We start from the raw sequence: 57,671 nt of genomic DNA on the forward strand, positions 1-57,671 counted from the left end.
AAAGTAATAGAACGCCAGTTCTAGTTCGCGTTTATGACACTGCAATGCCAGTAGGTAAAAACAGTCAGCAGTTTTGTATTGATGAAATTGCAACAATTGAAGATCTGAATATTTCTGGAACTGCACTTAAATGGTATGATGCACCAGCAAACGGAAACATTTTATCTGAAACCACTTTGTTAGAAAGCAAAATGTATTATGCTACTCAAACAATAAATAGCTGCGAAAGCCAAAGATTTACTGTGACAGTAAAAACACAAGATACCTCTATACCGAATGCTGATTCTCCGCAACAATTCTGTATTCAGAAAAATGCAAGAATTAGGGACATTAAAATAATAGGAGAAAACATTAAGTGGTATGAAACTGCCTCATCTACTATCGGGTTATCTGAAATAACTGAACTTGCAGACGGAATCATTTATTATGCATCACAAACTATTAGTAACTGCGAAGGCGACAAAATTCCTGTTGCAATAAAAATTCTTGGAGCTACGACGACAGAATGTATCCATTTTGTTGATGAACTTCCTTATCCTAAATTCTTTACGCCAAATAATGATGGATATAATGACACCTGGACAATTGACTTTGTCTATTTAGCGCCAAATACAGGGATTAAAATATTTGATCGTTACGGAAAGTTTATCAAAGAATTATTTAATAACGGAGCCTGGGACGGAAATTATCTTGATCGGGAACAACCAGCATCGGATTACTGGTTTATGGTAACAAGATTAAATGGGACTGAATATAGAGGGCATTTTAGCTTGAAACGATAAAACAATTTAATTCAAAAATTCTAATATAGCAGATTATGATTCTCTTAATAAAGATTCAAAATCTGCTTACTAGATCGGAGAGTTTTAAATTGTCTTTTGTAGATATTTAATTACATTTGCCGCAAGTCCAAATCAATCAAATGAAACATACATTACTTTTATTTTTTTTTATAATTACCATTCAATTGTTTTCTCAAAATAAAAACCAGTCTATTGGATTTAAAGAGAATAAAGGGCAAATAATCGACCAAAAAGGAAAACAGAATTCGGCTGTAAAATATCTATTAAATTCTAGTGGACTGAATGTGCAGCTTAGAAAAAATGGTTTTTCTTATGATGTTTATGAAGTGAAGAAAACTCCAATCGTTCGTTCAGAAACAACAAAAAAAGTTCCTATTCAGATTCCGGAGAAAGAGAAAGAAACCAAACCCGAATATAATTTAGAATATATTTTTCATCGAATAGACATTGACTTTGTAAATTCAAGTTCTAAAGTTGAATTAATTACGGATCAGAAATCAAAAGACTTTGATAACTACTACAATATTCCAAATAAACCAGAAGGAATCATTGGTGTTTATCAATACAAACAAATTACATACAAAAATATCTATCCTAATATTGATGTTGTTTTTTCTATTCCAAATGATCCTCAAAAAACTGTCGAATACAATTTTGTTATTCATCCAAAAGGAAAAATCTCAGACATTCAATTAAAATTTACTGGTGCAGAAACTGATTTAGTTGATAATAAAATCCAGATGAATGTTCGCTTTGGAAAAATGGAAGAAACACTTCCAGCGAGTTGGATTGAAGAAGGAAATAATAAAAAGGAAATTGCTATTGGATATACTAAGATTAAAAAGAATGTTTATGGGTTTAGTAGTTTAGAAACTGTTTCTGGAAAAACTGTAATTATTGACCCTGTACCAAATAGATTGTGGGGGACTTATTATGGAGGAGAAAAAGATGATATTGCAACTTCAATTTTTACAAAAGATGATTTTGTATATATGGCGGGAATAACTTATAGTATAAATAACATTGCTTCTTCTGGGTCTCATCAAACGAGCCATGCTTCAGTTGGTGGCAATAATTCTTTTTTTGCTAAACTCAATTCAGATGGCACAAGAGTTTGGGGAACTTATTACGGGGGTAGTACTGATGATGATATTACGCAAATTAAAGTTTCAAACAATGATAATGTATATATTGTAGGTAAAAGTATAAGTACAAACAATATATCCACATTAGGAACTCACCAACCTATTAAAAGTGATTATTATGATGGTTTTGTAGCTAAATTTGATACTAATGGTGTTCGACAATGGGGAACCTATTACGGTGGTTTAGATAATGATTATTTAAATAGTCTTTTAATTGATAACAATGAAAACATTTATATTTCTGGTGCAACCTTTAGTAATGAGAGTATTTCAACATTAGGTTCACATCAATCAAATTCAGGAAATTCACCTGATTCTTCTCAAGATGGATTCATTGCAAAATTAGATAAAAATGGTATCCGAGTTTGGGGAACATATTATGGTGGTAGTAAAGCGGATGCTATTTTTGACTCAAAATTTGATTCAACTGGGAATATTATTTTCTTAGGTATAGCAAGTAGTAGTGAAAACATTTCAACGGCGAATTCTTATCAAGAAACAAATACAAATGACGATAGTTTTTTGGTAAAATTCACACCTAATGGAAGTAGAATATGGGGAACTTATTTTGGAGGCAATAATAATGACTACTTTTTCAACATGGGTATAGACTCAAATGGCAGTATTTATTGTTTTGGGCAAACAAATAGTACCTCAAATATTAGTACCGCGGGTGTTTTTCAAGAAAACTACATTCAAAACAATATAACCTCTAATAGTGGTTGTATATTCAAATTTGATACAAATGGATTTAAAATTTGGGGAACTTATTTTTTCCCTGAAACATTAGGTGGATCCGTTTCCAAAGATGGTAATCTATACTTTACAGGACGAGCAGAAAATGGTTTTCTTCCTACACCAAATGCATATCTGGAAATTAGAAATACCGGAACAGATTCATATTTAGTTAAATTCAATAGTAATGGGCAAAGAGAATGGGCAACTTATTTTGGAGGAGAAGGTGCCGATAATGCTTTAATAACTGAAGTTGATGATAATTCTAATATTTATCTCGCAGGAACTACCAATAGCAAAACTGCTATTGCAACAACAGGAACATACCAACCAAATCTATACCCGGATATTAATAATACTGGAGATGCTTTCTTAGTCAAATTTAAAGATTGTAACTCAACAACAATTATAACGAGCAACTCCCCTGTTTGCATCGGCAAAACTCTAGAACTAAAAGCTTCAGGTGGAACCAATTATTCCTGGACTGGGCCAAACGGTTTTACATCGACAGATCAAAACCCAACAATTACAAATGCAACAGCTATTAACAGTGGTGAATATAGTTGCTCAATTACCGGAACTGGAGGTTGTGACGATACCAAAAAAATTACTGTTGTTATAGGTGATATAGAAAAACCAATTCCTGATTTGGCAACTCTTCCAACAATAAATGGAGATTGTCACACAATAATAAATACAACTCCAACAGCTACAGATGCTTGCGCTGGAGCGATTACAGGAACAACAACAAATCCATTATCATATAGTTTGCCTGGAACTTATACTATTGTGTGGAATTATAATGATGGAAACGGAAACATTTCGACTCAAAACCAAACTGTTACTATTACAAATCAACCGCTACCGACTGCTAATTCTCCACAAACTTTCTGTAGTATTCAAAATGCTACTTTAGATAATATTAGTATCACAGGGCAAAACATAAAATGGTATGATGCTGCAACTGCAGGAATACTTTTAGCAAACACAACTCTACTTCAAAATGATGTAACGTATTATGCCACACAAACAATTAATGGCTGTGAAAGCGAAAGATTTGCTGTAGTTTCAAAAATTCAAAATACTTTGCCTCCAACAGGAGATGCAAATCAACCTTTTTGTTCCGGACAAAATCCAACGATCGCTGATATTATGGTAACCGGAGATCTTATAAAATGGTATGATGCTGCTTCAAATGGTACACTTTTGTCAACTACAACAAATCTTCAAGACGGAAAAACATATTATGCTTCGCAAACCTTAAACAGTTGTGAAAGTCAAAGATTTGCGATCACTGTTTCCGTGAAAAATACTCCTCTTGCTCCGCTTGAACTTAATCATCGTGCATTTTGCAAAAATGAAAATGCTACTTTAAACGATATTCAAACTGACGGACAAAATTTGAAATGGTACAGTTCAAACATTGCAGCCAGTACTTTACCAAATACTACTTTGCTAGAAAACAATATCACTTATTATGTTTCGCAAACTACAGGATGCGAAAGTGACAGAACTCCTATTTTGGTAAAAGTCAATGATACTAATTTACCAAATGCAAAAGCAGAACAATCTTTCTGTATCGATCAAAATGCTACAATTGCTGATATTAATATTCAGGGAACAGCGATCATTTGGTATGATGCCGTAATAGCTGGAAATGTTTTAACAGAAACAACTCTGCTTCAAAATCAAATATATTATGCAACACAAACACTAAACGGCTGTGAAAGCAAACGAATTGCAATTACCATAAAAATCCAAGATACCCAAAATCCAATTGCGAATTCTCCCCAAACATTCTGCATTCAAAAAAATGCTAAAATAAGTGACATAGGGATTAAAGGAGAAAATATAAAATGGTTTGAAACTATCTCTTCCAATACAACTTTATCAGAATCAACTTTGCTTCAAAACGGGGTTACTTATTATGCGACGCAAACTCTTAATAATTGCGAAAGTGGCAGAATTGCGGTAACCATAAAAGTTCTTGAAGCTACCACTGTTGAGTGTATTAATTTTGTTGATGAGCTTCCATATCCAAAATTCTTTACTCCAAACAATGATACTTTTAATGATTACTGGACTATTGATTTCGCCTATTTAGCACCTAATACAGGAATCAAAATATTTGATCGTTACGGAAAATTCATCAAAGAATTATTTAATAACGGAACTTGGGACGGAAATTATCTTGGCCAGGAGCAACCAGCGTCGGATTATTGGTTTACAGTAACAAGATTAAATGGCACCGAATTTAGAGGACATTTTAGTTTAAAACGATAAAGATTAATTTTACCGCAAAGTTCGCAAAGTATTTTTATCTGCAAGCTCTTACAAAAACACAAAGTTCGCAAAGCGTTGTATTGAAACTGCTTTGCGAACTTTGTGTTTTCTAATGATAATATAAAATCATTGCGGACTTTCCAGTTAAAAAACTAAAACTGATGCACTTTCTTAGAAATTACTAAAAATGAAACTAAAGATACTAATGCCGCCGCAGTCAGGTAAAAACCTACATAATTTAAACCATAGGTACTTGCCAGCCAAATGGCAATCATTGGAGCAAATGCTGCACCAAGTATTCCTGCCAAATTAAAAGTCAAAGAGGCACCGGAATAACGAACGGTAGTAGGAAACAACTCCGATAAAAAAGTCCCTAAAGGTCCATAAGTAAACCCCATCAAAGACATTCCGATACAAACAAAAGCTGTTACTAATGTCGCATTTCCTGAATTTAGAAAGTAGGAAAAGAAAAATCCAAAAACAGCGATTGCAGCCGTTGTAATAATTAATATTTTGCGACGTCCAATTTTATCCGCGACCAAAGCCGAAACCGGAATAAAAAAAGCAAAAAACAATACCGAAAGCAATTGGATCAACAAAGCATCTCTTTTGGTAAATCCTAAATCAGATGTAGCCCAACTAAGTGTAAAAACGGTCATTAAATAAAAAACCAAAAAGGTTGTAACGGCAGATAAAGTTCCAAAAATCAATTGATTCTTATATGATTTTAGCAAGGTGAAAAATGGAATTTTAACTTCCTTTTGTTCTTTTTTAGAATTTTCGAATGCTGGAGTTTCACTAATTTTTAGACGAATATAAAATCCAACAATTACTAAAAGAGAACTTGCTATAAATGGAATTCTCCAACCATAATCCATAAAAGCTTCGCTGCTCATACTGTCAGTTAAAATCAAAAAAGTTCCACCAGAAAGCAATAACCCTATTGGCGCTCCCAATTGAGGAAACATTCCGTACCATGCGCGTTTATGTGGAGGCGCATTTTCAATTGCCAATAAAACAGCTCCGCCCCACTCTCCTCCTAAACCGACACCCTGACCAAATCTACAGAACATCAATAAAATGGGGGCAGCAATTCCGATACTTGCATAACCAGGTAAAAAACCAATTGCGATCGTTGATAATCCCATTGTTAATAACGCTACTACCAAAGTGACCTTACGTCCAATTTTATCTCCATAATGCCCAAAAACAGCAGATCCTAAAGGTCTGGCCAAAAAGGCTATCGAAAAAGTAGCCAACGATTCCAGAGTAGAAACAGTACTATTAGCACCCGGAAAAAATAGTTGTGGAAAAACCAATACGGCTGCATTGGCATAAATATAGAAATCAAAAAATTCAATTGTGGTACCAATTAAAGAGCCAAAAAGAACATGTCGCAAGGAGTTTTCCTTATTAGGATTATTTTTCATGTAAGATAGATATACTTTTTTTTCTTGCAAAAATATAATTTCATTGTTAATAATTCATATTTAGAAGAATAAGTTTCAGAACAAGCGCTCTTTTTTAACAAATTTACTGAACTATTAATTTCGAAGATTATCGTTGAACCCAAAATTTAAAAAGCTGATTACAAGATTTTTAATTAAAAAATCAAAAATCAAATCACAAGCAATCGTTAAAACCGTTTTTAAGTACATATTTTCATTAAATTTACAGCTATCAAAAATAAATTTAAAATTATGCCAACCGACTGTATCAGCTATCAAACTTCAGGATATTTCTCTAAGTTAATACAAGATTATTTAGATCAAAAACCAGAATTAAAGCCGCTGTACAATCATTTTCCAACTTCGGAAAATTTCGAAAAACAAATCACAGAAAAACAAGCCAACTTCGATAATGCAAACCGAATTCCGTTGGTTGAAACCCTAAAAAAGCAATATCAAAACATCGAGATTTCAGATTCGACAAAACAAAATATTGAGCTTTTAGCACTTTCAAATACATTTACAATTACAACCGGACATCAATTAAATTTATTTAGTGGTCCGCTGTATTTCCTATATAAAATCATTTCCACAATTAATCTTACAAAAGAATTAAAACTAAAATATCCTTCCAACAATTTTGTTCCCATTTATTGGATGGCTACAGAAGATCATGATTTTGAAGAGATTAATTATTTCAATTTTAAAGGAAAAAAATTCCGCTGGAACAAAGAAAGTACAGGCCCGGTCGGGAGACTTTCTACTGAAGGTCTGGACGAATTTCTTGAAATATATTCTTTGGAATTAGGATCAAGCACAAATGCCAATGTCCTTAAAAAACTGTTTGAAGAAGCTTATTTGAAACATGAAAATCTTGCCGATGCTACACGCTTTTTAGCCAATAGTTTATTTGCAAATTATGGTTTAGTTATTCTGGATGCCGATAATGCCAGTTTAAAACGTGCTTTTATTCCGTACATTAAAGAAGAATTGGAGCAACAAACATCATTTAAAGCAGTTCAGGAGACAATCTCAAATTTTAAAGATTATACTGTTCAGGTAAACCCTCGTGAAATCAATTTGTTTTATATCGAAGATGATTTAAGAGAAAGAATCATTTTTGAGAACGATAGATATTTTGTAAACAATACTAAGATTTCATTTTCGAAAGAAGAAATTCTAAAACTATTAGATAATAATCCAGAGAAATTTAGCCCAAATGTGATTATGCGTCCGTTATATCAGGAAATTATTCTACCAAACCTGTGCTACATTGGCGGAGGCGGAGAAATTGCCTATTGGTTAGAATTAAAATCTTTCTTTAATGCCGTAAATATTACATTTCCGATACTTTTGGTTCGTAATTCTGTACTTTTAAATACCGAAAAACAAGCCAAAAAAGCAGATAAATTGGGTTTAAGCTGGGCTGATTTATTCACAAAACCTGCCGACTTAATAAATGCGATTACACACAAATTATCCGCTTTTCCAATTGATTTAACACCTCAAAAAGAAACATTGGAAAAACAATTTGAATATCTTTACGAACTGGCGCAACAAACGGACAAGTCATTTACCGGAGCTGTAAAAGCACAAGAAGTTAAACAAAAAAAGGGTTTAGAAAACCTTGAAAAGCGTTTACTAAAAGCACAAAAACGAAAACTGGATAACGAATTACAACGTGTAGTAGATTTACAATTCGAATTATTTCCAAGTCATAGTTTACAGGAACGCCAAACTAATTTTTCTGAATTTTATTTAGAAAAAGGTGAACAATTAATTCCGCTTTTAATCCAAAAATTAAAACCATTAGAAATGAATTTTAATATCATAACAATATAAAAATGATTAAAATTTTGCCACGAATTACACGAATTTACACGAATTATTTTTGCTTTTGTGAATAGAAATTTGTGAAAATTCGTGTAATTCGTGGCAAAAAAAATAAGTAATAATTCTCAGAAACAAATAACCACCTCTTCTAAGATTATTGCCTCTCTAAACCAAATAGTAACTTTTAAAAACAAAAATTAACCTATTTACCAAAATTATGACCAGAGAGCGCTTGATATCCTTGGATGTCTTTAGAGGATTAACGATTTTATTAATGACTATTGTAAACAATCCCGGAGATTGGGGACATGTTTACGCACCTTTATTACATTCTGAATGGCATGGCTGTACGCCAACCGACTTAGTTTTTCCGTTTTTTATTTTTATTATGGGAGTTGCAGTCCCTCTGGCAATGCCAACAAAAACTTGGGATGACACAACTTTTAATAAAATTCTTGTTCGCTCATTACGAATGTTCTGTCTTGGAATTTTCTTTAACTATTTTGCCAAAATACAGCTTTTTGGACTTGATGGAATTCCACTTCTCATTGGCCGTTTAATCATTACAGTTGCCGTTGGTTATGCCTTAATGGGCAATTTTAGTTCGAAAGTCAAAAACATTCTGGCATTTTCAATTCTCTTTATTTACCTGTTTTTAGCTTATAGCGGTATTGAAGCGTATCAAAGTGTCCGCTTACCTGGCGTTTTACAACGAATTGGAATCGTTTATTTTGTAGTTTCTCTGTTGTATTTAAAAACAAGCAAAAAAACACAAATCATTACCGGAGTAATTCTTTTATTGGGGTATTGGGCAATAATGACTTTAATTCCTGTTCCGGGAATTGGCGAAGCAAATCTGGAAAAAGGAACAAATTTAGCCTCTTGGTTAGACAGCGTTTTACTAAAAGGACATATGTATCGCGAAACTATAACTTGGGATCCGGAAGGAATTTTAAGTACATTTCCTTCAATTGTAAACGGAATCATTGGTTTATTAATTGGTCAGATATTGCAACGCGAAATAACCAAAACTAAAAAAGCATCAAAAATTGCCATTGCCGGTGTTGCACTAATTATTGCCGGTTTAATATGGAATATCGTTTTCCCAATAAACAAATCGCTTTGGACAAGCAGCTATGTTTTATACACAACCGGATTGGCAGCTACAGTTTTATCAATATTATATTATGTAATTGATATTGCTGATTATAAAAAAGGATTCAAATTGTTTTTAATCTGGGGAGTAAATCCAATGATTGTATTTTTCTTTTCTCAGATTATCCCGCAAGCCCTAGTAATGGTTCAGCTAAAAAATCCTGAAAATCCTGAAACTCAAATCAATCTTTTAAATTATTTATATCATTTTGGAATTGCGCCATTTTTCAACGATCCAACGATGGCTTCATTAGCTGGAGCTTTGGTTTATGTTGGAATTTGGTCGTTCATTTTATGGACTTTCTATAAAAACAAACTCATTTTCAAAGTTTAGAATTTTTCATATAAGTGATATAAAACATTATAAGTAGAGACGCACAGCATATAGTAGAGACGCACAGCAGTGCGTCTTTTTTTATTTAGCCAATATTTATTAAATGAACTTATATTACTTATATGGTGGAAATATTTTAGATTATCCTTCACTAAAAGAGATTTTCTATCGTTTAAATTATGAATTTATTAAAATCAATTCATAAAAAAAGTATACTTTTGCACAAAATTAAAAATAAGCAATAAAATGGCAACAAATAGAACTTTTACAATGATTAAGCCAGATGCAGTTCAAAACGGACACATCGGTAATATCTTAGCAATGATTACTAATGGAGGTTTCAAAATCGTTTCATTAAAATTAACTCAATTAACTGTAGCTGATGCTCAGGCATTTTATGCTGTTCACGCTGCAAGACCTTTCTACGGAGAATTAGTTGAATTCATGTCTCGCGGACCAATTGTTGCTGCAATTTTAGAAAAAGACAACGCAGTAGAAGATTTCAGAACTTTAATTGGAGCTACAAATCCAGCTGAAGCTGCTGAAGGAACTATTCGTAAAGCATATGCAACTTCTATTGGAGAAAATGCAGTTCACGGTTCTGATAGCGACGAAAACGCAGCTATCGAAGGTGCATTTCATTTTGCTGGAAGAGAGCAATTCTAATATCAGTTTTCAGTCACAGTTATCAGTGACAGTTATCAGTGACAGTTTACAACATAAAAAAACCTGTTTCAAATTTGAAACAGGTTTTTTATACTTTATAACAGACTGAAAACTGAAACTGAAACTGAAAACTATCTCAAAACCACATCTGTCACGACTTCACGTCCTAATTCCTCATTAATCATTTTAATGATTTTAGATTTTCCGTGACTTAATTCTTCCCTTAAAACAGCTGATCCAAGTTCAACATACAAAGTACCGCCTTTCAAGACAACATTTTTAGTATACGTGTTCACACCATTCCCCATCAATTGTCTCCACGCCTCTTTTACATCAATCTGATCCATTCCGGGTCCTAATTTATTCACCTGGATAATCTGTTGCAAAACAGCCCCAATCGTACTTTGATTATTTAGTCTTTTTGCCATCGTTTAATAAATTTATTGGTCCCGCTTTTTTATAATGATATTCTTTTTTCTCCTGATTCTTAACAATCAATTCCTTATCCGAAATCGAAATCAACTCCTCACTCCATTTTGCATAATCCGTTTTATAATCCAGAAATACCTGACTATCTTTAAAACGAACCGAAACATTTTCAAAAGAATCACTTGTCAAAAAAGTTCCATCAAACTGAGGCATTACTTTCTTTCGAATTCCTTTATTATTTTTAATATCAAAATAATCAAAACTTTCATTGATTCCATAATCCTTTTGTTCACCCTTATCAAAAACCACTTTTTCGATTTCCCAATACCCATTAAGTTTTGCGATATCCGTTGGTTTAATTTCCTGTTTGCAGCCCACAAACAAGAGCGACAAAACCAAAATCATAAAAGTGTTTTTCATAGTTATTATATTAAAATTCAATTATTCAATCAGTGTTAAGTTAGAAATCAGGAGCTATTTCCTGCTGTCCGCTATATCTTTTACGACGAACCCCGCCATAAAAGGATACCGCTCCCATCAGGGCTAAGGCTCCAGTTTTCAAAAGAGATTTTTGCGAACTACAAAGTTAAACTTATAAAGATCAAAAGAAATAAAAATTTACAAAACCAATTAAACTATTTTATATATTTTTAGTCCAACCATCAACCAAAACCAAAAAACATGACTAAAGCCATTTGTATCATCCTGACAGTCTTTGCATTTGCAGGTTGCAGTTCAGATCCAACTGAATCAACACCCAATCCTACAGAAAGTATGTATTTCCCTCCATTAACAGGAAATACTTGGAAAACAAAATCTATCGCAGATCTAAAATGGAATCAAGCCGCAGTTCAACCACTTTTAGATTATTTAGAACTTAAACATTCCAAATCTTTTATCATTTTAGTTGATGGTAAAATTGTTATGGAGAATTATTTCAACAGCCATACAGCAACCACCAACTGGTATTGGGCAAGCGCAGGAAAAACCCTGACATCAACCGTGACCGGAATTGCACAACAAGAAAACTTGTTAAACATCAACAATAAAGTTTCAGAATATATAGGAACTGGCTGGACAAGTGAAACACCTGCACAAGAAAACCTAATTACGTGCAAAAACTTACTTACAATGACTTCAGGACTGGATGACAGCACAGACGATGTTGATCCTGCAAGCTTAATCTATAAAGCTGATGCAGGAAAACGCTGGGCATATCATAATGTATATGTAAAATTGCAAGATGTGGTCGCAAAAGCAAGCGGACAAACCTGGTCAAACTATTTCAACATTAAGTTAAGAGATAAAATTGGTATGGATGGAAACTGGGTTCAACTTGGCGTTAACAGCGTTTACACCAGCACATCCAGAAGTATAGCAAGATTTGGACTTTTAATGCTCAATAAAGGAAAATGGGAAAACAACCAAATTTTAAATGAAGCCTATTTTAACGAAGCAACAACTACTTCACAAAACATTAATTTAGGATATGGTTATTTATGGTGGCTAAACGGAAAAGCCTCTTATCATTTGCCACAATCACAACTTACTTTTTCAGGAAGCATAATTCCAACAGCCCCAAATGATATGTTTATGGCTCTGGGGAAAAATGATCAGAAAATCTATGTCGTTCCAAGTAAAAATATGGTCATCATCAGAATGGGTGATGCCGCGGATGATGTCAACTTAGCGCTATCTGATTTTGATGAAACTCTGTGGGGAAAAATTAGCGCTTTGTATCAATAGACCGAACTAGGAAATAGGCTTTTCTTTAATAAAAAAGATTTCTACAAGAATTACACGATAAAAATATAAGTAAAAAAAACATTAAAGCTATTCGATTTGAATGGTATTGTGAAAATGCTTTTGACAAACCCGCAAGTGGAAAAAACTTTTTTATAAAAGGAAAAAGTAACGGTTACACTAATACTTTATTAAGACCTAAAGAAAAAAGATCTCAAATATGGGAGGATTTTTCCACTGATGTAAACACAATAATTTCTGCACGAGCTTATCTCGTCGTTTTTTCAGATGCAACAAAATGGAACCTAAAAAAAATAACTCATATAATTAAAATTATATGAGTTATTTTTTTTTAAAAAACAGACTTCTATTTTGTTCGCAACCTCTTTAACATTCCCATAAAAAAGAGAACCAATCCTACAACCAATAAAATATAATAAAAAGAAATACTTTTGTCTTTTAGCACATTCGCTAAAACAAAACATATAACGCTTGCGAAATAAAAACTAACAGGAGTTATATTTTTTAAAGAAGAAAAACTCATTGAAATTATCTTAAAGGATTATTTAAAAAAACTATCTACAAATTCATATTTATTAAAGACCTGTAAATCTTCAATTCCTTCGCCAATTCCAATATACTTCACAGGAATTTGAAATTGATCTGAAATACCAATTACAACACCACCTTTTGCAGTTCCGTCTAATTTGGTTACCGCAAGAGAAGTCACTTCAGTAGCGGCAGTAAACTGTTTCGCTTGCTCAAAAGCATTTTGACCAGTAGAACCATCCAAAACTAAAAGCACATCATGTGGAGCGTCAGCAACGACTTTTTGCATCACACGTTTTACTTTAGTAAGTTCATTCATCAAATTGATTTTATTGTGCAAACGTCCTGCAGTATCTATAATAACAATGTCTGCATTTTGTGCAACCGCTGATTGTAAGGTATCAAACGCAACAGAAGCAGGATCACTACCCATATTTTGTCTTACAATTGGCACACCTACACGATCTGCCCAAACTTGCAATTGATCGATAGCAGCAGCACGAAAAGTATCGGCAGCACCTAAAACCACATTATAACCCGCTTTTTTAAACTGATAAGCCAATTTACCAATAGTAGTTGTTTTACCAACTCCATTGACACCAACTACCATTAAAACGTATGGTTTTTTATCTTTCGGAATGTCAAATTCAGTTGCTTCGCCTGTATTAGTTTCAGACAATAAAGCCCCTATTTCTTCCCGTAGAATTTGATTCAATTCTTCTGTTCCTAAATATTTATCTTCAGCAACGCGTTTTTCGATTCTTGAGATTATTTTCAAAGTTGTGTCAACACCAACATCTGAAGCAACCAGAATTTCTTCCAGGTCATCCAGAACATCGTCATCGACTTTAGATTTTCCGGCAACGGCTTTACTTAACTTTGAGAAAAAAGTAGTTTTTGATTTTTCAAGACCTTTATCTAAAGTCTCTTTTTTATCAGTAGAGAATAATTTTTTAAAAAAACTCATTTTTTATAGATTGTTAGTTTTTAGATTATTCGATTTTACAATCAAAATAATCCTTAATATTTAAAGAAACCTAAAATTACGTATGCTTCTTTAAAGTTTAGACAAATATAAAAAATAAAAAAGCTACTTCCGAATGAAAGTAGCTTTTCTATATAATGTGATTGTAATTATTTCTTTTTCAAGAATTCATCAACTTCTTCAGGAGACATAATAGATTCTACGAATGTATATGCGCCAGTTTTAGGAGATTTCACCATTTTGATGGCTTTTGATAATCTCTTAGAAGATGTTTGTAACGATGCTACGGTTTTCTTTGCCATGATTCAAATGTTATTTGAAAGTTTTTATAAAACTCAAATGGCAAAACCATTGAGACTTATAAAAATCTCTAATTATTACTTAATTTCTTTATGAACAGTTACACGTTTCAAGATTGGATTAAATTTCTTAATCTCTAATCTATCCGGAGTGTTTTTCTTGTTCTTAGTTGTTATATATCTAGAAGTACCTGGAACACCTGAAGTTTTGTGCTCAGTACATTCTAAAATTACCTGGATTCTATTACCTTTCTTTGCCATCTTGCTATATATTTATTTAGGAAAAGATTATTTGATAAATCCTTCTGACTGCGCTTTTTTCAAAACAGCAGAAATTCCATTTTTATTAATTGTTTTTATCGTAGATGCTGCTACTCTAAGAGTAATCCATCTATCTTCTTCTGGAAGATAAAAACGCTTTTTAACTAAGTTTACAGAAAATTTTCTCTTAGTTTTGTTCATAGCGTGAGAAACGTTATTTCCTACCATCGCTCTTTTACCTGTAAGGTCACAAACTCTTGACATTATACTTATCTTTTATCGTTATTCAAAATCAGGGTGCAAAGAAAAGAAAAATAAACGATTGAAACAAAAAATTAGTGCACATTTTTTAAAATTTCTTTCTGTAATATTTCTAAACTCTTAATACTCGCTCTATCTATCACTTTTTCACGTGGTTGGCCAAAGTTAAATTCTTCGACAATTACACCTGTTGGAGTAGCCAAAGCGATAAAAACAGCTCCAATTTCAGCATCTGAGTCCCCTTTTGTAGGTCCGGCGTTCCCAGTTGTCGCGATTGCATAGTCTGTTTTTAGCATCTCTTTCACATTCAAAGCCATAGCAGAGACAACGGCTGCACTAACTACCGAAAATTGGTCGACTAAATCCTGCGAAACACCGAGAACATTAACCTTCGCATCTGTTGCATAAGAAACAATACTGCCTTTAAAATAATTTGACGCTCCGGGAATAGCAGACAAAAGTGAAGCAATTTTTCCTCCTGTAAAACTTTCCGCAGTCGAAATTGTTTTATTTTGTTTGGTCAGTATTTTTCCAATTACTGATTCTATAGTTTCATTTTCTTCATAACCCACTATAATATCGTGAATAATAGCATCTAAAGTTTTTACATTCGATTCTATTGCAGCTTCTAATTCTTCTTTATTTGTTCCTCTGGCAGACAATCGCAAACGCACTCTTCCGGGATTTGGCAAATAAGCGAGCTTGATAAATTCAGGCAGATTATTTTCCCAATCTTCGATACGTTCTGCTACCAGACTCTCGCCCTGACCGTAAGTTAAAATGGTTTTATGAATGATATACGGTCGCTTGTATTCGCGAACTATCTTTGGAATTATTTCTTCTTCGACTAAATATTTCATTTCATACGGAACTCCCGGAAGCGAAATAAATACGGTGTTTTCTTTCTTCATCCACATTCCCGGTGCCGTTCCCATTTTGTTGTGCAAAACGGTACATTTTGAAGGGACTAAGGCCTGATCTTTATTTAATTGTGAAATTGGTCGTTTATAAAAACCTTCAATTAATTCGGTTACATGAGCTAAAACTTCGGGATTTACGACTAATTCGTCGTCAAAATAATCACAAAAGGTTTTCTTGGTAACATCGTCTTTTGTTGGCCCTAAACCACCTGTTATAACCACAACATCGACTTTGTTTTGTAACTGTGCAAAGGTATCCAGAATGTGTTTTTTATCGTCGCTTATCGAAATCATCTCATGAACTTCGACGCCGATTCGGTCCAATGATTTTGCGATAAAGCCCGAGTTTGTATCTACAATCTGACCTATTAAAATTTCGTCTCCAATAGTAATGATAGTTGCTTTCATAGCTGTGGAATATATTTACTTACGGTATTGTAAGTCATTATTATAAAGAAGGTTGTTGTCGCAACGATTTGCGTGAAGGGTAGAAACGGCATCCTTTTGTGACAAACGATAAGTACTCGTTTAACAAAAGTTTCCGGAACAAAAGATATAGTGAATAACCCGACTCTATTTTTGACCTAAATTAAAAAAGGACAAAAATAGAGTCACGCCCATATCTTACAAATCAAAATCTTTTTTTATTTCTTTTATCGCTTCTTTTACCTGCAATTTAATGCTCTTAAAAGTTTCGATAATTTCTTTTTTCTTGCCTTCTGCTTTTGTCCACGCTTCTACTTGAAGAATTTCTTCAAAAGCCACATTTAATCCCATTAAATCTAATGTAGGTTTTATTTTATGGGCATAAGAATAAGCATATTTATGATCCTTTTTCTTGATTCCTTCTTTGATTTGTTTTAAATCTTCTGGAACTTCGGTAACAAATAATTTTAGAATTTCGTTTACAAATTCAGGATCGTTGTCTGAAAGTGCATACACTTTCGAAAGGTTGTACTTTAAAGCCATTATTTTACTTGTATTCTGAATAATTTTTTATCTTCTAAAAAGCCTTCTAAAACGTCATTTGGTTTAACTGCGGCAACACCTGCTGGCGTTCCTGTAAAAATAATATCACCAATTTTTAAGGTGAAATATTGAGATACATAAGAAATCAGCTCATCAATTTTCCAAAGCATCAAGCTTGTATTACCTTTTTGAACTGTTTCAGAATTGTTTGTTAACTCAAATGTAAGATTTTCCATCGAAACAAAATCAGTTTTTGGCAAAAAGTCTCCAATGACCGCAGAGCCATCAAACGCTTTTGCTTTTTCCCAAGGCAAGCCTTTCGCTTTCAATTTATCTTGTAAATCTCTGGCTGTAAAGTCGATACCTACACTTATTTCATCGTAATACTTATGAGCAAATTTAGGTTCAATATACTTCCCTACCTTATTAATTTTAACAATTATCTCAATTTCGTGATGAATTTCTTCAGAAAATTCCGGAATTACAAACGGATGCTGCTTTAACAAAACTGCCGAATCAGGCTTCATAAAAACCACCGGTTCTGTTGGGCGTTCGTTTTTTAATTCTTCAATATGATTGGTATAATTTCTACCGATACAAATTATCTTCATTTCTTTTAAGTTTTCAATCGCAGTTTTCAGTCTCAGTTTTCAGTCTCAGTTTCAGTCGCAGTTTAAAAACTGAAAACTGACACTGAAAACTCATTACTGCGACTGAAAACTTATTTCGTATTTAACTTTCTTAATTTAATTGCTGTTAAGACTTTCTTGGTATATAAAGGAAAATCGGCATTTTGAATCCAGCTGAAATATCCCGGCTCTGTTTCCAGAATTTTATCAACTTTAGCTCCTTTATGTTTTCCGAAGGTAAATATCTCTTCGTTGTCTTTATCAAAAGCAATCATTCCGGCAAAATCCGCTATTTTTTTTCGGGTTGTAAATTCAGATAATGATTTCATGTCATTTTCTAAATCCGGATAACGATCTAATTGCGCTTTTAAAATCTCATAAGTCGCCATTGTATCTGCTTCTGCTGAATGCGCATTTTCAAGATTTTTTCCGCAATAAAATTTCAGTGCTGCACTTAAGGTGCGTTCTTCCATTTTATGAAAAATAGTCTGAACATCTACCGAAACTTTATTTTTCATATCAAAGTCGACTCCGGCACGAAGCAATTCTTCAGCCAGCAAAGGAATATCAAAACGATCTGAATTAAATCCTCCCAAATCACTATCCTTAATCATATTATGAACTTGCTGAGCCAGTTCTGCAAAAGTAGGTTCGTTTGCTACTTTTTCATCTGTGATGCCATGAACAGCTGTAGTTTGCGGCGGAATTGGAATCGTTGGGTTCACCAACCAGGTTTTACTTTCTTTATTTCCGTTTGGAAAAACTTTGAATATCGAAATTTCTACAATTCGATCTTTACCGATGTCAATTCCGGTTGTTTCAAGATCAAAAAAGCAAATTGGTTTGTTGAGTTTGAGTTCCATTTTTTAATTTTATAAGATTACAAATGTAATTTTTAAAGCCGAATTTCCTCTTTTAATTCTTGATTTTTTTTAAACAAAAATGGATTCAATTCCCATATTTTAACTTTTAAAATCGTTCTTAAAGTAGGCATTTGTTCATTTTTTTGGGGTCAACACAAAAATCTGAGAAGAAATACAAAACATTTTGATTGTAAATAATTCTACCACAGAGTACACAAAGTTCATATCTACAAGACTTTTAAAAAAAACAGAGAACACAAAGCTTTGTGAAACTTTGTAAAAAAAACTTTATGTTCTCCTATGTTTATCAAGTTAATTTTTTATTCACGGATTATATAGATTAAAAAGGTTTTTTTGCCACAAATTTCACAAATTTCCACAAATTAATTCGCGCTGATTCGTGAAATTCGTGGCTGATAAACTTTGCATTTTTGTGGTAAAATCTGCGTACTCTGCAGTACAAAATCCGTTACTATTTTATCGCAGAGAACATAAAACTTTTGCGAACCTTGCGCAAAACCTTTGCTAACTTTGCGGTGAAATTCATTCCCAAAGCAGGCAATTGTTCGTTTTTTGCTCTTTTGCCACAAAACAAAAAACCCGAGAAATTTCAATAATTTCTCGGGTTCTCTTCTATTTTTATATTATTTTAGAAATCTCTATCTACATCAAAAGCTTCTAAATATTCTGCTACTCGTTTCACAAAACTTCCACCTAAAGCGCCATCAACAACTCTGTGATCGTAAGAATGCGATAAGAACATTTTTTGACGAATTCCGATAAAATCACCTTCCGGAGTTTCGATAACTGCAGGCACTTTACGAATTGCACCCAAAGCCAGAATTCCAACTTGTGGCTGATTGATAATTGGAGTTCCAAAAACACTTCCAAAAGTCCCCACATTCGTCACCGTATAAGTTCCGCCTTGAGTATCGTCCGGTTTTAATTTTCCTGTTTTTGCACGGTTTCCTAAATCGTTAACCGCTTTTGCCATTCCAACCAAATTCAACTGATCAGCATTTTTAATTACGGGAACAATTAAATTTCCGTTTGGTAAAGCTGCAGCCATTCCTAAATTTATATTTTTCTTTTTGATGATATAATCTCCATCAACAGAAATGTTCATTCCAGGGAAATCTTTTAGCGCTTTTGCAACTGCTTCCATCATAATTGGCGTAAAAGTCAACTTCTCACCTTCTCTCTTTTCGAAAGCGGTTTTCACTTTTTCTCTCCATTTTACGATATTCGTTACATCAACTTCGATAAATGATTGTACGTGAGCCGAAGTTTGTACCGAAGCCACCATATAACCAGAAATTAGCTTACGCATTCTGTCCATTTCGATGATTTCATCACCTCCGTTTACAGAAACCGGAACTGCTTGTTGGCTTTTTTGAACCGGAGCGGCTACAGGCTGTGCTACTTTTGGAGCTTCAGCAACAGCTTTTGGAGCTTCAACGACACCATCTTTACGATCTTCAATATATTTTAAAATATCTTCTTTTGTTACGCGGCCATCTTTTCCTGAACCAGCAATATTTTCTAATTCAGTAACAGAAATCCCTTCTTCTTTTGCAATATTTTTTACTAGAGGAGAAAAGAACTTATCAGATCCTGAAAAATCTTGTGGAGCAGCAACAACATCTTTTGCTACTTCTATTGTTTTCTCGATTTCAGCAACTTCTGCAGGAGCAGCAACTTCTTCGGTTACTTTTGCCACTGGTGCGTCACCTTCTGTTTCAATAATCGCAATGGTTTGTCCTACCTGAACCAAATCGTCTTTACCAAACAATTGTTCAACTAAAATCCCTGAAACCTCGCTTGGTACTTCACTGTCAACCTTATCGGTTGCAATTTCCAGTACTGCTTCATCAGCCTCAATTCTGTCTCCTACTTCTTTCAACCAGTTGGTAATAGTTGCTTCAGCGACACTTTCTCCCATTTTAGGAAGCTTTAATTCAAATCTTGCCATATTGTTAATCTAAAGGATGATTTTGATTTTCTGATTGCGAAATTACTGAATATTTTAAATATAAATTACACTTAATATAATTTTTTACTCAATTTTTATAATTTGCCCTCTATCGTTCCGGGAATTGCTTCCAATTATAAAATTGGTGTTTTTGGGGAAAATCTTAAAAGTAATGTTCTTATCTTTAAGAGTTTCTATGATTTTGATACATTTTTTGAACGAAACATAGTGATTATCCAAAATAATCTCCCCTCTTTTACCCTTAAAAACCAGCCACGAATTTACCATTTTTTCTTTTTTTAAATCCAAAAACAGTACTTTATTTTTTAAAATAGAAGGTAATTTTTCAGACAAAATTTTATTTTCGGAGTAAAAAATGAAACTTTCAGCTAAAGGTTTTGCCTTAATTTTTCCCTGAAACATTTTTGCAAAAGAGAAAAACCAAATTCCAATTTGAATAAAAAAAGTAAAAAACCACGATTTCCTGAAATGCTTTTGATAAAAGAAATTCATAGCTTCCTGAAAACGTTTCATGTATTTTTCGTCTTTAATCGTACTTTCTCCTTTATAGTGCAAAACGGTTGTTTCGTGAAAATAATAATTCACCTTTTGTTTCTGCAAAACACGATACGACAAATCAATATCATCAGCATACATGAAACAATCTTCATCAAAACCTTCAAGTTCCAGATATAAATCGCGTTTTAGAAACATAAAAGCTCCAACTAAAATAGCAACTTTTCCGGTTTCATTTTCGTTTAAATGCTGCGCATAATATTGGTTGAAAAGATTCGTTTTTGGAAAAATTTTATACCAACCAAAAATCTTTGTAAACGCAATCCAGGGCGTTGGAACTCCGCGTTTGCTTTCCGGCAGAAATTTTCCTGTTCCGTCAATTAGTTTACAGCCTACAATTCCTAAATTTATTTGCCTTTCGGCGAAAGCCAAAATCTTAATAAACGTATCTTCTGCAACAACGGTATCAGGGTTTAATATGCATATGTATTTTCCGCGAGCTTGAGAAACTCCAATATTATTACCTTTTGGAAAACCAAAATTGACTTTATTTTCAATCAATTTTACATTTGGAAACTTATTTTTCATCATCTGACAACTATCGTCTGATGAATTATTATCAATTACAATAATTTCGGCATCAAGCGTAGAAAGCGCTTCCTGAACACTTAAAACACATTGTTCCAGAAAGTAACGTACATTATAATTAAGAATAATTACCGATAATTGCATGAATTATATAAGGATTGTATTTTTGGGGAAGTTAGAAATTTTCAGATAAACCCAATCGTAAAGACCAATCGTTTTTACTTACTCCAAAATCCAGAACCAAATTACTATTGTTTTGCTTGTTCCATTTGATACGCAACCCGGTTCCTACAGCAGGATTCCACTTTTGAAAATCGTAGGTATCTAACTTTGAAACCGAAGAAAGATTAGCAAAAAATACAGCTCCCCAAAATCCGTTTTTAGAAATATCTGTTCGATATTCACTTTCAAAATAGATTAAAGCATTACTCCTGAATCTATTTCTGGTAAAACCACGTCCCGTTTTACCATCACGATCCCAACCAATACTGGGCAAATCCAGATAATGAGGTTTTCCGCCAAAAGTAGACCAATAAAAAGCTCTATATGCGAGAACCCGATGTTTGTATTTACTAAAAGAATGGTATTTTCGAGCATCAAAATAGATTGAATTCCATCTTTTTCCGTCAACTCCAGTTGTGTTTATCCTATAATCTGCTTCTACATACAAGCCTTGTTCCGGATTCACATTGTTTTTTCTGGAATCATAAAGTGCCTGAACCGCAACCCCAAAAGAGTTTTCATCAGAGAAATCTCCATTCATATATTTGTAATAATCCGTTTGATCATCAATATAGGATTCTTCAGAAATATTTTGATAATTATCCAATAGTACTCCTAATCCCATGCGGAAATTACCAATTATTTTTCGGGTAGCAAACTGATAAAAACGCCATTGCTGATAATCTAAAGTCGACATTTTTTTATCCGTATTATGTCCGCCCAAACCATAAGTATCCTGCGGATAAATCATAAAACGATAATCTCCAATAAAATTCCATTTATTGTCTTTTGTATAAATATAAGACGTGATTGGAAAAACATATTGTTTGGTAAAACTGAAATAAGGAGAAAAAGTAACCTGAGACATTTTGGTCGTATTGCTGTCGCCGAGATAAAATGTGGTTAAAAAAGAAACAACCAATCCGGCACTTTTATTGGCATCAACAGGTACGGGAAGCAGCGAAAATGCAATCTTCTTGTCAGGATTCATTCTTACGGAGTCATTCTTGTGGAATAACTTATACAAAACATCCAAAATATCTTTTTCATTATTTAAGATAGTGTCATTCTGTATCGTATCATTCTGTGAATAACAAAATGGCATAAAAAAAATAAAAAATAAAATAAGCAGCGATTTTACAATTTTCATTCCGTAAGATTTTCAGAGACAACTTCTTACAAATTTAAAATTTAATTTAAGATAGAGGCTCATTTGTAAAATAATAAACAGCGAAAAACTACAAGAAATCGCAAAAAAGTATATTTTTGATTTTAAACTAAATAGTTTTCTATGAAAAGCAGAGTATTAATTGTAATTGGTTCCTTTTTCTTCCTACTAACAATCTTTTTCATATCAAGTTTTTCAAGCATTCAAAATGATTTAGATTCAAGAAATCTTGTAAAATCTTCTACTTGGTATATTGCTGGTCCAGCCAAAGAAAATCAGGAAACAATTAATACAATTCGCGAAAAGAAAGGAATTATCAGGGTAACTGCCAAAGATAATCCGGTTGGAGAAATAGAACTAAATGTCATGATTACGGCATCAGATTCAAATGATGGTATCCCGACAAACTTGTCTGATAATTCAAAATTCGTAAGTATAACTTATAAATCGTCATCTCTTATAAAATTGCAGGCAAGAGAGGAAAATAATGAAGGAACTGGTTGTGTGCATGGCGGATCGCATCCGAGAGTCGATATTCAGGCTTCGCCAAAAAAGTTTGTAACAATAAAAATTCCCTGGTCAAACTTTAAACAAGACGGATTACCAAACGGAAAACTTTTAAATATTCATAATCTTTGTAAATTCAATTTTGTGAATTACCATCCTGTTTCAGGGGCATTTTTAGAAATAAAATCAGTTATAGTTCAAAATTAAAAAACATGAAAACAAGACTTTTTCTTTTACTTTTAGTGGTCACATTATTTTCAAATTTTGGCTATAGCCAAAAAAAATCGGCAAATTCTAAAATCGATATTAATGGAGTTTGGGAAGATATAAATCCCGGCGTTCAGAATGCAGTTGCCATAATATCAGAACAAAACGGAAAAGTTATTTTCTCGCATTATTTAGAGTGGAAAGGACAAAAATTCGTAGAAAGCGGAGTAGGAAAACGAATTGGAAACACAATTGGTTATACAGTAGAGGTTACTTTACCTATTAAAGGCTGGGCAACCGCAGGAACACATACCTTGACATTGTCTGAAGATGGAAATACTTTAGAAGGCACTTTTGTAGACAATAAAAAAAGAACCGGACCTATTGCGTTTAAGCGTGTAAGATAAATTTTGTTTCAGGTTGAATTGAGAATATTTACCGCAAAGATTAAGGTTTACGTAAAGTTCAAAAAGCTTTGTCTAGTTTTTTTTCTCGCAGATTTGGCAGATTGAGCAGATCTAGTAAAAAAAAAATCTGCCAAATCTGCCAAATCTGCGAGAGAATTTGATAACAAAGCTTGTTTAAATATTCATTACAAATGCAATTGAATTTTATACTTGTTACATAACTTCATCACAAATAACATTATCGTTGAAAAAACCAATGACCAAATAATTCCCGGAACTCCTTCGCGGAAATAGCCCGGAATAATATGAATATTAAAAGCTTTACAGAAATAATAAATTACTCCCGGTAAAATATAAATCAACAAGGGATTTGCAGCCGCAGGCATAAAGAAATTACTCCATTTGGTTTGTTTTTTAATTTCCATCAACCAATACAGAAAATAGAATAATACCGTGCAAATCGTTGCCGAAAACATCGTCCAGGATGGCGTTCCTTTAATTTTTGAAATCCCGAAATATGGTCTTAACAAATATCCTGTCACAAAAAACAAAACTGCAAAACTAATTACCGCCCAATTGATTTTAGCCGCAACTTTTCGATCAAAAAACAACAACGAAATTACAACTCCTGCACTTACTAACGCAGCATGTGTCAAATGTCCCGCTATAAAACTTAACCACGGCGTTTGTTGTATTACAGATCCTTCTGTCAGATTAATTGAATTGGCAATAACGCAAACAACCAAAAAAGCAATCATTGCCCATAATTTTCCTGAGACAAGCCAATAATAAATTACTGTAATAAGATACGCCCAACCTATTAATCCCAGAATTCCCCACCATTTAGGTGTCATACCAATTTCGCCCGTATCCCGAACATATAAAAAATATAGCACTACCATAACTAACATTCCTCCGTATTGAAGTGTATTTTTTAACCAAACTGGAAAATCCTTAGCATATTTATTCCAAATTGGGATAGGCATTGCATATGCCAGAAGTCCCCAAATTGCAGGTGCAATAATCATTTTTGTTGCATCATAACCATATTCAGCATTGACCATAAAAACGCCAATAATAATTAAGGCCAAAGCTCTTTTTAACGTATGCGTCCAAATCGTTCTGGTACTATCACCTTTTAATAATCGGGCATTAAAGGCAAACGGAACTGACATTCCTACAATAAATAAGAAGGCCGGAAAAACGACATCTACAAAAGTCATAGCATCTGCATCTGCCGGCATGTGCTTTAACCATTGCGGCACATTAGTAATACTTGCCAGTTCATTTACAAAAATCATTATAAAAATGGTAATTCCACGTAAAGCATCTATCGAAATAATCCTTTGATTGTATAAATTTTCTTTAATTTTCATAAAATTCCTCAGTATTGATAATAACAAATATAAACTAATGAACGAGATGTCAGATTAGGTTTCTGTAACAAATTTGCAATAAATCGTTTTAAATAAATCCTTTACTCAATATTACCAAAAATCCTTGCGGTTTTTTTACTTTTGCACCTATGTTATCATTCTTTAAATCCAAACCTTACTTAAAGGACCTTATTCCGGGAGGCTTTGTAGACATCCATTCCCATTTATTACCAGGCATTGATGATGGCGCGAAAACTATTAACGAAACTATAAAACTTGCAAAAGCTTTTCAGGAAATGGGCTTTTCGCAATTCCTGACTACACCCCATGTTAGTCACTACATCTGGAATAATTCTCCGGAAATTATTATTGATAATTGTACAAAAACAAAACTTTTACTGGAAGAGAACAACCTTGAAATTCCGTTTCAGGCTGCAGCCGAATATTTAATTGATGATTCGTTTGAAAGTCATTTCAAAAACAAAAAACTTCTTACGCTAAAAGATAATTATGTATTGGTAGAAATATCATACATGAACGCTCCTATAGAATTATATAAAACATTATTTGAATTGCAGCTTGCAGGTTACATTCCGGTTCTGGCACATCCCGAACGTTATTCATACTATCATAAAAACTTTAGTGAATATGAAAAATTAAAAAAAGCAGGATGTTTATTTCAATTGAATTTATTGTCGACAGTTGGTTATTATGGAGAACGAATAAGTAAAGTTGCAGATGAACTCCTTAAAAAAGGAATGTATGATTTTGCAGGATCTGATGTTCACCACATGAAGCATATTGCCTCTTTTAGCAACAAAATTAAAATAAACAACATTACTAATCTAAAAGAAGTTATTGCTAACAATCAGTTTTTTAAATCTTAATTAGTAAGCGTTATCTTCCCCTTTAAAAATATTGAGAACTGTTTTTATAATGATTTTTACATCTAATAACAGGCTCCAGTTTTCGATATACCAAATATCATATTCTACCCTGTTTTCCATGTCGCTCAAGACTTTCGTTTCTCCACGGTAACCATTGACCTGCGCCCAACCTGTAATTCCGGGTTTAGCATACTGACGCACTAAATAATTATTGATTAAATCACTGTATTCTTTTGCAAGATTTACCATATGAGGCCTTGGTCCCACTACAGACATATCTCCATAAAAAACATTGAAAAACTGAGGCAACTCATCAATACTTGTTTTACGAATAAAAGCACCAAATTTAGTAATACGACTATCTCCTTTTTCGGCCTGTTTTTTATGTGCTAATCCATTAACGTACATACTTCTAAATTTAAAACACATAAAAGTTCGATTATCACGACCTGATCTCTCTTGTTTGAAAAATATTGGTCCAGGCGATTCCAGTTTAATAATCAACATTATAATAGGAAACAACCACGGAAATATCAGCAAAATTACAAAAGCCGAAAAAACAATATCAAAGGCTTTTTTTGCGAGTCTGTTCACCACAAGCTCCAACGGTTCTGTACGAAACATCAATACAGGTGTGTTTTCATAAAAAACAACTTCTACTTTACTTGATTTTGTGTACAATTGAAAATCAGGAATAAACTTAATTCGAATCATATTTTGTTCGCAAATTCTAGTCAGCTCATTTATAATTTCAATATTATCAATATGTAATGCTACGTACATTTCATCTATTTGTTTTTCGTCCACAAATTTCAGAATTGCATCAAAACCTCCTAAAACCAGAGAAGGATCAACAATTCCTATGTCTATAGAGTCATCAAAAAAGCCAAGAAATTTATACCCATAAGTCAAATCTTTCGCTAATATTTTTCGGATTTTCTCACCTGATTCATTAACACCTACAACAATAAAAGTTTTAAAATTATACCCTTTGGCTCTAATGAATTTTAAAAGCTTCATTGAGAAATAACGAGAAAACATCAATAAGCAGAAGAAAATCAGATAGAAATAAAACAATCTAAGTCTGGAAATGTCCGTATATTTCAAGTACACGACAAAAATCGAAATTAAAGCAGCATGAATCAGCAGTTTTTTTATGGTTCTGAACAATATCGATTCTATAGGTTCTACCCTAATACTTCTGTTTGAATCATTCTGAAGCAATAATACTATCCAAATTAAAATTGCCAGCAATGAAACTACTCTTTCTTCTTTTGATAAGAGTTTGTCCAAACTTTCAAATCTGGCTAATGCCGACAAAATTGTGGCAAGGTTCAATAATACTACATCCACTAAAACAAATAAAAGTTTAAAATAGCGTGAAAAACGATAATGTGATAGTTTTTGTAGAATTTTCATACTGGAATTTTATGCTTAATTTTAGACCAAAATTTAATTAAAAATTAGCACCGCAAAATAATATTTTAATTAGTTTTTTCGGTACTATTTAGCATCTATTCTTTAGAAAGTTTACTTTTATAAGATGCAGATTTAATATTGCAGATTATGCTTAAAACAATTTTACTTTTTTTTCTGATTTCATCTTTTGCAAATGCGCAAATATCAGGTTGCACAGATCCACTTTCAAAGAATTATAATCCATTAGCAACTATCAATAACGGTAGCTGTCAATATGCTTCTCTCAAAATTAAACCCCAATATTCCAAAAAATTATCCGACTCGATCAAAGAAACTTCCGGATTAATTTCTTTTAACAATTTATTATGGACGCATAATGATGATCATGACAAAACGATTTACGGATTGGATTCATTAGGTACTATAAAAAGAAAAATAATACTGGACAAAGTAAAAAACAACGACTGGGAAGAAATTTCGCAAGATAGTACGCATATATACATTGGTGATTTTGGAAATAATTACGCAGGAAACAGAACAGATTTGCATATTCTGAAAATAGAAAAAGAATCTTTCTTAGAAGGAAATGCAAACATTGAAACTATTTCTTTTCAATATTCTAATCAAACTGATTTTTCTCCAAAAAAACAAAACACAACCAATTTTGATTGTGAAGCGTTTATTGTGAGCAAAGACTCTATTTATTTGTTTACCAAAGAATGGAATACTTCAAAAACCAGTATTTATGCGATACCTAATAAATCCGGTAATCACGTCGCACAACTAAAAGACACTCTTGATACAAAAGGTCTGGTAACTGGCGCAACTTATCTGGAATCAAAAAAACTCATTGTACTTTGCGGTTATTCTAAAATAGGAAAACCTTTTTTGTACCTATTATATGATTACAAAAACAATGCTTTTTTATCCGGAAACAAACGAAGGATTACGATAAAACTGCCCATTATTCAAATTGAAGGCATCGCGACCAAAGATGGTTTACATTATTATTTGACAAATGAATCTTTGATTCGGAAACCAATTTTGAATATTCCTCAACAAATTCATTATTTTGATCTGAGTACAATACTACAATCCTATCTCCATAAATAATTCGTAAATGGCAATATAAAAGTTTACTTTTGCAAAAAAGTTATGTTTTGTAAAACATTCATAGCTTATAATTTATAACTCATATTTTACAAAGTGAATTACTTATCTGTAGAAAATATATCGAAGTCATTTGGCGAAAGAACGCTTTTTGACAATATCTCATTTGGAATCAATAAAGACCAAAAAATTGCTTTTATAGCTAAAAATGGTTCGGGGAAAACAACCATTATGAGTATTATCAATGGTTTGGATGAGCCTGATACAGGGCAAGTAGTTTTGAGAAAAGGCATCAAAATGGCTTTTCTGTCACAAAACAACAACTTGCAAGATGAGTTGACTATTGAAGAAAGCATTTTCGCATCTGATAATGAAACTTTAAAAGTTATAGAGAAATACGAAAAAGCACTTGAAAATCCAGACGATGAAGAAGCTTATCAAAAAGCTTTTGACGGAATGGATCAGCATAATGCGTGGGATTTTGAAACGCAATACAAGCAAATTTTATTCAAATTAAAGTTGGAAGATTTTAAACTTAAAGTAAAAAATCTTTCGGGTGGGCAAAAAAAACGTCTTTCATTGGCTATCATTTTGATTAATCGCCCTGATTTATTGATTCTTGATGAGCCAACCAACCACTTAGATCTTGAAATGATCGAATGGCTGGAAAGTTACTTTGCAAAAGAAAATATAACTCTGTTTATGGTTACGCACGACCGTTTCTTTCTGGAGCGTGTTTGTAATGAAATCATAGAACTTGATAATGGTAAATTGTACCAATACAAAGGAAATTACTCTTATTATTTAGAGAAAAAAGAAGAGCGAATTGCGTCTGAAAATGCCAGTGTTGACAAGGCAAAAAACTTATTTGTAAAAGAATTAGAGTGGATGCGCCGTCAGCCAAAAGCGAGAACTACAAAATCAAAATCGCGTCAGGATGATTTTTATGTAATTAAAGAAAAAGCACAAAGCCGTCGTCTCGAAAATAAAGTTGAACTTGAAATTAATATGGAACGTATGGGAAGCAAGATTATCGAGCTTCACAAAATTTCTAAAAAATTCAAGGATCATGTTATTCTGGATAATTTCAGTTTTGATTTTCAACGTGGAGAACGTATTGGAATCATTGGTAAAAACGGAACCGGAAAATCTACTTTTTTAAATCTGCTTACCGGAACACTTCCATTAGATAGTGGTCGCGTAGTAAAAGGTGAAACTATAAAGGTTGGCTATTATACGCAAAGCGGAATTAATCCAAAACCGAATCAGCGTGTTATAGATATTATCAAAGAATACGGTGAATTTATTCCGTTGGCAAAAGGCAGAATGATTTCGGCTTCGCAATTGTTAGAGCGTTTTCTTTTTGATGCTAAAAAACAATATGATTTTGTCGAAAAATTAAGTGGTGGCGAATTAAAACGTTTGTATTTATGTACCGTTTTAATTCAGAATCCAAACTTCTTGATTCTGGATGAGCCTACAAACGATTTAGATATCGTAACATTGAATGTACTGGAAAGTTTTCTTTTAGATTATCCGGGATGTTTATTGGTAGTTTCTCACGACCGTTATTTTATGGATAAAATTGTCGATCATTTATTTATCTTCAGAGGAAATGGTGAAATCGAAAGCTTCCCAGGAAACTATTCTGATTTTAGAGCTTATGAAGATAGTGCCGATGTTGCTCAAAAAGAAGAAAACAAAGCCGATAAAAAAGATTGGAAACAAAATAATCCAACTGGAAATCTAACTTTCAATGAGCAGAAAGAATATCAAAAACTAGAAAGAGAAATAAAAGATTTAGAAATTGATAAAACTAAAATCGAACAATTATTCTCTGACGGTAAAGTTGCAGATGCTGATATTGAGAAAAAAGCAAACGAATTACAAAACATCATTAATAAAATAGATCAAAAAGAAGAACGCTGGTTTGAGCTTTCGGCTAAGATTGAAGGGTAATTTTTTAGTTTTCAGTCTCAGTTTTCAGTTTTTCTTTGAGATTATTTTTTTTAAATAAATATAAGCTTTTTCTTATTTTTTTATTATCCTTGCAGAAATTAAACAATGGATTTTAAAGAATTATTGGCTTATAAAAAGTCGTTTGAACTTGCAATGGAAATATTTGAACTATCAAAGACATTTCCAAAAGAGGAAAAATATTCCTTAACAGATCAGGTACGACGCTCTTCAAGGAGCGTTTCCGCGAATATTGCAGAATCTTATAGAAAAAGAAGATATGTAAATCATTTTATAAGTAAGCTAACGGACAGCGATGCTGAAAATTCAGAAACTAATGTTTGGTTAAACTTCTCCTTAAAATGCGAATACATTAACCAGGAAACTTTTGAATCTCTAAATTCAAAAAACTTAGAAATAGGTAAACTAATTAATTACATGATAAACAATCCAGATAAATTTGGATGTAGAAATTGATCACACAAAATGAAAACTGAGACCGAGACTGAAAACTCTTTTTCATTATATTTACAGCTTTAAAAAATCTACTTTTTATGAAACATCTTTTTTCTGCCTTATTGGTAATGACCCTTTTTATTTCTTGCACTAGTAATGATACACCTACTGCTCTAGTACCTCCAAAAACAGATTATACTGTTGAAAACGATAAAGAAATCACAGATTACATTGCTAAAAACAAACTAACAGCTTTTAAAACCGATTCGGGTTTGTATTATGTAATCACTGAACCTGGAACCGGAACACAACCAACAGCAACATCAAATGTGACTGTCGCTTACAAAGGCTACTATACAAACGGAAAAATAGTGGATCAAAGCACTGCTGCAGGTCTGTCTTTTGATTTAAATAAAGTTATCAAAGGTTGGACTGAAGGTATTCCTTTGTTTAAAGAAGGTGGAAGTGGAATTTTACTAGTTCCGTCACATTTAGGCTACGGAAGTTTTACTAATAATGGAATTCCTGGAGGTTCAGTACTTGTTTTTGACGTTAAATTAATTAAAGTCAACAAATAGAAAACATAAAATTATCTCATATAAAAAACCACAACAATATTATTTGTTGTGGTTTTTTATTTTATGAGCAAAATAAGCGTTGAAAAAATAGAAGAAAAAATACAATCAATTTTGATAAAAACCTCAATTTCATTATGTAATAATTTGAAAAAATTCTATAAATAATAAACCCATATGTTTTACGAGCTTTGTTTAAGTTAAAATAAATTCAAATTTAAAACATATACAAAATGGAAAATTTACATAATCCTGACGGAACTAAACGCGAGATTGTAACTGGAATGTTTTCAGATCGCGACAGTATAGAAAGAGCATATAGCAACTTAAATGAAAGAGGCTATACAAAAGATGAAATTAATCTTATAATGTCAGATGATACTCGAAAAAAATATTATTCAGACAAAGATGATCATTCAGAACTAGGAACAAAAGCAGCTGAAACTGCCGGAACAGGTTCCGCAATTGGAGGAACTATTGGTGCTATTGTTGGCGTAATTGCAGCATTAGGAACTAGTCTTGTTATTCCTGGATTAGGATTAATTATAGCTGGTCCATTAGCTGCAGGATTGGCCGGTGCCGGAGCCGGAGGAATTACTGGTGGTTTAATAGGCGCTTTAGTAGGATCCGGAATTCCGGAAGACAGAGCAAAAGTCTATGAAAATGGAATTAAAGATGGACGTGTTGTATTAGGAGTTCACACTCGTAATAAAGAAGATGCTGAATACTTTGAGCAAATATGGAGAGCAAATAAAGGTGAAAATATTTACCGATAATATTATTTCTTCAATCAATAAAAAACCACAACAAAAATTTAATTCTGTTGTGGTTTTTTATTGTAAACTAAAAACTGTAAACTGAGACTAAAAAATCACCAAGGAATCGGATTATAGTCTTTCAAAAACTTTCCGCACCAATGTTTTCCTGTATTGATTCCGTCAAACAAAGGATCCATAACACGCGCTGCGCCATCGACAATATCCAATGGCGGTTGAAAATCTTCCAGTTCTTGTTTCTTTTTTGCCAATTCGGCAGGATCTTCGTCAGTTACCCAACCTGTATCAACGGCATTCATAAAAATACCGTGTTTTGCTAACGTTCCGGACGAAGTATGTGTTAACATATTCAAAGCAGCTTTTGCCATATTCGTATGCGGATGACGATCTTCTTTAAAAAAGCGATGAAATTTTCCTTCCATAGCCGAAACATTTATAATATGTTTTTTACCCGTATTATCTTTCTTCATAACTTCCGAAAGACGGTTGCATAACACAAAAGGCGCAACAGAATTCACCAATTGCACTTCGATCATTTCTGTAGTTTCTATTTGACCCAAACGTAAACGCCAACTATTTGTTTTTCGCAAATCGACTTGTTGTAAATCAGCATCAAGTTCTCCTTCCGGAAAAACCTCATTTGCTACAAGCGCATTATCAAAAGAATACGGAATTTGAGATAATTGAGCCGAAGCACGCAAACCAATTCCGGGTTCTGGTCCGTGCCAGGTTACCGGCATGTTTTCATTGGAAGAAAATCCAGTTGTCAGAACTTTTAACTCGTCGAGACAATTAAGGTGATCTCCCAATAATTCTTGCGCTTGTTTAGGCAATGCATTTATTGGCAATTCTTCATTCGCCATTAAATGGGAATAAAATCCTGAAGGTCGTCTAACCGTTTGCGCTGCATTATTAATCAAAATATCCAAGCGTTCATACTTTTGCTCTATAAAATTGCAAAAGATTTCCACACTCGGAATATGTCGTAAATCCAAACCATGAATTTTTAATCGATGTCCCCATTCCATGAAATCAGCTTCTTTTGCAAAACGCAAAGCCGAATCTACCGGAAAACGCGTCGTAGCGATAACTGTTGCACCACCACGCAAAAGCATCAATGTAATATGATATCCAATTTTTAATCGGGAACCCGTGATAACTGCAACTTGACCTTTTACATCTGCAGTCTGGAAACGTTTGGCATAATTAAAATCGCCACAATCCGTACACATTGTATCATAAAAGTGGTGCATTTTTGTAAATTCTGTTTTACAAACGTAACAATTTCTGGGAGTTTCAAGCTCTAATTGTTCTTTGCTGGCAAGATCATTAAAAGCCAATAATTTTGGCGCAACAAATATACTTGCTTCTCTTGCATGACGAATTCCGGTTTCTTTACGAGCGGTCTTGTCTTTCTTTTCCTTTTTACGTTTGGCAGCTTGCAATCCATCTTTAACCCGTCTTGAAAACTCATCTCTGTCAGGTCTTGAAAAAAGTCCTGCTTCTTTGATTAATGCGATTCGCTGCTCTTTTGGAATATCAAAAATCTGATCTGTATTGGTATTTAATTGTGCTAAAATCGCAATGCATTGATTAATCTCCTCTGAGGTTATTGTATTCTTACTTTCCACTTCTTCCTTCAACATTATAAAATGTATTACTATTGCTTAATGCGCAAATATACTCTTTTTAAAAATCGAAAAGTCCAAAGTCAGAAGCCACAAAGAAATACTCGTGTCTTTAAAACTTTTGACTTTACGACTTTCGGTTTTTTTGTATCTTCGCGCCTACTTGTAAACATTTATATGCTATTTCAAATTAAATCTTATTTAAAATTCCTTTGGGATTCCAAAAACGAACATGGAGTTCATTCGCCATTTGTGTTTAATTTATTGACAAAATGTTTTTATGACAAGAAACCAAAACCTGAATATTCGATTTTGCGAAACTATCGAAAATCATTACTCAATAACAAAAACTTCATTGAAGTAACTGATTTTGGTGCGGGTTCAAAAGTTTTTAAATCGAATAGAAGACAGATTTCTAAAATTGCATCGACAGCAGGAATTTCTCCAAAACGTGCCGAACTATTATTTCGTGTAACTAATTATTTTCAGCCAAAAAACATTCTTGAGATTGGAACTTCATTAGGTTTGGCAACTTCTGCCCTAGCTTTAGGAAACACAAACGCAAAAGTGATTACGCTTGAAGGTTGCCCGCAAACAGCAGGTGTCGCAAAAAGTCAATTAAATGAATTTGAGTATAATAATGTTGATCCTGTAATTACAGAATTCGAAAATTATCTTGAAGACCTTCAACTGAGACTGAATACTGCCACTGAAAACTTTGATCTAATATATTTCGATGGAAATCATTCTAAAAAAGCCACATTAGCTTATTTTGATCTTTTGTTACCAACGATTACTAATGATTCTGTTTGGATTTTTGATGATATTCATTGGTCTTTAGAAATGGAAGAAGCTTGGGAAATCATAAAAAATCATCCAAAAGTAACCGTAACAATTGATACTTTTCAATGGGGATTTGTTTTTTTCAGATATGAGCAAGAAAAAGAACATTTTGTGATTCGTGCTTAATTATAAAACACATCATCAGATAAACTATTCTAAAATCAGATATAATATCCTACAAAAATAGATATTTTTATGAAATGTTTTTTTATCTTTGAAATTCACTTTTTAGTAGAGATAGCTTTATCTTTGAACCTTTAGAAAAATAACACTCATTATGGAACAGAAAATTCATCAGGGAAGAAACGTAAAACGTTTCAGAGAAATGCTTGGCATCAAACAGGAAGCACTAGCTTATGATTTGGGAGAAGACTGGAACCAAAAGAAAATTTCTATACTGGAACAGAAAGAGGTAATTGAAGACAATCTGCTGAAACAAATCTCTCACTCTATGAAAATTCCTCTTGAAGCTTTTCAAAATTTTGATCAAGATCAGGCATTAAATATTATTTCTAATACTTTTAGTGATAGTACATTAATAATTAATAACTACAATCCAATTGAAAAGATTATTCAATTGCATGAAGAAAAAATCGCACTGTATGAGCGTATGCTGAAAGAGAAAAATGAAATGATGGCAATGCTTGAAAAACTAATTAGCAAATAATTGAGTAAAATGCTCAAACCATAAAAAAAGACGATCATTGCTGATCGTCTTTTTCATACTAATTCAATTTTATAAATAATTATTTTTTAGCTTCTTTGGTTTCTTCAGATTTAGCTCCCATTCTATTTAAAGTATACATTGGAGCAAATTTCAATTTCAAACCGGCAATTTTTCTGTTATCTTCAGATGTTAAACCTTCTTTTTCAACCGTATTTTTTCGGCTGTCAAGCGCTTCATACATCATTTTAACTTCATCCCAGTCTTCTCTTGAATATTTATCTTTGTTATCTTCAACAGTATGAACAAATTGCTGATAAACACTATGAATATTTTTAGCATTTACCCAATCAAAATTCATATCATCTCCTATTTTTCCTTCTCCAAATAAAGCATTACGCAATTGTTGTTTTGGACTTGGAGCAGGTGGGGCAAAAACGGCGGTCATTTCTTTTTTAAACTCTTCATATTTTACTTTACTTGTATTCACTTTTTCGGTCGCAGCCGAATTGTCTTTAATATCAGCTAAAGCTAATTCAGCTTCCTGAGCTTTTTTATCATATTCGGCATCAACCGCTTTCCAATCTGCTTTCAAATCAGCAGAGGCAACATTTTTTACTGAATCGACATAAGCGACATACGAGTCGACAGTTTTTTGAGCCTTCTCTTGTTTTTCATCTTTACATGATGTAAAGCTTAATGCTATAATAGCTAGTCCTGATAATAATTGTATGTTTTTCATAATTCTGATTATTTAAATATTTATACCAAATATAAGCTACAAAACAGAGCATCATATTACACAATTATCACTTTTATAATATTTAAAACATTATAATTCAATAAAATCACGAAAAAATGGAAATTATATAAAAATAATACAAAATCACATAACAGATTTCCATCTGATTAAATTATAATTTTTATAAAAATGATAATTTGTAGAAAATCATGATTTTAAATCCTGACAGCTGTAACAAAAATCAATTAGAAACTACTTATCGTTTATTGAAAAGTGTTTTGTACTTTTAAATCCAAAATTGTAAATCGAAATGGCAAATCCATTAATTAAAATAACAGACATAAAACGAAATTTTGTTCTTGGTAACGAAATCGTTTATGTCTTAAAAGGAATTAATTTAGAAATCAATAAAGGTGAATATGTAGCTTTAATGGGACCATCCGGTTCCGGAAAATCAACTTTAATGAACTTATTAGGTTGTTTAGACACGCCAACTTCCGGACATTATGTGTTAAACGGAAAAGATGTGAGTCAAATGAAAGATGATGAGTTGGCAGGAATTCGAAACAAAGAAATTGGATTTGTGTTTCAAACCTTCAATCTTTTGCCAAGAACCACCGCTTTAGATAATGTAGCATTACCAATGATTTATGCCGGATATTCAAAATCAGACCGCACCAAACGAGCGGAAGAAGTTTTGAAACAAGTAAATCTGGAAGACCGAATGGATCATCAGCCCAATCAGCTTTCGGGAGGACAACGTCAGCGTGTTGCAATTGCCCGCTCTTTGGTCAACAAACCTTCTATTATCCTTGCCGATGAACCAACCGGAAACTTAGACAGTAAAACGTCTGTAGAAATCATGAAGCTTTTTGGAGATATCCATGCGCAGGGAAATACTGTAATTCTGGTTACTCACGAAGAAGATATTGCAGCTTATGCACATCGTGTAATTCGTTTACGTGACGGTTTGATAGAAAGTGACACTACAAAATAATTTTAGATTTTTGATTTTAGATTTTAGATTTTTTTCTAAATCATAAATTTTGAATTCTCATTTCAATCTAAAATCAAAAATCTACAATCTACAATATAATGAAAGTATATACAAAAACAGGAGATAAAGGAACAACAGCTCTTTTTGGAGGCACACGCGTTCCTAAAGATCATATCAGAATTGACAGTTACGGAACTGTTGACGAATTGAACTCTTATATAGGACTCATTCGTGATCAGGAAATCGATGCACATTATAAAACTATATTAATCGAAATTCAGGATCGTTTGTTTACTGTTGGAGCCATTTTGGCAACTCCGGCAGAAAAAGAAGTATTAAAAAACGGCGAACTTCGCTTGAAAAATCTCGGAATCATCGATACTGATATCGAATTATTAGAAAACGAAATTGATAAAATGGAAGAAAGTCTTCCGCAAATGACTCATTTTGTTTTACCCGGAGGACATCCAACTGTGTCACATTGTCATATAGCACGTTGTATTTGTCGTCGTGCAGAGCGTTTGGCAGTACATCTAAGCCATAATGAACACGTTCCTGAGATTGCAATTATGTACTTAAACCGACTTTCTGACTACCTTTTTGTCTTGGCACGGAAGTTGTCGTCAGACTTAAAAGCGGATGAAGTGAAATGGATTCCCAGAAAGTAAACAGTTTACAGTCGCAGTCACAGTTTTACACTGAAAACCGGCACTGAAAACTGAATATTAAAAAAGAAGTAAACAGTAGCAATTTTCAGTTTTTAGACTGTAAACTGGCACCGAAAACTGAATACTAAACAGAGACGTTCTTAAATTTTATTAAAATAAATCAAATTTTACTTGTCTTTTTCAGTAAAAAATTTATTTTTGCACAAACTAAACAGATAACAGATGTATTGGACATTAGAATTAGCATCTTATTTAAGTGATGCGCCATGGCCTGCTAACAAAGACGAACTTATTGACTACGCTATTAGAGCAGGTGCTCCATTAGAAGTAGTAGAAAACCTTCAGTCAATTGAAGATGAAGGCGAGATATATGAATCAATGGAAGAAATTTGGCCTGATTATCCAACAGACGAAGATTATCTTTGGAATGAGGATGAATATTAAAAAATAAACCAAAGAAAAAAGTCTCATCACCGAGACTTTTTTTTTGGTTCAAATACACATTTACATAAAATAGAAATACAATAAATCATGAGTTTCATAAACAGTATTATTAAAGTCTTTGTAGGTGATAAATCACAGAAAGATGTCAAAGCTTTACAGCCTTATTTAAATAAAATTAAAACATTCGAAACCAGCCTAATGGGTTTGTCTCACGACGAACTAAGAGCCAGAACCGCATTTTTTAAAGAAAAAATAAAAGAAGCCAGAGCTGACAAAGATGCTAAAATTGCTTCGCTTAAAACCGAAGTTGAAAACATCGAAGACATCGATAAAAGAGAAGATCTTTATGATGCTATTGATGCTCTTGAAAAAGAAGCTTACGAAATCTCAGAGAAAACTTTATTGGAAATCCTTCCGGAAGCATTTTCTGTTGTAAAAGAAACTGCACGTCGTTTTAAAGACAATTCTTTTATCGAAGTTACCGCAACTCCAAAAGACCGCGAATTTTCAGGTTCAAAAACTTATGTTACCATTGAAGGTGACAAAGCAACTTGGGCTAACAAATGGAATGCAGCCGGTAAAGAAATTACCTGGGACATGATTCACTATGATGTTCAGTTAATTGGTGGTATGGTTTTGCATGAAGGTAAAGTTGCCGAAATGCAAACAGGAGAAGGAAAAACGTTGGTAGCTACACTTCCGCTTTACTTAAATGCTTTGACTGGAAACGGAGTTCACTTAGTAACTGTGAATGATTACCTTGCAAAACGTGATAGTACATGGAAAGCACCTTTATTCGAATTCCACGGTTTAACTGTTGATTGTATTGATAATCACCAACCTAGCACAGAACAAAGAAAAAAAGCATACGACGCTGATATCACTTACGGAACCAACAATGAATTTGGTTTTGACTACTTAAGAGATAACATGGCACATTCGCCAAGCGACTTAGTTCAAAGAAAACACAATTATGCAATTGTCGATGAGGTCGATTCTGTATTAATTGATGATGCAAGAACACCGCTTATTATTTCAGGACCGGTTCCTCAGGGAGATCGTCATGAATTTAATGAGTTGAAACCAAAAATCGAAAACTTAGTAGCTCAACAACGTCAATTAGCAAACGGATTCTTATCTGAAGCTAAAAGATTAATCAAAGAAGGAAACACTAAAGAAGGTGGATTCTTACTGTTAAGAGCTTACAGAAGTTTACCTAGAAATAAAGCATTAATTAAATTTTTGAGTGAAGAAGGAGTTAAACAATTGCTTCAAAAAACTGAAAATCAATACATGCAGGATAACAATCGCGAAATGCATAAAGTTGATGAAGCTTTGTATTTTGTAATTGAAGAAAAAAACAATCAGGTTGAATTAACTGACAATGGTATCCAATACCTTTCAGGAGATACTGATGCTGACTTTTTCGTACTTCCGGATATTGGAACTGAAATCGCTGCTATCGAAAAACAAAAATTGGATAAAGACGCTGAAGCGGAAGCTAAAGAAAGATTATTCCAGGATTTTGGAATAAAAAGCGAGCGTATTCATACTCTTACTCAACTTTTAAAAGCGTATGCTCTTTTTGAAAAAGATGTAGAATACGTTATCATGGACAACAAAATTATGATTGTCGATGAGCAAACAGGTCGTATCATGGATGGTCGTCGTTATTCTGACGGTTTACACCAGGCGATCGAAGCTAAAGAAAATGTAAAAATCGAAGCTGCTACACAAACTTTTGCAACTGTTACATTACAGAATTATTTCAGAATGTACAGCAAATTGGGTGGTATGACAGGTACAGCAGTTACAGAAGCTGGAGAGTTATGGCAGATTTATAAATTGGATGTTGTTGAAATTCCAACCAACCGTCCGATGTCAAGACAAGACAAAGAAGATTATATCTACAAAACTACACGTGAGAAATTCAACGCTGTAATTGAAGATGTTACTGAATTATCAAATGCAGGAAGACCAGTTTTAATTGGAACAACATCTGTAGAGATTTCAGAATTATTAAGCCGAATGTTAAAAATGAGAGGCGTTACACATAACGTTTTGAATGCAAAAATGCACAAACAAGAAGCTCAAATCGTTGAAGAAGCAGGTAAAGCCGGAGTTGTAACTATCGCAACAAACATGGCTGGTCGTGGTACCGATATTAAATTAACTCCAGAAGTAAAAGCTGCCGGAGGTTTAGCAATTGTTGGTACAGAACGTCATGATTCCCGTCGTGTTGACAGACAGTTACGTGGTCGTGCAGGACGTCAGGGAGATCCGGGAAGTTCTCAATTCTATGTTTCGCTTGAAGATAACTTAATGCGTTTATTTGGTTCTGAAAGAGTTGCAAAAGTAATGGACAGAATGGGACTTCAGGAAGGTGAAGTTATTCAACATTCTATGATGACTAAATCTATCGAGCGTGCTCAGAAAAAAGTAGAAGAAAATAACTTTGGTGTTCGTAAACGTTTATTAGAATATGATGACGTTATGAATTCTCAACGTGAGGTAGTTTACAAACGTCGTCGTCACGCTTTATTTGGTGAGCGTTTGAAACTTGATATCGCTAATATGCTATATGACACTTGCGAATTGATCGTGAGTCAAACTAAACCGATTAATGATTTCAAAAATTTCGAATTTGATTTAATTCGTTATTTCTCTATCACTTCTCCAATTTCAGAAGTTGATTTTGTGAAATTATCTGACATGGAAATCACTGGAAAAATCTACAAAGAAACTTTAGCTTTCTATACAGAAAAAACAGAAAGAAGCGCAAGAGAATCTTTTCCAATCATTAAAGGAGTTTACGAAGAGCCAAACAATCATTTTGAGCGTATTGTAGTTCCATTTACAGACGGAATCAAAACTTTGAATGTTGTAACTGACTTGAAAAAAGCATACGATAGCGAAGGTGCTCAGTTAATTGCTGATTTTGAGAAAAACATCACACTTTCTATTGTTGATGAAGCCTGGAAAAAACACTTACGTAAAATGGACGAATTGAAACAATCTGTTCAATTAGCCGTTCACGAACAAAAAGATCCATTGCTTATTTACAAATTAGAAGCTTTCAATTTGTTTAGAGGAATGTTAGACAACGTTAACAAAGAAGTTATTTCATTCTTGTTCAAAGGTGATTTACCGGCTCAAAACGTTCCTGAAATTCACGAAGCAAAAGAAGTTCGTCAAAAAGAAAACTTCAAATTAAGCAAAGACGAAATTGTTAACAGCGAAGACATCAACCGCGAAGCTGGAGAAACACAACAACGTCAGGTTACAGAAACTATCGTGAGAGATATGCCAAAAATCAACCGTAATGATACTGTAACAGTTCAGGAAGTTGCAACAGGCAAAACTGAAGAAATGAAATTTAAAAAAGCAGAAACTCTAATCGCTTCTGGCGCTTGGGTTCTTGTTAAGTAAGTCTCCGTTTTCAGTTTTCAGTCGCAGTTTTACAGACTGATATTCTAAATTATATACATCAAACCCGTCAGGTTTTAAAATCTGACGGGTTTGTCATTTAATATAGTTTTCAGTCTCAGTATTCAGTCTCAGTTTTCAGTTTTCAGTTTTCAGTTGCAGTTTACAGTCTCAGTTTGAAACTGAATACTGAAACTGCGACTGAGACCGAGACTGCGACCGCGACTGTAAACTGTGACTGAAAACTTTTTTTCCGAAAACTTAAAAATAAATTCTTTCTAAATCGAATAAACAGTACTTTTGCAATCATAAACAACGAAAAAAGCTTTGAAGCAAATTTTAATCATATTTCTTTCCTGTATGCTTCTGGTGCCATCATTTGGTAGTTTCTTTGTTTTTACCTCATTCAAATTAAATCAGACAGAAATTTCTAAAACTATTTGTGTTCAGCGAAAAATGGTCAACAATACTTGTAATGGCCGTTGCGAACTTCAAAAAAGTTTAAAAAAATATGCTGACAACGAAAAGAAAATGCAAAACAACCTGAAAGAAAAAGCAGAAGTTGTTTACCTTCAAAATACAATTACAGCACATTTTAAATTACAAACACCAATTCAATCAAAAGCAAAATTCTTTGCTTCTTTTGATAGCAAGCCTATTTCGGTTTCGAATGCTACATTTCACCCACCATCCTATTTTATATAATTTTTAAATAACGTTTCAATTCTATTGAAATAAATTTCATTGTCACCAAACAATGAAATCGTGTTTACACACAAATAATTTAAAATTACTATTATATAAAATTCATAAAATGAAAAATACATTATACAAAGCTCTTGCTATTGTGGCAATTTCTATTACTCTAGGTTCATGTTCAAGTGATGACAGCAGCAATGATGTTTCCGGAAAAGGAAAAATTATATTAGAATTTGATAATGCCTACGGGACAAACGATCTTATTCTAAACACACAGCCCAACAAAACGTCCAACAACGAGATTTTAAAAATAAGCATGGTGAAATACATTGTTAGTAATGTAGTTTTAACAAAAGCTGACGGAACAACCTTTACATATCCTAAAAGTAAAAGTTATTTTATAGCAGACGAAGCTTCTGCAGAAGGTCGTGAATTTGAACTTAGTGACGTTCCTGCAGGAGATTATGTAAAAGTAAAATTCGGAATTGGAGTTGATGAAGAACAATGGAAATTAGGGGCTTCGGGACAAGGTGATCTTCTTGCTCAAGCAGATGATGCTGAAATGTTTTGGTCTTGGGCTGCAGGATATAAATTCCTGGCTTTCGAAGGAACTTTTACTTCACCAACCGTAACTACTGCAACCTCTTTTATGGTTCACACCGGTAAAACAGGAACGGATTATAACTATACCGAAGTAACCTTAGATTTACCAACAAAAGCCTTAGTTCGTACTACAATAACTCCAGAGGTTCACCTTATTACTGACGTTTCTAAAATTATCGATGGAACAAACAAAATCAAACTTTCTGACAACAATGCAGGTGGAATGGGCGCTATGATTATGGGCGGTGCTAATTTGCCATTAATTACTCAAAACGTATCCGGAATGTTTAGAGTTGATCACGTACATAACGACTAAATTTATTTTCAGGAGCACAAAAGTTTCGGTTTCCCAGAAATGACGTCCCGCTATCCGCTATATCTTTTGTGGTGAACCCCACCACAAAAGGATATCGCTTCTATCGGGGCTAAATGAAAACTTTTGTACTTCTAAAAAACCAAAGAGCAATCACAACAAGAAAAATTTAATCCCATTGTAATTTGTGCAAATTCGTGCAATTCGTGGCAAAAAAAACACTGTTTTGCTTTTTTAAAATTAAAAATCATGCTGAAAATAAAATATTTTCTATGGCTAATGATTCCGTTGTTATGGAGTTGCTCAAATCAAAATGAAGACGATGCATATGTAAATGTTCCGTTAGAATTTAAAGTTCCATCGAATTTTCCTGATTTAGCTTACAATATTACACTGAATCCGCCAACAGAAAAAGGATTCGAATTGGGTAAAAAACTTTTTTACGACGGTCGGTTAGCTTCTGACGGAGTTGTTTCCTGCGGTTTTTGTCACATACAAGCCAATGCATTTACACATCACGGACACACTGTAAGTCATGGTGTAGATAATGCGCAAGGAACTCGAAATACGCCGCCAATTCAAAATCTGGCTTACCAAAGTATCTTTATGTACGACGGCGCGGCAGACCATTTAGATTTGCAGCCTATAATTCCGCTGACGAGTATTATTGAAATGAATGGTAATTTTACTGCCATCCTAAAAATGATGAAAGCGGACAAAGAATATCAAAAACTATTTGGTCAGGCTTTTGACGATGGTGCCATTACAACCGAAAATATGCTAAAAGCACTTTCGCAATTTATGGTAATGATTGTTTCTTCGAATTCAAAGTTTGATAAATACCGACGAAATGAAGCTGGCGGAACTTTAACAACAGATGAATTGGCAGGTTACGATTTATTTAAATCTAAATGCGCTTCTTGTCATGCTACAGATTTACAGACTGATAACTCATTCCGAAATAATGGGCTTGCTGTAAACCCAATGGTAAATGATGTTGGAAGATACAAAGTAACAGAATTGGCTACTGATTATTACAAATTCAAAGTACCTAGTTTACGAAACGTAGAAGTCTCCGGACCTTATATGCATGACGGAAGATTTGGAACTCTGGAAGGTGTTTTAGATCATTATGCAACGGGAATTGAAAATTCAGCAACTCTGGATCCGATATTGAAACAAAACGGAAAATTCGGAATTGTGCTTTCTGAAACGGATAAAAAACAAATTATAGCTTTCCTGAAAACGTTGACGGATAATCAATATTTGACTGATAAACGTTTCTCTGAATATTGACAGAATAATTTCATCACCAACGTTTGTCATTTCGACCGAAGGGAGAAATCACATAAAGTAGCTCGACAAAGATTGGCAATATTAGGGGCGGAGTTGCTTGCGGAGATTTCTCGTTCCTCGAAATGACAAAATTGTGTAAACACTTTTCCTACTCAAGATAGCTATTGGGAGTGGCAAAAAAAATAAAATTATAATAAAAACTGGAGTCCTAGCCCCGATTGAAGTGGAAAGCCTTTTTGAAAAAAGACCTTATTTTTCTTGAGTTTATAAAGCGACCAGCGGAAGCTTTGTAAACTTATAGAAAAATGGGATTTTGAAAAAAGCTTGAAACGAAAAGCGGGATCAGCTCCTAAAAATAATTAAAATGAAAAAAATAATAGTAATGTTCGCCCTTTTGGTTGGTTTTTCAGCCTTTAGTTTCAACGTAAAAGATAGTATTTCAGCCTTTACCTTTCAGCGTTTGGCGATGATGGAAGACTTTGATTGTGATGCTTGCGGATGTTCGGCAAGTGGCGGAAGTATGGGTTTTGGCTCGATGTTGAATAACAATTTTGTTGGTTTGAGATATCTTAAACAAAGTTATACAAGCCGCGACGGAATCTTCGCCAATTCTCCGTGGATTGACGAAAACTTCAATACAATTCAGGTTTGGGCTCGAATTCCGGTTACAGAGAAAATCCAAATTTCGGCTTTAGTACCGTATCATATTAATGAAAGAAAATTAACGGCAGGAACCGAAGATATTTCCGGTTTAGGAGATATTACCGTGATGGCTTTGTACACGGTTTTTGAAACCAAAAAGGACAGTACATTTTTTACGCACAAAATAAATCTTGGTGGAGGTGTCAAAATTCCGACTGGAAAATTTACAGAAGCCAATAATTTAGGAAGTGTCAATCAAAGTTTTCAATTAGGAACCGGAAGTTGGGATTTTCCATTGATTTCTGAATATGTGATTAAACATAAAAACTTAGGTCTGAACACGACTATGAATTACATCTTCAAAACAGAGAATAGTAAAAACTACCAATACGGTGATCAGTTCAATTATGCCGGAACATTCTTTTATTTGTTCGATTTAAAATCGGTTCAGATAGTCCCTCAAGCTGGTTTGGCGGGAGAATTGTATCAAACCAACAAACAACACAACCTTGATTTACCAAATACGGCAGGTGATATTTTATTTGGCAAATTTGGAATTGAAGCCGGAAAAGATAAATTTTCTATTGGAATAAATGCAATGTTGCCAATCAATCAAAATTTATCAAATGGCAATATGGAAGCCAATTACAGATGGAGTGTAAATTTGAATTATACGCTATAATCTATTAAATAATAAGATTATCAAAACAACGAAATAAGCTTTGAAAAAAATTATAATAATATTTCTTTCCTGTATGCTTTTACTGCCATCCTTTGGCAGCTTCCTTGTTTATACCTCTTTCAAATTAAATCAGGAGGAAATTTCCAAAACCATTTGTGTACAGCGAAAAATGATTTTTAATAGTTGTAATGGTCGTTGCGAACTTCAAAAAAGCCTGAAGAAATATTCGGATAATGAAAAAAGAATGCAGGACAATCTGAAAGAAAAAGCAGAAATTGTTTACATTCAAAACACAATTATTGCTGATTTCAGATTAATAACGCCAATAGTATCAAAAGCAAATAATTTTGGTTCTTTTGACAGAAAACCTATTTCGGTTTCGAGTACTACTTTTCATCCTCCATCCTATTTTATATAAATTCAGTTACACTTTTTCTTGTCCAAAAGTCAGGAAAAACACTTGTTACTTTTAAAATTTATATAATTTATAATGAAAAAAATATACTTTACCCTATTGATAATAGGGCAATGTGTCTTGGCACAAAACAAAGTGGAAAAAGACACAACCAAATCTCAAAAACTTGAAAACGTTTTTGTAACGGCAAATAGAACCGCTACTTTACGCAAAGAAACTCCTGTTGCAATTAGTAAAATAACCGCAAGAACAATCAACGAAACCAAAGCTACAGCGGTTTACGAAATCATCAATAAAACGCCGGGAGTTTTAATGGTTAACTTAGGAAACGAACAGCATATGATGTCGATTAGGCAGCCAATGACAACCAATGCATATTATTTATATCTGGAAGATGGTTTACCGATTCGTCCAATGGGAATCTTCAATCACAACGCTTTACTGGAAATCAATCAATATAATCTGCAAAGCATTGAAGTTGTAAAAGGTCCTGTTTCTTCTTTATACGGACCAGAAGCCGTTGGCGGAACAATCAACTTAATTTCGCTAAAACCGCCTGTAAATCCTGAATTCAAATTTGGTGTTCAGGCAGATAATTACGGCTACCGAAGATTTCAGGCAGCGGGTGGCGCAACCATCGGGAAAGTTGGTTTTCATATTGCCGGAATTTCAAGTTTGCAGGAAAATGGATGGATGACGTATTCGGATTATAACAAAGACAATCTGAATGCCAGAATTGATTATAACATCTCGCCTTCTACCCGATTGATTAGTAGCACCATGTATGGAAAATATTATTCAGACATGAGCGGAACTGTAAACGAAGACGCTTTTAATAACAGAACTTACAAAAGCACTTCTAATTTTACCTATAGAAAATCTGATGCTTTGCGTACCAGATTAACATTAGAACACGATTGGAACAGCAATTCAAGCAGTTATATTACAGCTTATTTACGTGACAATAAATTAGGGCAAAATCCTTCTTACGGGATAAAATGGAGTCCAACCGTAAATCCTACAACGGCAAAAGGCGAAGTAAATTCGAATAACTTCAAAAGTTACGGAGCAATCGGACAGCATACTCAAAAATTCAACTTCCTGAATGCCAAACTTGTTGCGGGAGTATTATATGATTATTCTCCCGTTACCTATTGGTCTTATGTTATAGATTTAAAAGCGAACTTAAATCCGGGTGTTCCCGGAAAACAAACCGTAGATTCATACGAGATTATTGCCGAACATCCCGATTCAAAATTAGCAGACTATACAGCCGATATTTTCAACACCGCCGGTTATGCACAATTGAGTTTTAATCCTATAGAAAAATTAGTCATCACTATTGGCGGACGTTATGATAATATGAAAGTCAATTATGACAATGCTTTAGATAATTCTACAGGAAGCAAAATCTACGACAAAGTGACTTTTAAAGCTGGTGCAAACTATAATCCGTTTGAGTCTGCAGGTTTTTATGGCAATTACTCACAAGGTTTTGCGCCTCCCGGAATCACTTCAATTTTCAGAACTAAACCCGGAACCGGGGGAACAACCGGAGTTCCTGCAGGTTTTTATTATAATCTGGAACCTGCAACTTTCAACAATTATGAAGTTGGCGGATGGTTATCTTTCCTTCAAAATAAACTAAATTTTGACTACGCTTTCTATTATATGGAAGGAAAAAATGAGCTTTTGAACATTAAATTGGCTGATAATTCAACAGATTATCGTTCGGCTGGAGAAACACGTCATAAAGGAATTGAATTTGGAGCCACATACAAACCATCAAAACAATTCAACTTTCGTCTTGGCGGAACTTACGCGCAGCACACTTATATCGATTTTAAACTTTCAGACAAACCATCAGATCCGATTCAGGATTTGAACGGAAAAGAAATGCCTGCCGCACCAAAATGGTCGGGAAATTCAGAAGTTAGTTATTATGCAAACTGGCTTCCAAACCTGAGAACTTCTGTAGAATGGCAACTTGTGGGAAGTTACTACCAAGACCAAATAAATACTGTAAAATATAGCGGTTACAACATATTCAATGCAAGAGTTGGTTATCAATGGAAACGAATTGAAGTGTACGGAAACGTCCTTAATCTAACCGATAAATTGTACACTTACAACGTTTCGCGAGCCAATACCACAAATGCTCAACCCACATATACCGCAGCAGCTCCAAGAACTTTTGTATTTGGAATACAGTACAATTTTTCATTAAAAAATAATAGGCACCAATAATTTTCTGCCACAGATTAAGAGGATTAAAATAATTTTTTAATAATCTGTGTTAATCTTTTTAATCTGTGGCCAAAAAAATAATAATTATTAGAAGCTAATCCCGCTCTCGGCTTTATCTTTTTATGTCCGCCGCGGCGGACATAAAAAGGATATCGCCTCCATCGGGGCTAAAAAACCTAACAATGAGCAAAGAAATAAATAGAGAAAAAAAATCTAAAAAAACCCCGATGACTATCGGGGCTAAGTTTGTCAAGAAAATCAAACAGCACATGTACAAATGGCACAGAACAATTGGTTTAATTACCATTGTTCCTGTTATTTTCTGGACATTATCAGGTTTGATGCATCCGTTTATGGCGCATTTTTTTAAACCGGAAATTGCCCATGACAAACTGGAACAGCAAATTATTGATAAAAATCAATTGAAATTTTCTATACAGGAAGTTTTACAGAAAAATGAACTAACGCAATTCAAAAATTTCAGAATCGTTACTTTCAACAATAAAACCTATTATCAGCTTAAAACTATACTTGGTGAATTATGGTATTACGATACTTCAACAGCTGAGAAACTAGAAAACGGAGATCAAAAATATGCAGAATGGCTTTCGCGATATTTCCTTGACGATCAAAAAAGTGCTGTCAAAAAGAGCGAAATTGTCACTGAATTTACTTCTCAATACAAATATGTAAATCGGTATTTGCCTGTTTACAAACTTAGTTTTGACCGTCCGGATGCGATGCAGGTTTATGTAGAAACATCATCGAGCAAATTAGCCACTTACAACCCAACTTCCCGACAAGCTTTTATTTGGTTCTTTGATACTTTTCATAATTGGTCGTTTATCGATGCGATTACCAATAACAGTATCCGAATTATTACGATGATTTTCTTATTGTCAATAATTGGATTTTCTGCCTTGAGCGGAATTCTGATTTATGGTCTATTGTGGAAACAATTCAAAAAAACAGATAACTTACAACCTAAGAAAGGACTTAGAAAATACCATCGTCAAATTGGAATTTGGGTTTCACTTTTCACTTTGACATTTGCCTTTAGCGGAGCTTATCACGCTACAACAAAATGGGCACCTTATACTTTATCACAAATGGTTTATGAGCCAACTTTTGAAACTAAAGAAATTCCTGTGGCAAATAATGCGTTAGATTTAGACTGGAATCGTTTTCAAAATGTGAGTATTATTACTTTAAATGACACCACCTATTATCGTTGTCAATTGCTTGAAAAGGAAAAATTCAAAACATCAAAAACCGATTCTAATTCAAAATGGAATAAAAAAGAAGATCCAAAATCTGAAGTCGTTTACATTAATGCAACAACCAATAAAATTACGCCAAATATTGATCTTGAATATGCCGAATTTCTGGCTTATTATTTTACAGATGGAGCACCAAAAGCGGCTTGCTGCGAAATGGTCGAAAGTTCTAATGAACCGGAAGTTTCATTAGAAAATGCAAAATTATTAGAATCTAAAGTGTTAACTGATTTCGAAAGCAGAGAATATGGTTTTGTCAACAAAAGATTACCCGTTGTAAAATTAGCCTACGATACTCCGGAGAAAACTACTTATTTTATAGAAACGGTGACTTCAAGATTAGCAGCAGTAGTTAAAAGCTCAGATATGGTCGAAGGATATTCGTTTGCTATTCTACACAAATTTTTATTCATGGATTGGGCAGGAAAAAACATTCGGGATTTAACAATGGTTTTGGCAGCTTTGACCATTTTAGTTGTTAGTATTCTTGGCTTTATTCTGTTTTTGAAAAAGTAATATAAACTATTGAGTTTCTAAGTTACTATCCCGAAGTTTCGGGCAATGTCATTAAGCTAAGGGAATATTGCCGAATAAATCTCGCGCAAAGTCGCAGTCCCGAGGCTTCGGGAGCAAAGAAAATGTATGTAAACTTGGCGGCTTTGCGACTTTGCGCGATTTTTTTTCAGTCTTAATTATCTAAAAAAAGCTTAACTTAATGACATTGAGCTTCGGGACTAAGTTTTTTTCTTAGCAACTTAGAAACTCAGTTCCTTATAAACTTTTTTTTTACATATATTTGATTGTATTTAATCACGTAACTAAAATTGAGAAAAAACCTTCGTCTTTTATTTCCCTTAATCTGGACCATCTGTTTTAGTTACTTTTTTATCTTAATGATTAAGATTACCTGGCAATATATACCCTTTCATAAAGACATTGCCTTTCTTCAAATAAAACAATCCGAGGTAGAGAAAATCCCATTTTATATTCCTTTTTTTTATACACATGTATATTCAGCTATTTTTGTTTTGCTTGCAGGATTTTCTCAATTCAGTTCTGCGCTTTTAAAAAAATTTCCCGCAGCACACAGAAATATTGGTAAATTTTACGTTTTTACAGTTCTTTTTTTTAGTGCTCCTTCGGGTTTATTTATTGGCTTTTTTGCAAACGGCGGGCTTTACTCCAAAATTTCTTTTGTGACCTTATCAATTCTATGGTTTTACTTTACTCTTAAAGGTTTTACATCTATTAAAAATAAAAATATTACAAAACATCAGGCATTTATGTTCCGAAGTTTTGCCCTGACCTTTTCTGCTATTACGTTGCGTTTCTGGAAGGTTATTCTAGTATATTTGTTTCATCCCGCGCCTATGGATGTGTATCAGATAATCGCGTGGCTGGGTTGGATTCCCAATTTATTAATCGTTGAATATTATCTTTATAACCAATTAAAAAAATGAAAAAACTTTTTTGTTTACTGTTATCAATATTCCTTTTTTCCTGTAATTCTAAAGAAAAAAACCTTGCAAAAAATAATACCGATAATTCAATGCCCGAAGAAATCAGAACCGATTTATATGGTTCGTGGGTTGGCGATTTTATTGCTGCAGAACGAGACACAACCAGAGAAGCCAAAGAAAATTACAGCAACAAAATCAATATTGTCATAAAGAAAATTACCGCTGATGAAGTTACCGGACAAAGTATTGTTGCGGGCAACAGCAGACCTCTTAAAGGTTTTATGCGAAGAACGGGAAACACATTTTATTTTACCCTTAAAGAACCCGGAGATGATAAAAACGACGGAGTCTTTACTTTTGAAATTCAAAAAGACACCCTTTTAGTAGGAACCTGGACTGCTAATAATGGAAAAAAAGAAGTTACTAAAAGGAAATTTACGTTGTATAAACAAGAATTCAAATACAATCCAAATGCTATGCTTCCTGAAGGAGATCCGTATGTTGATTTTGAAAACTCAAAAGAAGAACTAGTTACAAATGTAGAAGATCAAGAAGATACTGAAGAAGGAGAAGATTCAACGAATACTAAAAAAGCCGAACCTTATATGGAAACGGTATACAGAATAGCTTCTGAAAAAATTTCAACAATCAATTCATCAACACAAAAATTGAAAGAATCTGATGTTAAAAACTTAAAGAAAATTGATTTGGAAATTCTTAGAAATACCATTTTCGCCAGACATGGACTTACTTTTAAAACTAAAACAGTTCGTCAGTTTTTTGATGATGTTGAATGGTATGTTCCTATTGCAACTAATGTAGATGATCAATTAACAACGGTTGAAAAAGAAAATATCGTTTTGTTAAAACGTTTTGAAAAATATGCCGAAGATAATTATGATTCTTTTGGAAGATAATTTTTTTTGCCACGAATTACACAAAGTTTTATTTTGTTTCACGCAGATTTAAAAAGATTTAAGCAGATGCTCGCAGATTTATATAATTCTAAATCAAAATAAAATCTGCCTAAATCTGCAGAATCTGCGTGAAATAATCCTTTGAATCTTTCTAATCTGTTAGCCTTAAATAAAAAACTTTGCGACTTTGCGTCTTTGCGAGATTCAAAAAAATTAAACTTATACTTTGTCCTGAGGATTTTCTTCGTAATATCTCGCTTCAATTCGTTTAATATCTTTAATCGAATTTTTAGCCCAATCCAAACGTTTCTCCAGAATTTCTTCCTCGGATAAATGCCAGTCAAGATCTGAATTACGTAATCTGTTTGTTATATTTTCAATGATTATAGCAGCCGAAACGGAGATATTTAAGCTCTCTGTAAAACCAACCATTGGAATTTTAAGAAAACCATCTGCTTTTTCCAGAATTTCTTCTGACAAACCATCTCTTTCTGTTCCAAAAAATAAAGCGCTTGGTTTTGTAATATCAAAATCTTCAAGCAAACAATCATTTTCGTGAGGAGTTGTCGCAATAATTTGATAACCTTGGTTCTGTAAAGTCGAAATGCAATTGGTTACGGAATCAAATTGATTGATGTCAACCCATTTTTGAGCTCCCATTGCAATTTCTTTATCGATTTTTTTTCCGTAACGCTGTTCGATAACATTCAATTCCTGAATTCCAAAAACCTCACAACTGCGCATAACGGCACTTGTATTGTGCATCTGAAAAACATCTTCAACTACAATTGTAAAATGCTTTGTACGATTTCCAAGTACTTTGAGAAATTTTTCTTTACGATTATCTGTTAGTATATTTTCGAGGAAAGCAAGGTAATCTAAGTCAATCATTTCAATTTTATTTATCGCAAAAATACATTTTAAATAAAATAGAAAGAAAGATTCATAAGTATTTTAAATTCTCTTAATAGGTCATAAGCATGTCTTTTAATTTTTCATGCAACTTTTCAACCTCTATAAAATCTATTTCCAATTCTTCTTCCTTAAAAAAATCACCTTCAAAAATAGCATTCTCATTTTTAGAATGTTTCTTTAAACGTTCGTACATTTTCTCCAATTCACTAATAGAATAATCGACATTAATAAAGGAAACAAATTTCTCTACGACATTTTTCATTCCATCATTATAATTAAGCAATGTAACATTTTGATCTGCTTCATAAAAGTCTATAAAACCTTGAAAATATCGTTCTAAAACCAATGCTCCATACTGCTGAAAACTAATTTCGTTAATCTCTTTTGCCGTAATTCCAAAAACACTTGGCGGCAATAAATTGGGAACCATATGCATTCCTATCATCTTCTGATGTGATTTTAAAACCTCAATTGGATTTCTGTAAAGCAATGCAAAAGGTATCTTCGGAAAAATTGACCTCAGATAACCGGCATTAAATATGTGCCAGGCATCCAATTTTAGAATCAAATTCTTTTGCTCCGGGAATCTTTTTTGTCCTAAAAAAGTTATTACAGCTTTTAAAAGAGCGCTTTTTTTATCCAGCCCAAAATTATCACTTCTTAAAATTTCGTCAATAATAGGTGCTTCAGAGATCATAATATTTTCAGCAGAAGTCGCCAGCGACTGACTCAACATCGTAGAACCGCATCGTGACACATGAAATACTACTGATTTCAAATCTACCGGAATTAACGCTGCAGACCAATCTATAAGATTTTCTACCGTACTAACAACTCTCAGCAATTTTGAATTATATTCATGGCTTTTGCATTTTGCAATTGTTTCATCAAAAAATGGATCGGCAAATTTTTTATCTGCCAAGTAAATCCATTCAAAATAAACATCACTATCTTTTTCTACTAATTTATAAGGAATCCAATTTGAAAGAGGATGGTTTAGATTTTCCATTTTATATATTTTATTCTGCTAATAAATTTGCGATAATTTTTGCTCCGGCTTCTGATGGATTTCGAGAAAGTTCAGCAATAATTTTTTGCTTCATTTCATCTGAATATTGTTTTTTTGCTGGCGAAGAACTGATATCAAAACCCATTTCTGCAAACAATTTATCAGACCAATCGTTTCTTATACAATCCAGTGTGAGATGAATGCGAGGTTCTGAACTTTTATTTTCTACGCTATGTGGAAGCTGGAAATTGGCATACCAGCACTCGCCCATTTTCATTGGAACCATTTTTTTATCCACATAAAAATAAACTTCAGAATTTGTTATAATGGGAATATGAATTCTAAAAAAACCATCTTCATAAGAAGTATCATTGTCAACATGTTCTTTTATTTCACTATCCGGTCCTAATCTTAGTAAACGTACAGCTTCTTTCTCACATTGAAACCAATCCATAATCTCTTTAAAATACTGACAACGATCCAGTAACTCCGTATTTTTATATTCTTTGTTTGGAAAAGACATGATATCGTTTATCAAACCAGATTGTGATCTCAAAGAAACGCTAGTCCATTTTCCTTCATAACGCCCTGTATTAAAATGAGGAGTCCACAAATCATTTTCGCATATCGCAAGTTCTTGCTGTAATTTATCTATCGAAAAAGAAACGGGAAGTTTACTGGAGGAAGGATTCATATGCTTTTTTAAAGATTAAATTAGAAAGTGTTCCTTGTGTCCTGTAAATATATAAAATTTACAAAAGATTTATCACCAAAGAAATGGGTAAAAAAGATTTTCTGCTCAGACATTAACTTAAAAAAATTAAGCTAAATCCGATAAACTGTTAAGAATAAAATTGTAGAGTTTATGAGTAGAAAAAGGTATTGTTTCAAGATCCGTTTTTAATACTAAATCGGCTTTTGAGGGAACTTCAAAAACATCACTTATTCCCGTAAAATTATTTATTTTATTAACATCATGATCCGGCAGCAGTGCTTTTTTATACAATCCCTTGGGATCTCTTTTGATTAAGTTACTTATAGAACAATCCAAAAATACAGTTCTGACAAATTCATGATTCCTCAATTCATTTCTCAGACTTTCATAAGGATTTATAACCGACATCAGAACAATCGTATCTGCCCCAATAAAATTTCGTCCCACATTAAAAAGCCGTCTGACATTTTCGCATCTGTCTTCTTTGGAAAATCCTAAATCTTTGCAAATCGTTTTTCTGTAAACATCACCATCAATTACTTCGACTTTATAACTTTTTTCAATTAACAGCTGTCGCACATTTTCTGCTAATGTCGTTTTTCCTGAACCTGATAATCCTGTAAATTGTATTAAAATCATCGAAAATCTCCTTTGTTTTATTTCACATTAAAACTAAATAATTTGAAAGACCGAAACAATAAGTATAAATACGCTTTTATTGTTTACTCAAAAATACTAAAAAGAATTGTGGAACTTTGCGTTACTTTTTTCAAACGATTTGATAACCCGAATTTTATTATTTGTGCCTTTAGGTTAAATATTGGTAGTCGTTTTTCAAAGAATCTAAATTCAATTAGTTGTGCCTTTAGGTACAAAATATTGGTAGTTATTTGTTACGATGTTGGTTGGCGTGCCGTAGGTACGCAACAAAACATAGCTATTGCGTACCTACGGTCAATGTCATTAAGTTAAGCTTTTTTTCACCACAAATTTCACAAATTTTCACAAATTATTAGAATGCTTATCTACCTGCTTTGTCGTTTCGAGGGAAGAGAAATGACAATATTGGGTATAAACTTTATGTCTTTCAACATTTTGAGAAAAATTAGAATCAAAAAAGCTTAATGACATTGACCTACGGCACGCTAAATTTATCTCAATTCACATTTTCTACCAATATTTAGTACATAACAGCATATAAAAAATTAATGCCAATACTTATAATCCCTTACCTGAACTCACATGGTAACCAACAAAAATTACTATTTTTATCTTTTAATTGAATAAAAAATGAAAAAGAAATTAGTTATTTTAACCGGAGCCGGAATTAGTGCTGAAAGCGGAATCAAAACGTTTCGCGATAGTGATGGTTTATGGGAAGGTCATGATGTTATGGAAGTTGCAACTCCCGAAGGCTGGAGAAAAAATCAGGAACTGGTTCTTGATTTTTATAACAAAAGACGTCAACAGCTTAAAGAAGTTGAACCTAATTTAGGTCACAAAATTTTAGCCGAATTAGAAAATGATTTTGACGTTCATATCATTACTCAAAATGTAGATGATTTACACGAACGCGCCGGAAGCACTAAAGTTTTGCATTTGCATGGAGAATTACTAAAAGTAAGAAGTGTACAAAACCGCAATTTAATCTTAGGCTGGACAGATGATTTATATACAGGCGATCTGGATGAAAACGGACATCAATTGCGACCACATATTGTTTGGTTTGGCGAAGATGTTCCGGCACTTGAAGAAGCTATCAAAATCACTGAAACTGCCGATTATTTTGCCGTTATTGGAACTTCATTGCAAGTATATCCTGCGGCAGGATTGATCTCGTACACGTATAGTATTACACCCGTTTTTTATATTGATCCAAAGCCAATTGCAATTCCTAATATTCAGAATAAAGTGGAAGTTATTGCTAAACCTGCTTCTGAAGGTGTAGCGATTTTAAGAGACAAATTATTTGAATTACAAAAAACAGTATGATCTTCCAATTTTGGTTACAAGAATTATCGCAATACAATTTACTTCCCTTATTTGTTTTCTTTTTGATTGAAAATTTTATACTGATAGTGCTTTCTGTTATTCTTGCCAAAATAATCGAACATGACAATACTAAACTAAATAAAACAGATCGAAAATGGGTTTTCTCAACCTTAATTTGCAATACATTTATAACGCTATTGGGTTTTGAATTATATCGTTTTGGCATTATTAAAATAGATTTTTTACCATCGTTTTTTTCAATACTAACCGACACTTTATTGTTAGTTATAGTAATGGATTTCTTTATGTTTTGTTTCCATTTTTTGGCGCATTACTTAAAATGGTTTTCTGCCATTCACAGACTTCATCACACACATGTCGAAACGAGTGTCTATAGTTTGTATGTACTGCATCCAATAGAAACTTTAGGATTTGGAATTATCTGGTTGTTTTCAATCACGGTTTTAAGTTTCAATTATCTTAGTATCATTATTTACCTAATTTTAAATCTATTATATGGAATATTTGGTCATTTGAAAAAAGACATTTTTCCTGATTTCTGGTATAAAAATTATGCTACAAAATGGATTTCAACAACTAAATTTCATTCCGATCATCATAAAAA

The 57,671-nt window shown here is 33.3% G+C and carries 53 protein-coding genes (2 of these 53 cut by a window edge); 31 read left to right on the forward strand and 22 right to left on the reverse strand.

All coding sequences use genetic code 11. The features are described 5' to 3' along the window. Both EAH81_RS07525 and EAH81_RS07530 read left to right on the forward strand, forming a co-directional pair. Nucleotides 1-782, forward strand: the end of a protein-coding gene (locus tag EAH81_RS07525; RefSeq protein ID WP_161595794.1) for a T9SS type B sorting domain-containing protein. Its footprint begins 6,283 nt before the window's first position; the window shows 782 of its 7,065 coding nt (coding positions 6,284-7,065); its start codon lies beyond the left edge, outside the window; the stop codon is at nt 780-782. A 140-nt stretch (nt 783-922) separates the two neighbouring features. After that, nucleotides 923-4,966, forward strand: a complete 4,044-nt coding sequence (locus EAH81_RS07530; RefSeq protein ID WP_140505503.1) for a T9SS type B sorting domain-containing protein — start codon at nt 923-925, stop codon at nt 4,964-4,966. A gap of 152 nt (nt 4,967-5,118) precedes the next feature. Here the strand turns inward: EAH81_RS07530 and EAH81_RS07535 are convergent, their stop codons facing one another. Continuing rightward, entirely contained in the window at nt 5,119-6,396 is a 1,278-nt protein-coding gene (locus tag EAH81_RS07535; RefSeq protein ID WP_140505506.1) for an MFS transporter, read from the reverse strand. Nucleotides 6,397-6,666: 270 nt separating this feature from the next. Between EAH81_RS07535 and bshC the strand changes: the two genes are divergently transcribed. From bshC to EAH81_RS07550, 3 genes are all read left to right on the forward strand, one after another. Next, nucleotides 6,667-8,256, forward strand: coding sequence for a bacillithiol biosynthesis cysteine-adding enzyme BshC (bshC, locus tag EAH81_RS07540; RefSeq protein WP_140505508.1), 1,590 nt, complete (start codon nt 6,667-6,669; stop codon nt 8,254-8,256). Nucleotides 8,257-8,464: 208 nt separating this feature from the next. Then, nucleotides 8,465-9,736, forward strand: coding sequence for an acyltransferase family protein (locus EAH81_RS07545; RefSeq protein ID WP_140505510.1), 1,272 nt, complete (start codon nt 8,465-8,467; stop codon nt 9,734-9,736). A gap of 246 nt (nt 9,737-9,982) precedes the next feature. Next, complete coding sequence (locus EAH81_RS07550) at nt 9,983-10,402, forward strand: nucleoside-diphosphate kinase (protein WP_035625955.1); 420 nt, start codon at nt 9,983-9,985, stop codon at nt 10,400-10,402. Between the two features lie 131 nt (nt 10,403-10,533). Here the strand turns inward: EAH81_RS07550 and EAH81_RS07555 are convergent, their stop codons facing one another. After that, complete coding sequence (locus EAH81_RS07555; RefSeq protein ID WP_140505512.1) at nt 10,534-10,830, reverse strand: DUF721 domain-containing protein; 297 nt, start codon at nt 10,828-10,830, stop codon at nt 10,534-10,536. Continuing rightward, nucleotides 10,811-11,251, reverse strand: coding sequence for a lipocalin family protein (locus EAH81_RS07560; RefSeq protein ID WP_140505514.1), 441 nt, complete (start codon nt 11,249-11,251; stop codon nt 10,811-10,813). The genes EAH81_RS07555 and EAH81_RS07560 overlap by 20 nt, the downstream gene beginning before the upstream one ends. A 261-nt stretch (nt 11,252-11,512) precedes the next feature. On the opposite strand from EAH81_RS07560, the gene EAH81_RS07565 reads away from it, so the two are divergent. Continuing rightward, nucleotides 11,513-12,577, forward strand: a complete 1,065-nt coding sequence (locus EAH81_RS07565; protein WP_140505516.1) for a serine hydrolase domain-containing protein — start codon at nt 11,513-11,515, stop codon at nt 12,575-12,577. Nucleotides 12,578-13,136: 559 nt separating this feature from the next. On the opposite strand, the gene ftsY is transcribed toward EAH81_RS07565, so the two are convergent. The 11 genes from ftsY to EAH81_RS07620 form a co-directional block, all read right to left on the reverse strand. After that, entirely contained in the window at nt 13,137-14,090 is a 954-nt protein-coding gene (gene ftsY / locus EAH81_RS07570; RefSeq protein ID WP_140505518.1) for a signal recognition particle-docking protein FtsY, read from the reverse strand. A gap of 167 nt (nt 14,091-14,257) precedes the next feature. Beyond that, nucleotides 14,258-14,410 carry a DUF4295 domain-containing protein gene (locus EAH81_RS07575; RefSeq protein ID WP_121329246.1) on the reverse strand — a complete coding sequence of 51 codons (153 nt, stop codon included), beginning with the start codon at nt 14,408-14,410 and terminating at the stop codon, nt 14,258-14,260. Between the two features lie 75 nt (nt 14,411-14,485). Beyond that, nucleotides 14,486-14,668 (reverse strand): 50S ribosomal protein L33, encoded by a 183-nt coding sequence (rpmG, locus tag EAH81_RS07580; RefSeq protein WP_008253902.1) that lies wholly within the window; start codon nt 14,666-14,668, stop codon nt 14,486-14,488. 27 nt (nt 14,669-14,695) lie between these two features. Further along, nucleotides 14,696-14,932, reverse strand: coding sequence for a 50S ribosomal protein L28 (gene rpmB, locus EAH81_RS07585; protein ID WP_007805815.1), 237 nt, complete (start codon nt 14,930-14,932; stop codon nt 14,696-14,698). A gap of 71 nt (nt 14,933-15,003) precedes the next feature. After that, nucleotides 15,004-16,257 carry a CinA family nicotinamide mononucleotide deamidase-related protein gene (locus EAH81_RS07590; protein WP_140505520.1) on the reverse strand — a complete coding sequence of 418 codons (1,254 nt, stop codon included), beginning with the start codon at nt 16,255-16,257 and terminating at the stop codon, nt 15,004-15,006. Nucleotides 16,258-16,473: 216 nt separating this feature from the next. After that, nucleotides 16,474-16,818 (reverse strand): Hpt domain-containing protein, encoded by a 345-nt coding sequence (locus EAH81_RS07595; protein ID WP_140505522.1) that lies wholly within the window; start codon nt 16,816-16,818, stop codon nt 16,474-16,476. After that, nucleotides 16,818-17,429: a fumarylacetoacetate hydrolase family protein gene (locus EAH81_RS07600; protein ID WP_140505524.1), complete on the reverse strand. Its 612-nt coding sequence runs from the start codon at nt 17,427-17,429 to the stop codon at nt 16,818-16,820. Before EAH81_RS07600 ends, EAH81_RS07595 begins: the two co-directional genes overlap by 1 nt. 110 nt (nt 17,430-17,539) lie before the next feature. Further along, a complete protein-coding gene (locus tag EAH81_RS07605; protein ID WP_140505526.1) occupies nt 17,540-18,310 on the reverse strand; it encodes a 3'-5' exonuclease in 771 nt (256 codons plus the stop codon). A 649-nt stretch (nt 18,311-18,959) separates the two neighbouring features. Continuing rightward, a complete protein-coding gene (locus EAH81_RS07610) occupies nt 18,960-20,282 on the reverse strand; it encodes a dihydrolipoamide acetyltransferase family protein (protein ID WP_140505528.1) in 1,323 nt (440 codons plus the stop codon). Between the two features lie 84 nt (nt 20,283-20,366). After that, a complete protein-coding gene (locus tag EAH81_RS07615; protein ID WP_140505530.1) occupies nt 20,367-21,530 on the reverse strand; it encodes a glycosyltransferase family 2 protein in 1,164 nt (387 codons plus the stop codon). A gap of 31 nt (nt 21,531-21,561) precedes the next feature. Continuing rightward, entirely contained in the window at nt 21,562-22,758 is a 1,197-nt protein-coding gene (locus EAH81_RS07620) for a hypothetical protein (RefSeq protein WP_241676533.1), read from the reverse strand. A 141-nt stretch (nt 22,759-22,899) separates the two neighbouring features. On the opposite strand from EAH81_RS07620, the gene EAH81_RS07625 reads away from it, so the two are divergent. Together EAH81_RS07625 and EAH81_RS07630 are read left to right on the forward strand one after the other, a co-directional pair. Further along, nucleotides 22,900-23,490 (forward strand): hypothetical protein, encoded by a 591-nt coding sequence (locus EAH81_RS07625; protein WP_140505532.1) that lies wholly within the window; start codon nt 22,900-22,902, stop codon nt 23,488-23,490. A gap of 5 nt (nt 23,491-23,495) precedes the next feature. Continuing rightward, nucleotides 23,496-23,897 (forward strand): hypothetical protein, encoded by a 402-nt coding sequence (locus EAH81_RS07630; RefSeq protein WP_140505534.1) that lies wholly within the window; start codon nt 23,496-23,498, stop codon nt 23,895-23,897. 185 nt (nt 23,898-24,082) lie between these two features. Here the strand turns inward: EAH81_RS07630 and EAH81_RS07635 are convergent, their stop codons facing one another. Beyond that, nucleotides 24,083-25,273, reverse strand: a complete 1,191-nt coding sequence (locus EAH81_RS07635; RefSeq protein ID WP_140505536.1) for a DUF5009 domain-containing protein — start codon at nt 25,271-25,273, stop codon at nt 24,083-24,085. Between the two features lie 149 nt (nt 25,274-25,422). Between EAH81_RS07635 and EAH81_RS07640 the strand changes: the two genes are divergently transcribed. Beyond that, complete coding sequence (locus EAH81_RS07640) at nt 25,423-26,160, forward strand: tyrosine-protein phosphatase (RefSeq protein WP_140505538.1); 738 nt, start codon at nt 25,423-25,425, stop codon at nt 26,158-26,160. Here EAH81_RS07640 and EAH81_RS07645 read toward each other — a convergent pair whose 3' ends face one another. Continuing rightward, nucleotides 26,161-27,579, reverse strand: coding sequence for an undecaprenyl-phosphate glucose phosphotransferase (locus EAH81_RS07645; RefSeq protein ID WP_140505539.1), 1,419 nt, complete (start codon nt 27,577-27,579; stop codon nt 26,161-26,163). It lies immediately after the preceding gene. A 147-nt stretch (nt 27,580-27,726) separates the two neighbouring features. Between EAH81_RS07645 and EAH81_RS07650 the strand changes: the two genes are divergently transcribed. The 5 genes from EAH81_RS07650 (at nt 27,727) to EAH81_RS07670 (ending at nt 32,452) form a co-directional block, all read left to right on the forward strand. After that, nucleotides 27,727-28,692, forward strand: a complete 966-nt coding sequence (locus EAH81_RS07650; RefSeq protein WP_140505541.1) for a T9SS C-terminal target domain-containing protein — start codon at nt 27,727-27,729, stop codon at nt 28,690-28,692. Between the two features lie 93 nt (nt 28,693-28,785). Beyond that, the gene (locus EAH81_RS07655) at nt 28,786-30,648 is read left to right on the forward strand and encodes an ABC-F family ATP-binding cassette domain-containing protein (RefSeq protein ID WP_140505543.1); all 1,863 of its coding nucleotides are present in this window, start codon (nt 28,786-28,788) and stop codon (nt 30,646-30,648) included. A gap of 105 nt (nt 30,649-30,753) precedes the next feature. Beyond that, nucleotides 30,754-31,122: a four helix bundle protein gene (locus EAH81_RS07660; RefSeq protein WP_140505545.1), complete on the forward strand. Its 369-nt coding sequence runs from the start codon at nt 30,754-30,756 to the stop codon at nt 31,120-31,122. A 77-nt stretch (nt 31,123-31,199) separates the two neighbouring features. Further along, the gene (locus EAH81_RS07665) at nt 31,200-31,679 is read left to right on the forward strand and encodes an FKBP-type peptidyl-prolyl cis-trans isomerase (RefSeq protein WP_140505547.1); all 480 of its coding nucleotides are present in this window, start codon (nt 31,200-31,202) and stop codon (nt 31,677-31,679) included. 230 nt (nt 31,680-31,909) lie between these two features. Continuing rightward, nucleotides 31,910-32,452, forward strand: a complete 543-nt coding sequence (locus tag EAH81_RS07670; RefSeq protein ID WP_140505549.1) for a hypothetical protein — start codon at nt 31,910-31,912, stop codon at nt 32,450-32,452. 95 nt (nt 32,453-32,547) lie between these two features. Here EAH81_RS07670 and EAH81_RS07675 read toward each other — a convergent pair whose 3' ends face one another. Then, the gene (locus EAH81_RS07675; protein WP_140505551.1) at nt 32,548-34,098 is read right to left on the reverse strand and encodes an SDR family oxidoreductase; all 1,551 of its coding nucleotides are present in this window, start codon (nt 34,096-34,098) and stop codon (nt 32,548-32,550) included. Between the two features lie 159 nt (nt 34,099-34,257). On the opposite strand from EAH81_RS07675, the gene EAH81_RS07680 reads away from it, so the two are divergent. Together EAH81_RS07680 and EAH81_RS07685 are read left to right on the forward strand one after the other, a co-directional pair. After that, nucleotides 34,258-35,049 (forward strand): O-methyltransferase, encoded by a 792-nt coding sequence (locus EAH81_RS07680; protein WP_140505554.1) that lies wholly within the window; start codon nt 34,258-34,260, stop codon nt 35,047-35,049. A 151-nt stretch (nt 35,050-35,200) separates the two neighbouring features. Beyond that, nucleotides 35,201-35,590 (forward strand): helix-turn-helix domain-containing protein, encoded by a 390-nt coding sequence (locus tag EAH81_RS07685; protein WP_140505556.1) that lies wholly within the window; start codon nt 35,201-35,203, stop codon nt 35,588-35,590. A 79-nt stretch (nt 35,591-35,669) separates the two neighbouring features. Here the strand turns inward: EAH81_RS07685 and EAH81_RS07690 are convergent, their stop codons facing one another. Next, nucleotides 35,670-36,329, reverse strand: coding sequence for a DUF6565 domain-containing protein (locus tag EAH81_RS07690; RefSeq protein WP_140505559.1), 660 nt, complete (start codon nt 36,327-36,329; stop codon nt 35,670-35,672). 310 nt (nt 36,330-36,639) lie between these two features. Between EAH81_RS07690 and EAH81_RS07695 the strand changes: the two genes are divergently transcribed. The 13 genes from EAH81_RS07695 (at nt 36,640) to EAH81_RS07755 (ending at nt 52,415) form a co-directional block, all read left to right on the forward strand. After that, entirely contained in the window at nt 36,640-37,326 is a 687-nt protein-coding gene (locus EAH81_RS07695) for an ABC transporter ATP-binding protein (RefSeq protein ID WP_140505561.1), read from the forward strand. A gap of 98 nt (nt 37,327-37,424) precedes the next feature. After that, nucleotides 37,425-37,994 (forward strand): cob(I)yrinic acid a,c-diamide adenosyltransferase, encoded by a 570-nt coding sequence (locus EAH81_RS07700; RefSeq protein ID WP_140505564.1) that lies wholly within the window; start codon nt 37,425-37,427, stop codon nt 37,992-37,994. Between the two features lie 222 nt (nt 37,995-38,216). Then, the gene (locus EAH81_RS07705; protein ID WP_007138072.1) at nt 38,217-38,438 is read left to right on the forward strand and encodes a DUF2795 domain-containing protein; all 222 of its coding nucleotides are present in this window, start codon (nt 38,217-38,219) and stop codon (nt 38,436-38,438) included. Nucleotides 38,439-38,525: 87 nt separating this feature from the next. Then, nucleotides 38,526-41,867 (forward strand): preprotein translocase subunit SecA, encoded by a 3,342-nt coding sequence (gene secA / locus EAH81_RS07710; RefSeq protein ID WP_140505566.1) that lies wholly within the window; start codon nt 38,526-38,528, stop codon nt 41,865-41,867. A 324-nt stretch (nt 41,868-42,191) separates the two neighbouring features. Next, nucleotides 42,192-42,569, forward strand: a complete 378-nt coding sequence (locus tag EAH81_RS07715; RefSeq protein ID WP_241676534.1) for a hypothetical protein — start codon at nt 42,192-42,194, stop codon at nt 42,567-42,569. A 109-nt stretch (nt 42,570-42,678) separates the two neighbouring features. Next, on the forward strand, nt 42,679-43,482 hold the full coding sequence (locus tag EAH81_RS07720; protein ID WP_140505569.1) for an MbnP family protein: 804 nt from the start codon (nt 42,679-42,681) through the stop codon (nt 43,480-43,482). 246 nt (nt 43,483-43,728) lie between these two features. Further along, a complete protein-coding gene (locus EAH81_RS07725) occupies nt 43,729-44,775 on the forward strand; it encodes a cytochrome-c peroxidase (protein WP_140505571.1) in 1,047 nt (348 codons plus the stop codon). Nucleotides 44,776-45,139: 364 nt separating this feature from the next. Beyond that, a complete protein-coding gene (locus EAH81_RS07730) occupies nt 45,140-46,099 on the forward strand; it encodes a transporter (RefSeq protein ID WP_140505574.1) in 960 nt (319 codons plus the stop codon). A 40-nt stretch (nt 46,100-46,139) separates the two neighbouring features. Continuing rightward, entirely contained in the window at nt 46,140-46,517 is a 378-nt protein-coding gene (locus tag EAH81_RS07735; RefSeq protein ID WP_241676535.1) for a hypothetical protein, read from the forward strand. 72 nt (nt 46,518-46,589) lie between these two features. Beyond that, nucleotides 46,590-48,761 carry a TonB-dependent receptor gene (locus tag EAH81_RS07740; protein WP_140505576.1) on the forward strand — a complete coding sequence of 724 codons (2,172 nt, stop codon included), beginning with the start codon at nt 46,590-46,592 and terminating at the stop codon, nt 48,759-48,761. A gap of 182 nt (nt 48,762-48,943) precedes the next feature. Continuing rightward, entirely contained in the window at nt 48,944-50,554 is a 1,611-nt protein-coding gene (locus EAH81_RS07745) for a PepSY-associated TM helix domain-containing protein (protein ID WP_241676536.1), read from the forward strand. 308 nt (nt 50,555-50,862) lie between these two features. Beyond that, complete coding sequence (locus EAH81_RS07750; RefSeq protein WP_194150814.1) at nt 50,863-51,498, forward strand: DUF2306 domain-containing protein; 636 nt, start codon at nt 50,863-50,865, stop codon at nt 51,496-51,498. Next, complete coding sequence (locus EAH81_RS07755; RefSeq protein WP_140505579.1) at nt 51,495-52,415, forward strand: YARHG domain-containing protein; 921 nt, start codon at nt 51,495-51,497, stop codon at nt 52,413-52,415. The genes EAH81_RS07750 and EAH81_RS07755 overlap by 4 nt, the downstream gene beginning before the upstream one ends. A 219-nt stretch (nt 52,416-52,634) precedes the next feature. Here the strand turns inward: EAH81_RS07755 and EAH81_RS07760 are convergent, their stop codons facing one another. The 4 genes from EAH81_RS07760 to cysC form a co-directional block, all read right to left on the reverse strand. Next, a complete protein-coding gene (locus EAH81_RS07760) occupies nt 52,635-53,306 on the reverse strand; it encodes a TrmH family RNA methyltransferase (protein WP_140505581.1) in 672 nt (223 codons plus the stop codon). 73 nt (nt 53,307-53,379) lie between these two features. Continuing rightward, nucleotides 53,380-54,339, reverse strand: a complete 960-nt coding sequence (locus EAH81_RS07765; protein WP_140505583.1) for a sulfotransferase family protein — start codon at nt 54,337-54,339, stop codon at nt 53,380-53,382. A gap of 10 nt (nt 54,340-54,349) precedes the next feature. Beyond that, nucleotides 54,350-55,033 (reverse strand): aspartyl/asparaginyl beta-hydroxylase domain-containing protein, encoded by a 684-nt coding sequence (locus EAH81_RS07770; protein WP_140505585.1) that lies wholly within the window; start codon nt 55,031-55,033, stop codon nt 54,350-54,352. A gap of 126 nt (nt 55,034-55,159) precedes the next feature. After that, on the reverse strand, nt 55,160-55,693 hold the full coding sequence (gene cysC, locus EAH81_RS07775) for an adenylyl-sulfate kinase (protein ID WP_140505587.1): 534 nt from the start codon (nt 55,691-55,693) through the stop codon (nt 55,160-55,162). Between the two features lie 651 nt (nt 55,694-56,344). On the opposite strand from cysC, the gene EAH81_RS07780 reads away from it, so the two are divergent. Together EAH81_RS07780 and EAH81_RS07785 are read left to right on the forward strand one after the other, a co-directional pair. Beyond that, complete coding sequence (locus EAH81_RS07780; RefSeq protein ID WP_140505589.1) at nt 56,345-57,046, forward strand: SIR2 family NAD-dependent protein deacylase; 702 nt, start codon at nt 56,345-56,347, stop codon at nt 57,044-57,046. Beyond that, nucleotides 57,043-57,671, forward strand: partial view of a sterol desaturase family protein gene (locus EAH81_RS07785; RefSeq protein WP_140505591.1) — the 5' portion only. Its footprint extends 64 nt past the window's final position; only the first 629 of its 693 coding nucleotides appear in the window; the start codon lies at nt 57,043-57,045; the stop codon falls past the right edge of the window. The genes EAH81_RS07780 and EAH81_RS07785 overlap by 4 nt, the downstream gene beginning before the upstream one ends.

The organism is Flavobacterium pectinovorum, from assembly GCF_006438875.1.
GTDB lineage: Bacteria > Bacteroidota > Bacteroidia > Flavobacteriales > Flavobacteriaceae > Flavobacterium > Flavobacterium pectinovorum_A.

Excerpts from the sequence above, each read along its gene's own strand:
- EAH81_RS07530 (WP_140505503.1), top strand. The coding sequence starts at position 923 with ATGAAACATACATTACTTTTATTTTTTTTTATAATTACCATTCAATTG.
- EAH81_RS07535 (WP_140505506.1), bottom strand. The coding sequence starts at position 6,396 with ATGAAAAATAATCCTAATAAGGAAAACTCCTTGCGACATGTTCTTTTT.
- bshC (WP_140505508.1), top strand. The coding sequence starts at position 6,667 with ATGCCAACCGACTGTATCAGCTATCAAACTTCAGGATATTTCTCTAAG.
- EAH81_RS07545 (WP_140505510.1), top strand. The coding sequence starts at position 8,465 with ATGACCAGAGAGCGCTTGATATCCTTGGATGTCTTTAGAGGATTAACG.
- EAH81_RS07550 (WP_035625955.1), top strand. The coding sequence starts at position 9,983 with ATGGCAACAAATAGAACTTTTACAATGATTAAGCCAGATGCAGTTCAA.
- EAH81_RS07555 (WP_140505512.1), bottom strand. The coding sequence starts at position 10,830 with ATGGCAAAAAGACTAAATAATCAAAGTACGATTGGGGCTGTTTTGCAA.
- EAH81_RS07560 (WP_140505514.1), bottom strand. The coding sequence starts at position 11,251 with ATGAAAAACACTTTTATGATTTTGGTTTTGTCGCTCTTGTTTGTGGGC.
- EAH81_RS07565 (WP_140505516.1), top strand. The coding sequence starts at position 11,513 with ATGACTAAAGCCATTTGTATCATCCTGACAGTCTTTGCATTTGCAGGT.
- ftsY (WP_140505518.1), bottom strand. The coding sequence starts at position 14,090 with ATGAGTTTTTTTAAAAAATTATTCTCTACTGATAAAAAAGAGACTTTA.
- EAH81_RS07575 (WP_121329246.1), bottom strand. The coding sequence starts at position 14,410 with ATGGCAAAGAAAACCGTAGCATCGTTACAAACATCTTCTAAGAGATTA.
- rpmG (WP_008253902.1), bottom strand. The coding sequence starts at position 14,668 with ATGGCAAAGAAAGGTAATAGAATCCAGGTAATTTTAGAATGTACTGAG.
- rpmB (WP_007805815.1), bottom strand. The coding sequence starts at position 14,932 with ATGTCAAGAGTTTGTGACCTTACAGGTAAAAGAGCGATGGTAGGAAAT.
- EAH81_RS07590 (WP_140505520.1), bottom strand. The coding sequence starts at position 16,257 with ATGAAAGCAACTATCATTACTATTGGAGACGAAATTTTAATAGGTCAG.
- EAH81_RS07595 (WP_140505522.1), bottom strand. The coding sequence starts at position 16,818 with ATGGCTTTAAAGTACAACCTTTCGAAAGTGTATGCACTTTCAGACAAC.
- EAH81_RS07600 (WP_140505524.1), bottom strand. The coding sequence starts at position 17,429 with ATGAAGATAATTTGTATCGGTAGAAATTATACCAATCATATTGAAGAA.
- EAH81_RS07605 (WP_140505526.1), bottom strand. The coding sequence starts at position 18,310 with ATGGAACTCAAACTCAACAAACCAATTTGCTTTTTTGATCTTGAAACA.
- EAH81_RS07610 (WP_140505528.1), bottom strand. The coding sequence starts at position 20,282 with ATGGCAAGATTTGAATTAAAGCTTCCTAAAATGGGAGAAAGTGTCGCT.
- EAH81_RS07615 (WP_140505530.1), bottom strand. The coding sequence starts at position 21,530 with ATGCAATTATCGGTAATTATTCTTAATTATAATGTACGTTACTTTCTG.
- EAH81_RS07620 (WP_241676533.1), bottom strand. The coding sequence starts at position 22,758 with ATGAAAATTGTAAAATCGCTGCTTATTTTATTTTTTATTTTTTTTATG.
- EAH81_RS07625 (WP_140505532.1), top strand. The coding sequence starts at position 22,900 with ATGAAAAGCAGAGTATTAATTGTAATTGGTTCCTTTTTCTTCCTACTA.
- EAH81_RS07630 (WP_140505534.1), top strand. The coding sequence starts at position 23,496 with ATGAAAACAAGACTTTTTCTTTTACTTTTAGTGGTCACATTATTTTCA.
- EAH81_RS07635 (WP_140505536.1), bottom strand. The coding sequence starts at position 25,273 with ATGAAAATTAAAGAAAATTTATACAATCAAAGGATTATTTCGATAGAT.
- EAH81_RS07640 (WP_140505538.1), top strand. The coding sequence starts at position 25,423 with ATGTTATCATTCTTTAAATCCAAACCTTACTTAAAGGACCTTATTCCG.
- EAH81_RS07645 (WP_140505539.1), bottom strand. The coding sequence starts at position 27,579 with ATGAAAATTCTACAAAAACTATCACATTATCGTTTTTCACGCTATTTT.
- EAH81_RS07650 (WP_140505541.1), top strand. The coding sequence starts at position 27,727 with ATGCTTAAAACAATTTTACTTTTTTTTCTGATTTCATCTTTTGCAAAT.
- EAH81_RS07660 (WP_140505545.1), top strand. The coding sequence starts at position 30,754 with ATGGATTTTAAAGAATTATTGGCTTATAAAAAGTCGTTTGAACTTGCA.
- EAH81_RS07665 (WP_140505547.1), top strand. The coding sequence starts at position 31,200 with ATGAAACATCTTTTTTCTGCCTTATTGGTAATGACCCTTTTTATTTCT.
- EAH81_RS07670 (WP_140505549.1), top strand. The coding sequence starts at position 31,910 with ATGGAAAATTTACATAATCCTGACGGAACTAAACGCGAGATTGTAACT.
- EAH81_RS07675 (WP_140505551.1), bottom strand. The coding sequence starts at position 34,098 with ATGTTGAAGGAAGAAGTGGAAAGTAAGAATACAATAACCTCAGAGGAG.
- EAH81_RS07680 (WP_140505554.1), top strand. The coding sequence starts at position 34,258 with ATGCTATTTCAAATTAAATCTTATTTAAAATTCCTTTGGGATTCCAAA.
- EAH81_RS07685 (WP_140505556.1), top strand. The coding sequence starts at position 35,201 with ATGGAACAGAAAATTCATCAGGGAAGAAACGTAAAACGTTTCAGAGAA.
- EAH81_RS07690 (WP_140505559.1), bottom strand. The coding sequence starts at position 36,329 with ATGAAAAACATACAATTATTATCAGGACTAGCTATTATAGCATTAAGC.
- EAH81_RS07695 (WP_140505561.1), top strand. The coding sequence starts at position 36,640 with ATGGCAAATCCATTAATTAAAATAACAGACATAAAACGAAATTTTGTT.
- EAH81_RS07700 (WP_140505564.1), top strand. The coding sequence starts at position 37,425 with ATGAAAGTATATACAAAAACAGGAGATAAAGGAACAACAGCTCTTTTT.
- EAH81_RS07705 (WP_007138072.1), top strand. The coding sequence starts at position 38,217 with ATGTATTGGACATTAGAATTAGCATCTTATTTAAGTGATGCGCCATGG.
- secA (WP_140505566.1), top strand. The coding sequence starts at position 38,526 with ATGAGTTTCATAAACAGTATTATTAAAGTCTTTGTAGGTGATAAATCA.
- EAH81_RS07720 (WP_140505569.1), top strand. The coding sequence starts at position 42,679 with ATGAAAAATACATTATACAAAGCTCTTGCTATTGTGGCAATTTCTATT.
- EAH81_RS07725 (WP_140505571.1), top strand. The coding sequence starts at position 43,729 with ATGCTGAAAATAAAATATTTTCTATGGCTAATGATTCCGTTGTTATGG.
- EAH81_RS07730 (WP_140505574.1), top strand. The coding sequence starts at position 45,140 with ATGAAAAAAATAATAGTAATGTTCGCCCTTTTGGTTGGTTTTTCAGCC.
- EAH81_RS07740 (WP_140505576.1), top strand. The coding sequence starts at position 46,590 with ATGAAAAAAATATACTTTACCCTATTGATAATAGGGCAATGTGTCTTG.
- EAH81_RS07745 (WP_241676536.1), top strand. The coding sequence starts at position 48,944 with ATGAGCAAAGAAATAAATAGAGAAAAAAAATCTAAAAAAACCCCGATG.
- EAH81_RS07755 (WP_140505579.1), top strand. The coding sequence starts at position 51,495 with ATGAAAAAACTTTTTTGTTTACTGTTATCAATATTCCTTTTTTCCTGT.
- EAH81_RS07760 (WP_140505581.1), bottom strand. The coding sequence starts at position 53,306 with ATGATTGACTTAGATTACCTTGCTTTCCTCGAAAATATACTAACAGAT.
- EAH81_RS07765 (WP_140505583.1), bottom strand. The coding sequence starts at position 54,339 with ATGGAAAATCTAAACCATCCTCTTTCAAATTGGATTCCTTATAAATTA.
- EAH81_RS07770 (WP_140505585.1), bottom strand. The coding sequence starts at position 55,033 with ATGAATCCTTCCTCCAGTAAACTTCCCGTTTCTTTTTCGATAGATAAA.
- cysC (WP_140505587.1), bottom strand. The coding sequence starts at position 55,693 with ATGATTTTAATACAATTTACAGGATTATCAGGTTCAGGAAAAACGACA.
- EAH81_RS07780 (WP_140505589.1), top strand. The coding sequence starts at position 56,345 with ATGAAAAAGAAATTAGTTATTTTAACCGGAGCCGGAATTAGTGCTGAA.